53 protein-coding genes (1 of these 53 running past the window's edge) are annotated in these 57,671 nt (G+C 61.8%); 31 read left to right on the top strand and 22 right to left on the bottom strand.

The features are described from left to right. From CBB63_RS00165 to CBB63_RS00175, 3 genes are all read right to left on the bottom strand, one after another. The coding region (locus CBB63_RS00165) for an oligosaccharide flippase family protein (protein WP_286697693.1) at window positions 1–785 on the bottom strand (785 nt) is incomplete at its 3' end. A 27-nt stretch (window positions 786–812) separates the two neighbouring features. Next, on the bottom strand, window positions 813–1,730 hold the full coding sequence (locus CBB63_RS00170; protein WP_286697694.1) for a glycosyltransferase family 2 protein: 918 nt from the start codon (window positions 1,728–1,730) through the stop codon (window positions 813–815). A gap of 48 nt (window positions 1,731–1,778) precedes the next feature. Beyond that, window positions 1,779–3,095 (bottom strand): HlyD family type I secretion periplasmic adaptor subunit, encoded by a 1,317-nt coding sequence (locus tag CBB63_RS00175; RefSeq protein WP_286697695.1) that lies wholly within the window; start codon window positions 3,093–3,095, stop codon window positions 1,779–1,781. A gap of 1,107 nt (window positions 3,096–4,202) precedes the next feature. Here CBB63_RS00175 and CBB63_RS00180 point away from each other — a divergent pair. Next, on the top strand, window positions 4,203–6,935 hold the full coding sequence (locus CBB63_RS00180; protein WP_502695832.1) for a Hint domain-containing protein: 2,733 nt from the start codon (window positions 4,203–4,205) through the stop codon (window positions 6,933–6,935). A 98-nt stretch (window positions 6,936–7,033) separates the two neighbouring features. Here the strand turns inward: CBB63_RS00180 and CBB63_RS00185 are convergent, their stop codons facing one another. Next, window positions 7,034–7,486, bottom strand: a complete 453-nt coding sequence (locus CBB63_RS00185; protein WP_037954025.1) for a hypothetical protein — start codon at window positions 7,484–7,486, stop codon at window positions 7,034–7,036. Between the two features lie 172 nt (window positions 7,487–7,658). Between CBB63_RS00185 and CBB63_RS00190 the strand changes: the two genes are divergently transcribed. The 4 genes from CBB63_RS00190 to CBB63_RS00205 all read left to right on the top strand — a co-directional run bounded on the left by CBB63_RS00190 (window position 7,659) and on the right by CBB63_RS00205 (window position 12,065). Further along, the gene (locus CBB63_RS00190) at window positions 7,659–8,606 is read left to right on the top strand and encodes an ABC transporter permease (protein ID WP_037965886.1); all 948 of its coding nucleotides are present in this window, start codon (window positions 7,659–7,661) and stop codon (window positions 8,604–8,606) included. Beyond that, the gene (locus CBB63_RS00195) at window positions 8,603–9,418 is read left to right on the top strand and encodes an ABC transporter permease (RefSeq protein ID WP_286697697.1); all 816 of its coding nucleotides are present in this window, start codon (window positions 8,603–8,605) and stop codon (window positions 9,416–9,418) included. Before CBB63_RS00190 ends, CBB63_RS00195 begins: the two co-directional genes overlap by 4 nt. Continuing rightward, window positions 9,415–11,001: an ABC transporter ATP-binding protein gene (locus CBB63_RS00200; RefSeq protein ID WP_286697698.1), complete on the top strand. Its 1,587-nt coding sequence runs from the start codon at window positions 9,415–9,417 to the stop codon at window positions 10,999–11,001. The genes CBB63_RS00195 and CBB63_RS00200 overlap by 4 nt, the downstream gene beginning before the upstream one ends. A gap of 68 nt (window positions 11,002–11,069) precedes the next feature. Continuing rightward, window positions 11,070–12,065, top strand: coding sequence for a P1 family peptidase (locus CBB63_RS00205; RefSeq protein ID WP_286697699.1), 996 nt, complete (start codon window positions 11,070–11,072; stop codon window positions 12,063–12,065). A gap of 62 nt (window positions 12,066–12,127) precedes the next feature. On the opposite strand, the gene CBB63_RS00210 is transcribed toward CBB63_RS00205, so the two are convergent. The 5 genes from CBB63_RS00210 to CBB63_RS00230 all read right to left on the bottom strand — a co-directional run bounded on the left by CBB63_RS00210 (window position 12,128) and on the right by CBB63_RS00230 (window position 17,394). Further along, on the bottom strand, window positions 12,128–12,610 hold the full coding sequence (locus CBB63_RS00210) for a c-type cytochrome (RefSeq protein WP_286697700.1): 483 nt from the start codon (window positions 12,608–12,610) through the stop codon (window positions 12,128–12,130). A 91-nt stretch (window positions 12,611–12,701) separates the two neighbouring features. Then, window positions 12,702–13,406: a fumarylacetoacetate hydrolase family protein gene (locus CBB63_RS00215; protein ID WP_009825672.1), complete on the bottom strand. Its 705-nt coding sequence runs from the start codon at window positions 13,404–13,406 to the stop codon at window positions 12,702–12,704. Window positions 13,407–13,565: 159 nt separating this feature from the next. After that, window positions 13,566–15,077, bottom strand: a complete 1,512-nt coding sequence (locus tag CBB63_RS00220) for a heme biosynthesis protein HemY (protein WP_286697701.1) — start codon at window positions 15,075–15,077, stop codon at window positions 13,566–13,568. Between the two features lie 12 nt (window positions 15,078–15,089). Continuing rightward, on the bottom strand, window positions 15,090–15,989 hold the full coding sequence (locus tag CBB63_RS00225) for a COG4223 family protein (RefSeq protein ID WP_286697702.1): 900 nt from the start codon (window positions 15,987–15,989) through the stop codon (window positions 15,090–15,092). A 703-nt stretch (window positions 15,990–16,692) separates the two neighbouring features. Beyond that, window positions 16,693–17,394, bottom strand: coding sequence for a uroporphyrinogen-III synthase (locus CBB63_RS00230; RefSeq protein WP_286697703.1), 702 nt, complete (start codon window positions 17,392–17,394; stop codon window positions 16,693–16,695). Between the two features lie 80 nt (window positions 17,395–17,474). On the opposite strand from CBB63_RS00230, the gene tsaD reads away from it, so the two are divergent. The 4 genes from tsaD to CBB63_RS00250 are packed head-to-tail and all read left to right on the top strand — an operon-like array spanning window position 17,475 to window position 20,203. Beyond that, window positions 17,475–18,560 carry a tRNA (adenosine(37)-N6)-threonylcarbamoyltransferase complex transferase subunit TsaD gene (tsaD, locus tag CBB63_RS00235; RefSeq protein WP_286697704.1) on the top strand — a complete coding sequence of 362 codons (1,086 nt, stop codon included), beginning with the start codon at window positions 17,475–17,477 and terminating at the stop codon, window positions 18,558–18,560. Continuing rightward, entirely contained in the window at window positions 18,557–19,510 is a 954-nt protein-coding gene (locus tag CBB63_RS00240; RefSeq protein ID WP_286697705.1) for an NAD(P)H-dependent glycerol-3-phosphate dehydrogenase, read from the top strand. The genes tsaD and CBB63_RS00240 overlap by 4 nt, the downstream gene beginning before the upstream one ends. Window position 19,511: 1 nt before the next feature. After that, a complete protein-coding gene (locus tag CBB63_RS00245; RefSeq protein WP_005850688.1) occupies window positions 19,512–19,784 on the top strand; it encodes a YciI family protein in 273 nt (90 codons plus the stop codon). Beyond that, complete coding sequence (locus CBB63_RS00250) at window positions 19,784–20,203, top strand: EVE domain-containing protein (RefSeq protein WP_286697706.1); 420 nt, start codon at window positions 19,784–19,786, stop codon at window positions 20,201–20,203. Before CBB63_RS00245 ends, CBB63_RS00250 begins: the two co-directional genes overlap by 1 nt. An 86-nt stretch (window positions 20,204–20,289) precedes the next feature. On the opposite strand, the gene CBB63_RS00255 is transcribed toward CBB63_RS00250, so the two are convergent. Continuing rightward, entirely contained in the window at window positions 20,290–20,631 is a 342-nt protein-coding gene (locus CBB63_RS00255) for a DUF2853 family protein (protein WP_009825680.1), read from the bottom strand. 187 nt (window positions 20,632–20,818) lie between these two features. Between CBB63_RS00255 and CBB63_RS00260 the strand changes: the two genes are divergently transcribed. Further along, the gene (locus CBB63_RS00260; RefSeq protein ID WP_286697707.1) at window positions 20,819–22,168 is read left to right on the top strand and encodes a cytochrome-c peroxidase; all 1,350 of its coding nucleotides are present in this window, start codon (window positions 20,819–20,821) and stop codon (window positions 22,166–22,168) included. Here the strand turns inward: CBB63_RS00260 and CBB63_RS00265 are convergent, their stop codons facing one another. Together CBB63_RS00265 and CBB63_RS00270 are read right to left on the bottom strand one after the other, a co-directional pair. Further along, window positions 22,169–23,668 carry a CRTAC1 family protein gene (locus CBB63_RS00265; protein ID WP_286697803.1) on the bottom strand — a complete coding sequence of 500 codons (1,500 nt, stop codon included), beginning with the start codon at window positions 23,666–23,668 and terminating at the stop codon, window positions 22,169–22,171. Window positions 23,669–23,679: 11 nt separating this feature from the next. Beyond that, entirely contained in the window at window positions 23,680–24,906 is a 1,227-nt protein-coding gene (locus CBB63_RS00270) for an ROK family protein (protein ID WP_286697804.1), read from the bottom strand. 262 nt (window positions 24,907–25,168) lie between these two features. Between CBB63_RS00270 and xylF the strand changes: the two genes are divergently transcribed. From xylF to CBB63_RS00300, 6 genes are all read left to right on the top strand, one after another. Then, window positions 25,169–26,191, top strand: a complete 1,023-nt coding sequence (gene xylF, locus CBB63_RS00275) for a D-xylose ABC transporter substrate-binding protein (RefSeq protein ID WP_286697708.1) — start codon at window positions 25,169–25,171, stop codon at window positions 26,189–26,191. A gap of 117 nt (window positions 26,192–26,308) precedes the next feature. After that, entirely contained in the window at window positions 26,309–27,628 is a 1,320-nt protein-coding gene (locus CBB63_RS00280) for a sugar ABC transporter permease (RefSeq protein WP_286697709.1), read from the top strand. Further along, complete coding sequence (locus CBB63_RS00285; RefSeq protein ID WP_005850705.1) at window positions 27,625–28,368, top strand: ATP-binding cassette domain-containing protein; 744 nt, start codon at window positions 27,625–27,627, stop codon at window positions 28,366–28,368. The genes CBB63_RS00280 and CBB63_RS00285 overlap by 4 nt, the downstream gene beginning before the upstream one ends. Before the next feature lie 21 nt (window positions 28,369–28,389). After that, on the top strand, window positions 28,390–29,823 hold the full coding sequence (xylB, locus tag CBB63_RS00290) for a xylulokinase (RefSeq protein ID WP_286697710.1): 1,434 nt from the start codon (window positions 28,390–28,392) through the stop codon (window positions 29,821–29,823). A gap of 19 nt (window positions 29,824–29,842) precedes the next feature. Then, window positions 29,843–31,141, top strand: a complete 1,299-nt coding sequence (gene xylA / locus CBB63_RS00295) for a xylose isomerase (RefSeq protein WP_286697711.1) — start codon at window positions 29,843–29,845, stop codon at window positions 31,139–31,141. Window positions 31,142–31,193: 52 nt separating this feature from the next. Continuing rightward, the gene (locus tag CBB63_RS00300) at window positions 31,194–31,871 is read left to right on the top strand and encodes a DUF1045 domain-containing protein (protein WP_286697712.1); all 678 of its coding nucleotides are present in this window, start codon (window positions 31,194–31,196) and stop codon (window positions 31,869–31,871) included. 63 nt (window positions 31,872–31,934) lie between these two features. Here CBB63_RS00300 and ahcY read toward each other — a convergent pair whose 3' ends face one another. Further along, window positions 31,935–33,323, bottom strand: a complete 1,389-nt coding sequence (gene ahcY, locus CBB63_RS00305; RefSeq protein WP_286697713.1) for an adenosylhomocysteinase — start codon at window positions 33,321–33,323, stop codon at window positions 31,935–31,937. A gap of 482 nt (window positions 33,324–33,805) precedes the next feature. Between ahcY and CBB63_RS00315 the strand changes: the two genes are divergently transcribed. Both CBB63_RS00315 and CBB63_RS00320 read left to right on the top strand, forming a co-directional pair. Next, window positions 33,806–34,399, top strand: a complete 594-nt coding sequence (locus tag CBB63_RS00315; RefSeq protein ID WP_286697715.1) for an HD domain-containing protein — start codon at window positions 33,806–33,808, stop codon at window positions 34,397–34,399. Continuing rightward, window positions 34,399–34,884, top strand: coding sequence for a GNAT family N-acetyltransferase (locus CBB63_RS00320; RefSeq protein ID WP_286697716.1), 486 nt, complete (start codon window positions 34,399–34,401; stop codon window positions 34,882–34,884). Before CBB63_RS00315 ends, CBB63_RS00320 begins: the two co-directional genes overlap by 1 nt. Before the next feature lie 4 nt (window positions 34,885–34,888). Here CBB63_RS00320 and CBB63_RS00325 read toward each other — a convergent pair whose 3' ends face one another. Beyond that, complete coding sequence (locus tag CBB63_RS00325; protein WP_286697717.1) at window positions 34,889–35,443, bottom strand: ActR/PrrA/RegA family redox response regulator transcription factor; 555 nt, start codon at window positions 35,441–35,443, stop codon at window positions 34,889–34,891. A gap of 75 nt (window positions 35,444–35,518) precedes the next feature. Then, on the bottom strand, window positions 35,519–36,139 hold the full coding sequence (locus CBB63_RS00330) for an SCO family protein (RefSeq protein ID WP_286697718.1): 621 nt from the start codon (window positions 36,137–36,139) through the stop codon (window positions 35,519–35,521). Between the two features lie 99 nt (window positions 36,140–36,238). Between CBB63_RS00330 and regB the strand changes: the two genes are divergently transcribed. From regB to trxA, 8 genes are all read left to right on the top strand, one after another. Beyond that, complete coding sequence (gene regB, locus CBB63_RS00335; RefSeq protein WP_286697719.1) at window positions 36,239–37,636, top strand: sensor histidine kinase RegB; 1,398 nt, start codon at window positions 36,239–36,241, stop codon at window positions 37,634–37,636. A gap of 529 nt (window positions 37,637–38,165) precedes the next feature. Further along, a complete protein-coding gene (locus tag CBB63_RS00340; protein ID WP_502695833.1) occupies window positions 38,166–39,293 on the top strand; it encodes a PAS-domain containing protein in 1,128 nt (375 codons plus the stop codon). A 51-nt stretch (window positions 39,294–39,344) separates the two neighbouring features. Beyond that, complete coding sequence (tsaE, locus tag CBB63_RS00345) at window positions 39,345–39,815, top strand: tRNA (adenosine(37)-N6)-threonylcarbamoyltransferase complex ATPase subunit type 1 TsaE (protein ID WP_286697721.1); 471 nt, start codon at window positions 39,345–39,347, stop codon at window positions 39,813–39,815. Beyond that, complete coding sequence (locus tag CBB63_RS00350; RefSeq protein ID WP_286697722.1) at window positions 39,803–40,816, top strand: aminoglycoside phosphotransferase family protein; 1,014 nt, start codon at window positions 39,803–39,805, stop codon at window positions 40,814–40,816. Before tsaE ends, CBB63_RS00350 begins: the two co-directional genes overlap by 13 nt. Next, on the top strand, window positions 40,792–41,484 hold the full coding sequence (locus CBB63_RS00355; protein WP_286697723.1) for a nucleotidyltransferase family protein: 693 nt from the start codon (window positions 40,792–40,794) through the stop codon (window positions 41,482–41,484). The genes CBB63_RS00350 and CBB63_RS00355 overlap by 25 nt, the downstream gene beginning before the upstream one ends. Further along, window positions 41,477–44,440, top strand: a complete 2,964-nt coding sequence (addB, locus tag CBB63_RS00360) for a double-strand break repair protein AddB (protein ID WP_286697724.1) — start codon at window positions 41,477–41,479, stop codon at window positions 44,438–44,440. Before CBB63_RS00355 ends, addB begins: the two co-directional genes overlap by 8 nt. After that, window positions 44,437–47,814, top strand: coding sequence for a double-strand break repair helicase AddA (addA, locus tag CBB63_RS00365; RefSeq protein ID WP_286697725.1), 3,378 nt, complete (start codon window positions 44,437–44,439; stop codon window positions 47,812–47,814). Before addB ends, addA begins: the two co-directional genes overlap by 4 nt. 37 nt (window positions 47,815–47,851) lie before the next feature. After that, window positions 47,852–48,172 carry a thioredoxin gene (gene trxA, locus CBB63_RS00370; protein WP_005850739.1) on the top strand — a complete coding sequence of 107 codons (321 nt, stop codon included), beginning with the start codon at window positions 47,852–47,854 and terminating at the stop codon, window positions 48,170–48,172. A gap of 36 nt (window positions 48,173–48,208) precedes the next feature. On the opposite strand, the gene CBB63_RS00375 is transcribed toward trxA, so the two are convergent. Beyond that, window positions 48,209–49,174: a phosphotransferase gene (locus CBB63_RS00375; protein WP_286697726.1), complete on the bottom strand. Its 966-nt coding sequence runs from the start codon at window positions 49,172–49,174 to the stop codon at window positions 48,209–48,211. Between the two features lie 74 nt (window positions 49,175–49,248). Between CBB63_RS00375 and hslV the strand changes: the two genes are divergently transcribed. The 3 genes from hslV to CBB63_RS00390 all read left to right on the top strand — a co-directional run bounded on the left by hslV (window position 49,249) and on the right by CBB63_RS00390 (window position 52,378). Next, a complete protein-coding gene (gene hslV / locus CBB63_RS00380) occupies window positions 49,249–49,806 on the top strand; it encodes an ATP-dependent protease subunit HslV (RefSeq protein ID WP_286697727.1) in 558 nt (185 codons plus the stop codon). Then, a complete protein-coding gene (hslU, locus tag CBB63_RS00385; protein ID WP_286697728.1) occupies window positions 49,803–51,110 on the top strand; it encodes an ATP-dependent protease ATPase subunit HslU in 1,308 nt (435 codons plus the stop codon). Before hslV ends, hslU begins: the two co-directional genes overlap by 4 nt. A gap of 38 nt (window positions 51,111–51,148) precedes the next feature. After that, window positions 51,149–52,378, top strand: a complete 1,230-nt coding sequence (locus CBB63_RS00390; protein WP_286697729.1) for an MFS transporter — start codon at window positions 51,149–51,151, stop codon at window positions 52,376–52,378. Here CBB63_RS00390 and CBB63_RS00395 read toward each other — a convergent pair. The 3 genes from CBB63_RS00395 to CBB63_RS00405 all read right to left on the bottom strand — a co-directional run bounded on the left by CBB63_RS00395 (window position 52,375) and on the right by CBB63_RS00405 (window position 54,664). After that, window positions 52,375–52,974, bottom strand: a complete 600-nt coding sequence (locus CBB63_RS00395; protein ID WP_286697730.1) for a Smr/MutS family protein — start codon at window positions 52,972–52,974, stop codon at window positions 52,375–52,377. The two genes, CBB63_RS00390 and CBB63_RS00395, sit on opposite strands and share 4 nt — an antisense overlap. Continuing rightward, window positions 52,971–53,966 carry a murein transglycosylase A gene (gene mltA / locus CBB63_RS00400; protein ID WP_286697731.1) on the bottom strand — a complete coding sequence of 332 codons (996 nt, stop codon included), beginning with the start codon at window positions 53,964–53,966 and terminating at the stop codon, window positions 52,971–52,973. The genes CBB63_RS00395 and mltA overlap by 4 nt, the downstream gene beginning before the upstream one ends. A 38-nt stretch (window positions 53,967–54,004) precedes the next feature. Continuing rightward, entirely contained in the window at window positions 54,005–54,664 is a 660-nt protein-coding gene (locus tag CBB63_RS00405; RefSeq protein ID WP_286697732.1) for a Tim44/TimA family putative adaptor protein, read from the bottom strand. Between the two features lie 102 nt (window positions 54,665–54,766). Here CBB63_RS00405 and CBB63_RS00410 point away from each other — a divergent pair, with 102 nt between their 5' ends. Further along, window positions 54,767–55,261, top strand: a complete 495-nt coding sequence (locus tag CBB63_RS00410; RefSeq protein WP_286697733.1) for an FxsA family protein — start codon at window positions 54,767–54,769, stop codon at window positions 55,259–55,261. A gap of 117 nt (window positions 55,262–55,378) precedes the next feature. After that, entirely contained in the window at window positions 55,379–55,870 is a 492-nt protein-coding gene (secB, locus tag CBB63_RS00415; protein ID WP_286697734.1) for a protein-export chaperone SecB, read from the top strand. On the opposite strand, the gene dnaQ is transcribed toward secB, so the two are convergent. The 3 genes from dnaQ to CBB63_RS00430 form a co-directional block, all read right to left on the bottom strand. Continuing rightward, complete coding sequence (dnaQ, locus tag CBB63_RS00420) at window positions 55,867–56,553, bottom strand: DNA polymerase III subunit epsilon (protein WP_286697735.1); 687 nt, start codon at window positions 56,551–56,553, stop codon at window positions 55,867–55,869. The two genes, secB and dnaQ, sit on opposite strands and share 4 nt — an antisense overlap. Further along, the gene (gene coaE / locus CBB63_RS00425) at window positions 56,546–57,136 is read right to left on the bottom strand and encodes a dephospho-CoA kinase (protein WP_286697736.1); all 591 of its coding nucleotides are present in this window, start codon (window positions 57,134–57,136) and stop codon (window positions 56,546–56,548) included. Before coaE ends, dnaQ begins: the two co-directional genes overlap by 8 nt. After that, window positions 57,136–57,671, bottom strand: the 3' portion of a protein-coding gene (locus CBB63_RS00430; RefSeq protein ID WP_286697737.1) for a shikimate dehydrogenase. The gene runs 298 nt beyond the window's last position; only the last 536 of its 834 coding nucleotides appear in the window; the start codon falls outside the window, past its right edge; its stop codon occupies window positions 57,136–57,138. Before CBB63_RS00430 ends, coaE begins: the two co-directional genes overlap by 1 nt.

The following is a 57,671-nucleotide window of genomic DNA, read 5'->3' on the forward strand; positions in this document are numbered from 1 at the left end:
AGAAACAGGCTCATCGTGCTGCGCATCAGGACCAGCGACGGGGTCAATGTCAGCGAGACGGCCATGGAAAACAGGGCCAGCGCCTCTAGCCCCAGAAGACGCCCGACGATGGCGCGTTCGCCATTGAACACCAGAAACATCACCGCGCCGCTTGCCATGAGGGGCCAGCCGAACTGCATGCTTTGGACCATAACGGTCCGATCAAACTGCAGACGATAAGGGCGTTTCGCAACTGCATGAGACACGAACGTGCCCAGCGCCATATGCACCAACACGGCAAAAAGCATGATGCGGAAGTCATCGAACATCCGCGATAGGGGTAGCAGCGCGGTCACCGATCCCAGCGGCGGCAGCAGCGCGATCCATATTGCGGCGCGATGTTTGTGGTGGCGGGTCTGGCGATAGACGTCCAGATGCATCGCCCCCTGTAACAGCGGCACCACAGAGATCAACTGAAACGCCCATGTCAGCTGCAACACCCCAAAGGCACGCGCCAGAAGCGGCGCGAGAAGGAACAGCGCCGCCGCCCCGATCACGCCACGTATCAGCGCCACACCATGCAGCGCGCTATGNAAATCCGCNTCATCCCCCTTGGGCGCATTGACGATCTGTTGTTGAAAGCCAAGCGCGGTCAGCATCTCTATCATGGCAAGCGCGAGCACGAGGCTTGTGCCGATCCCGAAATCTTCGAGGCTAATCAGGCGCGACACCACCACCGTGCGCAGCAGCAAGATCGCGGCGGCGCAGGCGTTGCAGGACAGCAGAAAGCCAAAGGACCGGATCACGGGCTACCCCCTGTCGCGCATCTGATGTCAGGGCAGGTCAATGCGGTTCCACCGGTGCAAAAGCCGTTCGGGGTCATGGCCCCGCAGCAGCGACAGCATCCGTCGCGCGCGGTAAAGCCGGATAGACGTCAGCCCGATCAACGCCATCAGACGGTTGCGCGCGCCCTTGATGCGGGGACTGGTCGCGACCTCTGCCACAGCGCAGAGCGGAGACGGAACGAGCAGCAGCGCCTTTATCGCCCACCGGATCCGGCCGCCAAGGCCGGTACAGCGCGCCCAGTCATGGGCAAGCTGCCTGTCCCATTTCAGCCGCAGGCCCGTCGCCGTATGCGGCGGGTGATAGACAAGCAGATCGGCGGCGAAGCCTATGCGATATCCGGCAAAGGTGGCGCGCTGGCCCCAGTCACGGTCCTCGGCATGGTGGAGGCCCTTGAACGGGCCGACCGCGTCGAACACCTTGCGATGCACGATCAGATTGCCCGTCCCCGTGAACCCCTGCTGCGCGATGTAGCGGTCCATCCGATAAGCAAAAATCGCTTGATATGCGGTCGCGGGATCAAGTCTGCGCCCATTACGTTCGATACAGACATCACCGCCAAGGATCGTATGGGGATCGCGCGCCATATGCGCGGCAATATGCGCCAGCCAATGCGCGTCGGGCAGGCAATCGGCGTCGAGAAAGGCAAGCACATCGCCCTGTGCCCGCGCCGCGCCAAGGTTACGTGCGGGGCCGGGGCCGGGGATCGGCTGATGGATCAGGGATACCCATGGGTAATCGTTAACAACTCCTTGCGGTGACCGGGCGGAGCCATTGTCGACGACGATCACCTCGACCGGCTTGCATGTGCCCGCATCCAGCGCGGCAAGGCAACGCGCAAGGGCCTTGTGTTGGTTGAGATGGGGGATCACGACAGTGATTCCGGGTGGGGCGGACGGTGTGTTCATCCCCTCTTAAGACGGGAAGATGGTAAAGATTTCGCTAACGTCGAGGTCTCAGGAGCCGCGGAACCCCCGGCGCAGCTGGCTGCTGATAGGCTCTGCCAGATAACTCAACACGGTTCTGTCTTTGGTCTTCAAAAACGCCTCGATCGGCATACCGGGGACCAAACGGACGGAGGCTGGCAGACGGTCCAGCTCGGTACGGGGGATATCCAGAATGACCCGATAGAAGCTGTCGCCATTGCGCGGGTCCACCACCACTTGCGGAGAGATGCTGTAAACGCTGCCGGTCAGTTTCGGGGTCGTGTGCGGGTCAAAGGCGGTGAGCACGAGGGTGGCGGGCTGATCATAGCGTACCAGATTGATCGAGCGCGGATCGACCTGCACCTCGAATTCGAACTTTGATTGCTGCGGCACGATATCCATCAAGGTCGCACCCGCCCCGACAACCGCGCCAACGGTCGTGGCGCGCAGTTCATGCACCATCCCGTCGACGGGGGCCCGAATGGCAATACGGTCAAGCTGCGCTTGGCGGGTGAGGATCGACAGGGTCAGTTCCTGAACTTCGGCAGTGACCTCGCGCAGTTGCAGCGCGACCTGTTCCTGAAACCGGCGATCGGCTTGCAGGCTTTCCAACCGAAGCGTCCAACGTTGGTGGATCAACCGTGCCAGATCCGCCCGCCGCGCGGCAAGGTCACCGCGCAAACCGGCCCGCGTGGACTGTAGTTGCGACAAACGGACCTGCGGGGCCAGCCCCTTTTCAACCAAGCGCGTGAGGCTGCGCAGCTCTGTCGTGAGGATGGCAAGTTGTTGTTCCAGCGCAGAGATTTGACCGTTAAGGCCCGTGGCCTGGGTTTCGACATCGGCAAGATCACTGGCCATGCGGGCGCGCATCCCCGCGCGCATCTGGGCCCGCGCCTCGAATATCGCGGCCTGCCCTGCCTGCGCTTGCGTCATATCCAGCGCGCCGATTTTTGCTGGCAGATCAATGGCATCGAAACGGGGGGCGGGGCTTTCGTCACGCTCTGCCTCCAGACGGGCGCGCAGGCCCGCTGCCTCGGCCAGACGGGCGCGCGCCATGCGCAGGTCAATCTGCAAGATCGTGGCATCAAATCGCGCCAAGACCTGCCCCGCCTTGACGATATCCCCGTTCTGGACCGGCAATTCCGCCAATACGCCGCCATCCACCGTCTGGATCACCTTGGGCTTGCCCGCCACATCGATCTGCCCCGTCGCGATCACCGCCCCCGAAATCTGTGTTGTCGCGGCCCATCCCCCAAGCAGCGCAAACAAGCAGAACATCGCAGCCATCGCAGCACCGGTAATGTGCCAAAGGCCGGTCTTGGGCTCAGGGGGGGCATGATGTGGCACGGAAAGCTCCTTTGGTTGATGAACCCGGCGGGGATGCTGGGNGTGCATTCACCTTCGACAGAGGCTTGAGGCGCTGCGGCGGCATTCNTGCGGCGGAATTGAGGCGCGGAGTCTGCANGGCGGCGCGGTACAGGGTCAGGGGNGCCCTGTNGCCNGATGGGTTTAAACCNAGCANGAGNTCAGCCCCGAGGGGGGAGAGACGGATAAACTCGCTTATTTTCAGTCGACTAGGNCAAAACCTCTGCGGTCAACCTTCNGCAAGCCCCCCCTATGACCGCTGCAAGTTCACGCCGCTTTTACCGTGCACTTCGGTCACATCTCTAAATACCCGGCATTTTAGACCATTTGATCACATCGCGGCGCATACGCCCTGCCCCCGCGTTTCCACGCTGTGCGCTTGGCGTTGATCCTTACCAGACTGTGTATTGTTTCGATCAAAAGCATAGAAACATGGCCACATTGTTTTTGTTTCCGGTCAAAGTGACGCCACATTGTCCCCGTACCCACAACAATACACAGGACGCGGGCCACAGGCCTGCCACCGGTTCAAAGATGTTGAGGGCTGTAACAATGGCAACCAGATTTAACGTTTTCTACCTTGGGAATGTCGNTCGTATCGATACGACCGAGGGAAACCAGATCAGCGAAAACGCACGCTCGCTGGAGGGGGAAACCTTTGGGGGTGCCAACAGCCCGCTTTACAACAACNTCAAATCCTTCTCTCCGGGGGCGCGGGGGTATGGAAATACGGCACGCGGCACATACTCTACTGATAACAGTGGGGAAAACGGGTCTGANACCTTCCGCATCGACGATGGCAACAGCCAGAACTTTGACGCCATTGCCTCCTATGCCGCGACGCTGACCTACGCCGACGGTTCCCAGGCGACCGTAACGGCGATTGTCTTCCAATCCACCAACGGCGACCTGTTTCTTGCGCCGGCTGCCAGCTCCTCCGATTACCAATCCGCGCTTGAGGCGGGGCCGATTGAATCCATCACGTTCAACACTGTCTCTTCAGACGAGTCGATGATGTACGCCAGCCGGGTCGATGCTGACTATGTGGCGCCAGATGGCACCGTTGATGGGACGTCGGGAGACGATTCCATGCGTGTGGGATCGACCGACGCGCAAGCGGATGAGGTGGACAACAGCGGCAACGTGGTGAAGCTGGGCGCGGGCAACGACAAAATCTCGGCCGGGTCGGGCGATGACACGATTTTGGGCGGCGCGGGAAATGACTATATCGCAGGCAATGACGGCGACGACCGCATCCACGGCGATGCCGACACCACCGAAGAAACGACGTTTTCCTGGGCCAACCAGAATATCGAGGACGGCGTTAGCGTCACGGGTGGCATCACCGGGGTCACCTCGTCGGGCAATATCCAGGTCACGATGTCGGTGGATCAGGGGGAGAACTTCCGCTCTGCCACGATGGAGCGGAACGACCCGTTGTATGACTACAACGAACTAAGCGACAGTTCGTCGATCCGTATCCTTGGCGGTGCGGCGGGGTCGGACCCGAATACCGCGAAGATGAGCATCGACTTCTCGTCGCTGGACAGCGGCGTGTCGGATGAGGTGAGCAATGTCACCTTCGGTATTTTCGACATCGATCAGGCCTATGGCTTCGTGGATGAAGTCATCGTGCGCGCCTATGACGCCGACGGCAATCTTATCCCTGTCGATCTGACGGCGGGCAATAGCGATACGCTGGACGTGAACGACGAAACCGGCCGTGCCATCAGCACGGATGCGGGGCGCGGCACGACCAATGCCAAGACGGGTTTCCTGCAGGTCGATATCGCGGGCCCCGTTTCGCGGATCGAGATCGAGTATAACAACCACGACCCCGATGATACCGGCCACGCGATCCGTGTTGGCGACCTCAAGATGTCGACCATCAGCGCGACCGATGCGGGGGATGATACGCTGGACGGTGGGGCTGGCAACGATACGATCTATGGCGACGGTGGGGATGATAGCCTTTCTGGTGGCGCGGACAATGACAGCCTGTCCGGCGGCAGCGGTGACGACCGGATCGAGGGTGGCACGGGCCACGATACGATCGCGGGCGGCACTGGCAATGATGCCATGTCAGGCGGGGATGACGCCGATCTGTTTGTCATGGAAGATGATTTCGGCGCCGATAAAATCGCCGGTGGCGAAGGCGGCAAGGACTATGATGTCGTTACCTTCGACGCGCTGAGCAACGGTGTCTCTGTCACCTATACCGGCGCAGAGGCGGGCACCGCGACCGAAGGCCCCAACAGCGTTTCCTTCACCGAGATTGAAAAACTGGTTCTGACCAATTCATCGGATTATGTGGATGCCAGCATTGGCGGTGTCGCGGTTGATACCGGTGCAGGCGATGACACGATCAAGGTTGGTGATGGTGCCTATGACATCGACGCCGGGACGGGCGACGACCGGATCATCCGCGAGACGGGCACCACAGCGGACGACGCGAACTCCGTCATCGACGCGGGCGATGGCATCGATACCTATGTCGCAGGCAGCGGGCTGGGGGCGGACCACACCGTCGATCTTGCCGCCAGCCGGCTGGACCACGCAGGGAGCGACCGTGGCGATCTGCTGAACTTTGAAAACGTCGCGCTCGAGAACTCTGCCGCGTCGGTCAAGGGCGACAGCAAAGACAACACCATCACCGCGCGCGGGACACAGGACAACAGCTTGTCCGGCGGCGACGGCGATGATTCAATCGACGGCGGCGGTGGCAATGACAATCTGCATGGCGACGCGGGCCGCGATACCCTGATCGGGGGCGACGGCAATGATACGCTGGACGGCGGCCAAGGCGACGACCAGCTGACAGGCGGCGACGGCGATGACGTATTTGTCTACTCCGGCGGTCACGACACGATCACCGATTTCAACACGGGCAACACCGGCCCGCTGGATGACGACGACACCACCAATAATGATTTCATTGATCTAAGCGGCTATTACGACAAGATCTTCGATCTGCGTGCTGACTATGAAGACAATGGCATTCTGGATCAGTCCAACTTCGAGACCACGGATTACACCTATAATTCCAAGTTCGAGGATGGGTCGCTCAAGTTCATCGGCGTGCAGGCGCAGCACTTTACCTATGACAACACCGGCGTTGTCTGCTTTGGCAAAGGCACCGCCATCCGCACCCCGCGCGGGGATGTCTTGGTCGAAGACCTGCGTGTCGGCGATCTTGTCACCACAATGGACAACGGCCCGCAGAAAATCCGCTGGATCAACACGCGGTCTTACGATGCCGGACAAATGCAAAAGGGATCACATCTGCACCCCGTGCTGATCAAACGTGGCACTTTCGGTGCCGAACGGGATCTCTTGGTCTCGCAGCAACATGGTGTTTTGGTCGGCCAGAGCGGTGATAGCTTTGCCCGCGCCAAACATCTTGCCGACGCGGCCAAAGGCGTGCGCATCGCCAAGGGCAAGAAATCGGTCACCTACGTTCACCTGATGTTCGACGACCATCAGGTGATCTTTGCCGAGAACGTCCCATCGGAAAGCTTCTACCCCGGCCCGATGGCGCTGTCGCAGATGAGCAAACCGCATCGCGCGGCATTCTCCAAGGTACTGCCCGCCTTGGGCACAGGGCGCGTCAGCCGCGAAGAAGTTGCCAAGGTCTATGGCCCCACAGCACGCGTGTTCCTGAAAAAGAAACAGGTGTTGAACCGGCACGGCGCGCCTGCGCGCGGCAAGGGCAAGGCCCCCTCGCGCCTGATCCTGCAAGCAAGCGCTGATCTGGCCCGGCAACAGGCGAGCAAGGCAATTCGGACCCGTAACACAGTGACAACGGCAGAGGCCCGCGCCTGACCCTAAAGCGCGGTATCGTCACTGCATCGTAGGCTGTATCGCACAAAAAAGGCGGGCGCATTTCTGCACCCGCCCGCAAAACCCTGAAGGGTTAAGTCTTATTTGTCGCCTGGCAGACCAGCAGCGGCCTCACCTACGGTGGCGTCAAGGTTCTGGTTACATACAACCATGAACTGTTCCATCGCGGCTTCGTCCATTGGCTCCGCTGTCATGTTGGATTCAGCAGTGTTACCACCGGTGTCTTCCACAGCTTTCAGGTCACCTTCCAGCGAACCTTCTTCAGGCTCATCGTCGGTCGCTTCGGCTGCTGTTACAGTAGTGGTGGTGGTTGTATCACCTGTGTCACGGCCAGAGTTGCCCATGGAACCGCCGTTGTCACCATCATCGATCTCTGCGATCGCAGCGGAAGCCACCATCATCTGATCGTCTTTCGACAGTTCGTTGAACTCGGCGCAGGTCATCGAGGTGTCAGCATGTGCGGCAGCAAATGCTGGTGCGGATACGGTACCCATAAGGGCGGCAATAGCGAGTGTCTTAAATGTGTTGGTCATCGTTAAGCTCCTAAATTCTCGTTTCTGCATACCCAACCCCGTGCAGCGCGAATTGGTTCCCCTGCCCCAAAACTAATCGCTTCACCAAAAAGAGAGCGACGGGTAACCCGCTCGCCTTAAAAAGGTTTTTCTGCGCTGGACGCTGTTGATTTGCGCGCCTACCTTCGGCCGCATGATCCGGTACACGCTCAAACGTTTGCTTTCGCTCTGTATCAGCCTGGCTGTTGCGTCGCTGGTGATCTTTACCGTCATCGAAGTTGCCCCCGGTGACCCGGCCTCTTTTATGCTGGGGATGAATGCGCAGCCTGAAACGCTTGCTGCTTTGCGCAGTGAACTTGGGCTCGATGCATCGAAACCGGCGCGCTATCTGGCTTGGGTCGGCGGGCTGCTGCAGGGGGATTTCGGCACCTCCTATACCTACCGCACCCCCGTGTCCGAGATGATCGCCGCGCGGCTTTGGGTGTCCCTGCCACTGGCGCTATACGCGCTTGGGCTGTCCACGCTGATCGCCTTTCCCGCGGGGATCTATGCGGCGGCGCGGCGTGGCAAAGCCGGTGATATGGGGGTCATGGGGGCCACACAACTGGGGGTCGCGGTGCCCAATTTCTGGTTCGCGATGATCCTTGTGCTGATATTCGCCATCAACCTGCGCTGGTTCGCCGCTGGCGGTTTTGTCGGCTGGGATCAGGGTGTGCTGACGGGGCTGCACGCCCTTACCCTGCCCGCCATCGCACTGGCCCTGCCCCAGGCGGCCATTCTGGCGCGGGTCATGCGGTCAGCGCTGCTGGATGTCTTGGGCGAAGACTATATGCGCAGCGCCCGCGCCAAAGGGCTGACCGAAAGACAAGCGCTGTGGCGGCACGGGTTACGCAATGCGCTGATCCCTGTGCTGACGATCATCGGGCTGCAATTTTCGTTCCTGCTGGCGGGGTCGATCATCATCGAACAGGTGTTCTATCTGCCGGGGCTTGGACGGCTGGTGTTTCAATCCATTTCGGCGCGGGATCTGATCGTGGTGGAATCCGTGGTCATGCTGCTGGTCTTTTCGGTCATTGTGGTGAACTTCCTTGTGGATCTGGCCTATGCGGCGGTTGACCCGCGTCTGAGGGCGCGCGCATGAACCGGAACCTGATCCTTGGCGCGCTGCTGACCTCGGTCTTTCTGCTGTCCGCGCTTGTATCCTTTGTCTGGACGCCGTTTTCCCATACGGCGATGGATATCCCGAACAAGCTGCAAGGGGTCGGCGGTGCGCATCTGCTGGGTACCGATCACTTTGGCCGCGACATCCTGAGCATGATCATGGTCGGCGCGCGCACNTCTATCGCCGTGGCNCTGGTGGCGGTGGGNATCGGCATGGGCCTTGGCGTGCCGCTTGGNCTGTGGGCGGCAGCCAAACGCGGGTCGCTGGTGGACGAGATCATCATGCGCGGCAACGATCTGGTCTTTGCNTTCCCCTCGCTGGTGATCGCNATCCTGATCACGGCGATCTTCGGGGCCAGCGCGGTGAACGCGATCATCGCCATCGGCATCTTCAACATTCCCGTCTTTGCGCGCATCACCCGCGGTGCCGCGCTTAGCCTGTGGGAGCGNGAGTTCATCCTCGCCGCGCGGGTCGCTGGTAAATCGGCGGCGCGGATCTCGGTCGAACATATCCTGCCCAATGTGACCAATCTGTTGATCGTGCAGGGGACGATCCAGTTCAGCCTCGGCATTCTGGCCGAGGCAGGGCTGTCCTATGTCGGGCTGGGCGCGCAGCCGCCGACGCCCTCCTGGGGCCGGATGCTGGCAGATGCGCAAACCATGGTCAGCATCGCACCGCATATGGCGCTGGTGCCGGGGTTCGCGATCATCCTGACGGTGCTGGGGNTGAACCTGATGGGCGACGGGCTGCGCGATGCGCTGGACCCNCGGTTGCGGGTGCGCCGGATATGAGCTTGCTCAGCATCACCAACCTGTCGGTGGCGATCCACCGGTTCAATATCCTGCAGGGCGTGACCCTCTNTGTCGACGCCGGAGAGATCGTGGCCGTCACCGGCGAAAGCGGGTCGGGCAAATCCATGACCGCGCTGGCGGCGATGCANCTGCTGCCCAAGGGGACGCAGGCGCGCGGTNATATCATGCTGGGCGATCAAGATCTGCTGGCCCTGCCCGAAGCCGAGCTTTGCGCGATCCGCGGCAATGACATCGGCATGGTGTTTCAGGAACCGATGACGGCGCTGAACCCGGTGCAGACCATCGGCCATCAAGTGGCGGAAACCATCCGTATCCACGACAAAACCGTGTCACGTCACGCCGCGGCCCGCCAAGCCGCCGAAACGCTGGAACGGGTCGGCCTGCCAAATGACCGCTTCCCCCTGTCCCGCTACCCGCACGAGCTGTCNGGCGGNCAACGCCAACGGGTGGTGATCGCGATGGCNATNGCNCTGCGGCCGCGCTTGCTGATCGCCGATGAACCGACCACCGCGCTGGATGTCACGACGCAGGCNCAGATCCTTGATCTGCTGAAATCGCTGGCGCGGGANGACGGGATGGGGCTGCTGATGATCACCCATGATCTGGCGGTGGTCGCCGATATGGCCGACCGCATCATCGTCATGCGCAAGGGAGAGATCGTCGAACAGGGGCACACACANNCCCTGNTGCANACCATGCNCCACCCCTATACGCGGATGCTGTTTGCCGCCTCGACCCATGCGGTCGCCCTGCCTGCCGCCCCNCCNCCNCAACCGCTGCTGAAGGTGGAAAACGTGAGCCGCGATTANGNNCTGCCNCGCAAGACGCTNTTCGGCAAACCGGGTCGGTTCCGCGCCGTCGATAACGTGTCCTTCACCCTGCAACGGGGGGAACGCCTTGGCCTCGTCGGTGAAAGCGGCTGCGGGAAATCGACCCTGACACGGGCGCTTTTGGGTCTGGAACCGGTGCAATCGGGCAGCGTCACACTCGACGGTGCAGCGGTCTATAGCGGCAGCAAACCCGATCTTGCCGTGCGGCGCAAAATGCAGGTGGTGTTCCAGGATCCCTTCGGCAGCTTCAACCCGCGCCACCGCGTGGACCGGCTGATCACCGAACCGTTCCACCTGCTGCCCGACCCGCCCAAGGGCCGCGCCCGCAGCGATGCCATCGCCGATGCGCTGACCGCCGTGGGGCTGTCGCCGGACGATGCGACCAAATACATCCATGAATTTTCAGGCGGGCAGCGCCAGCGCATTGCCATCGCNCGCGCCNTGATCATCCGCCCCGACCTCATCCTNTTTGACGAAGCGGTGAGCGCGCTCGACGTCTCGGTTCGGGCGCAGATCCTTGATCTTCTGGCAGAGCTGTGCAGCGCCTATGACCTGACCTATCTNTTTATCTCCCATGATCTGTCGGTGGTGCGCACGGTCACGGANCGGGTGCTGGTNATGAAATCGGGGCANATNGTNGAACAAGGCGCCACCGCCGACGTCTTTGATCGCCCGCNACACCCNTACACGCAAAAACTCCTCGCCGCCGCGCCCCGTTTGCCGGATCTGTGATGCCCCTNCTTCATTTTGCCAAATAAACTCCCCGCGGAGCGTCCCGNACCAACCAAAGGCCCTGCCCTATGAAACCCGGACCCAGAAACCTGATCACCGATGTGCCCGGCCTTCGGGTGGGAAACGCGCAGGACGATGCGCTGAAATCCGGNACGACGGTGCTGCTGGCGGATGACCCCTTTACCGCCTCTGTCCATGTGATGGGCGGTGCCCCCGGCACGCGCGAGACGGATTTGCTCGCCCCCGATAAATCGGTCGCCGCGGTGGATGCGCTGGTGCTGTCGGGCGGGTCGGCCTACGGGCTGGATGCCTGTTCGGGCGTGGTGGACGGGCTGCGCGCGGCNGGGCGCGGGTTTCGGCTGGGCGATGCGACGATNCCGCTGGTGCCGGGGGCGATCCTGTTCGACCTGCTGAACGGCGGGGACAAGNCNTGGGCAGAGAANCCNTACCGCGCCTTGGGNCGTGCNGCCTATGACGCCGCAGCTGAAGATTTCACGCTCGGCACCATCGGCGCGGGCACCGGCGCGCTGAGCGCGATGGTGAAAGGCGGGCTGGGGTCCGCGTCACTGCAATTGCCGGATGGGACAATGGTCGGCGCATTGGTCGCGGCCAATCCGGTGGGNGCTGTCACNACNCCNGGTGACNGTCACTTCTACGCCGCCCCCTTCGAAGTGGATGCAGAGTTCGGCGGCATGGGCCCGGACCCGGCGACGGGGCTGGGGATGACGATGGAAAGCCGCAAGATGGCGTCGATGTCCCCGCGCGAGAATACGACGATCGCGATTGTNGCNACGNATGCGNCCCTNACAAAGGCGCAATGCCAGCGGATGTCCGTTGCGGCCCATGACGGGATCGGGCGGGCCACNGTGCCTGCGCACACCCCCTATGACGGTGATCTGGTCTTTGGCCTNAGCACCGGCGCGCATGAGGTTGCCGANAGCATTCTNCCGCTGATCGGCCATGCCGCGTCACTGTGTCTGGCGCGGGCNATTGCGCGGGCAGCCTATCNCGCGACNCCGGCGGCGGGCGATCTGCTGCCCTGCTGGTCTGATCTGAACAGCTAAGNGCATAAAAAAGCCCGCGCTCCCCTCTGGAAACGCGGGCCAATCAGGCGGGTTAGAGCCGCTTATTCTGTTTTCTCGGCCTCTGCANCGTCGGCCATGGGCGCGTCTGCTGCGGCCTCGGCTTCGGGAGAGAACGTNGCGAGATAGGCCGCTACATCTTCGCCGCCTTTACGCATTCTGAACGACATCTTCGAACGGGCTTTCTTGTCATCCAGTGTGGTGCGCAGGAAATCGGTGGGGTTCTGCAGGTATTTGGCCACATTGGCTTCGTCCCAGACCAGACCGGCTTCACCGGCGGCGACCAGATCATCGCCGTAGCGATAGTCTTCGACGGTGCCGGCCTGCTTACCGATGATACCGTAAAGGTTCGGACCGACTTTGCCGCCGCGCTGGATCGTCTCGCCTGCGTCGTCCACGATCATGTGGCAGGCTTTGCATTTGCCGAACTGCTTTTCGCCGGCGTCTGCGTCACCCATGCTGTGGCTGTCTGCCAGGGCCGGAACCGCGATCACGGTGGCCAGTAGAGCGCTATAGATATGTTTCATTGCGATTTCCCATATGTATCAATCATCTTGTAACCTAGGGGGCGCCCCCGTGATTTCAACGGGCGCTTTTGTCGCGGGGCGATGCTGGGGCTCAGGCGCGGGGGCCTATTGTCACCTCAAGCGTCGCGACCCCGTCAACGCCGCCGGTCACGACATCCCCTTCCACAAGGGCTGCGACACCGGCCGGTGTGCCCGTCATGATGATATCCCCCGGGGCCAGCGCCATAGATTGCGACAAGATCGCCACATGTTCACGTACCGACCAGATCAGATCGGCCAGATCGGCGTCCTGCCGCACCTTACCGTTCACGGCAAGCCAGATGCGCCCCTGTTCCACAGACGGGACATCGGCGATGGGTTTCAGCGCGGCAATCGGGGCGGAGTTGTCAAAGGCCTTGCCCCAATCCCATGGCCGACCGGCTTTCTTCGCCTCTGCCTGCAGGTCACGGCGGGTCAGGTCGATCCCGACCGAAGCCCCCCAGACGTGATCCATCACGTCAGCTTCCGCGATGTTGCGCCCGCCTTTGCCGATGGCGATCACCAGCTCGATCTCGTGGTGCAGATCCTCTGTCTGGGGCGGATAGGGGATGGTGCANGGCGTATCCAGCGCCGCATCGGCGGGTTTGGTGAAAAAGAACGGNGCCTCACGCGTCGGATCTTTGCCCATCTCGCGGGCGTGCGCCTCGTAGTTGCGACCCACGCAGAAGATGCGGCGCATGGGAAAACGGGCGTCGGTGCCCTGCACAGCCAGACTGGCCTGAGGTGCCGGGGGGAATACAAAATCATCAGCGGGCATGGGGGATATCCTTTGCAATAGTCGTGCCACAGACATACGCCCCTGCGGCAGCCCCGTCATCCGATAAGACACCAAAAGGCAGGTTAGACATAAGCTGCAAGGCAAAAGGCCGACACAATACGTGCCGGCCTTTGTTTTCGTTCACCTTTNGGCCCTGCGCTATTTCTCGGGCTGGGTCGCTGGTTTTTCAACCGGATCGACGGNGCCTGCGGGGGTGTCGTCGATCAGCTCTGCATCCTCGATATCGGCGCGGGTGGCGACAGGCGGCTTGGCATCCGCGCCCGAGTTATCCTCNAGTGCGCCGACGATCAGCGGCAGCATCTGCACACCGCCGGGCATGGCNACTTCGGACANGGGCGGGGTTTTCCACGCCAGCGTATCGAAGCTGTGGCAGTTTTCGCAGATCGGCTTCCAGCTCGCGTGGATATGNTGGCAGTTGTCACANATCCACTGAGGGCCGCGCGATACGGTCAGCGCCCGTGCCAGCCANCCTTTGACGATGGTATCNGAGGCCCCCTCGCCCCGTTCGATGGCCGCCATCAAGGTGACCGAACGCGCNGTNGGGTCGGTTTCGACCAGATCCCCCAAGGANCGGCGCGCTTGCGGGAAATCTTCGGCGGCGATGTTCAGCTCTGCCAGCAGCATCTTGGTCTCGGGGTGGTCGGGCTGCACGCGGGTCAGCGTGGTAAACCGCTTGAGCCGCTCTTTCGGGGTCTCGTCCGGCTGGATCGCGGCGAAGGCACCGGCCAGATCGGGGTGCGGCTGCACGTCCCACGCTTTTTTCAGCACGCGGGCCGCATATTTCGGTTTGCCCTGATCGATATANCCATGCGCCGCCATCACGGCTGCGGGGATCAGATCGGGGGACAGGCGGTTCGCCTCGATCGCGGCCTCGCGGGCTTCGATGCTGTTNCCTTCGGCAATGACGTCTTTCGCCTCGGACAGGGCGAGCACGGCATCGCGACGTTTATGCACGTCACGCGGCATCTGGCCGTTCTTGAGCTTGGTGTTCAGCGTTTGGCGCGCACCGGCCCAATCTTCTTTCTCGGCCTGCAGTTTCAGCAGCACATCACCGGTTTCGGCGTGTTTCGGTTTGATGGCAAAAGCTTTCTCGGCCAGCTTCAGCGCGGTTTCCGTGTCGCCTTCGGCCAGCTTCTGTTTCATGATCCCGCGCACACCGACAAANCGGGTGCGTTCGTTGGTGACCAGCTTGCGATAGGTCTCTTCTGCCTTGCGACGGTCGCCCGCCATTTCCGCGGCCTGCGCGATCAGCAGATTGGTCAGGTCNGGACGTTCAAGGTATTTATCCGCCTTTGCGGCCTTGGCCATCGCCAGACGCCCTTCGCCGCTGGCCAGCGCCATNAGCCCTTCGGAGAGCGCCTCGTANCCNTTGCGTTCGCGGTTGCGGTCNAAATAGCGCGACAGNGCNGTTTCGTCGCCGTTCAGGAAATGCCAGACCGCAACCAGCAGCGCAAAGATCTTGAGCATGATCCAGACCGCGACAACCAGCAGGACCACGGCGATGACGGATTGCAGCGGGCCAAAGCTGTATTCGGTGCCCATCACGGTGACCTGCAACCCGCCCGAGCTTTCCAGCAAGAACGATGCGCCCCAGGTGATGGCGGCAATCACCGCAACGAACACAACGATCTTAATCAGTGACCAAAGCATAAATCAGGTTCCTCAGTTCGCCGTCAGGCGTTGTGTCAATGTCTGTACGGCGTCTTGGGCGTCGTGGCGCGCTTGCGCATCAGAGAGCCATTCGGACAGGGGTTCTTGGGCTTCGGGCGGCAGGGCTTTCACCTCTGCCAGCGCATCGGCCAGACGCCCGTCGCGCATTGCCGCTTCGGCGCGGGACAGGATCGCGTCGGGGTCATCCCCGTCACGCGGTGCAACCGACCGCGCCCCCAACTGCTGCTTGAAGAAGCCGCCAATGCCGCCCCCGTCCACATCAGGCGAGGCCGCGCGTGCCGCGGCAAGCGATGCCCGTGCCGCATCGGGGAAACGGTCCTGAAGATTGGCAGCAGTAACAACGCCCGTCGCCGCCGTATCGGCAAGGGCCGGCGGGACATCCTGAATACCATTGGCTTTCAGATCGGCGATCTCTGCCTCGAAGGGCTGGCCGGTTGTGACGGCAGAGACGATCCGGCCCAAGGCGGATTGCAACGTCGCGGCCTGTGCGGCTTGCGCCGTCGCTTCTTCGACGCTGAGCGCATTATCGAGCAGACGTTGAATTTCATCGCGCTGCGTCTCGACCGAGGATTGCAGCGCTGCCAGTTCCTCTTCAAAGGCTGACGTATCGACAGGGGCCGGTGCCTCTGCCGCGGGGCGGTTGCCCAGATCATCGACACGGGTGGCCAGCTCGGCCACCAGCGCCTGAACCTCTTGCAGGGCGGCGTCATCGGTGGGCGCGGGGGCCGGGTCTGTTTCTTCCAGCGCCTTGATCCGTGCTTCTTGCGCGGCGATCATGTCGGTCAGGTTAGATTGCGAGCTGTCCGCAGGGCGCATGCCCGCCTGTTCCAGCANATCATATTCCGCCACGGCAAAGCCGATCCCGCCCGCGATGATGCCGCCNAACAGCATCGGCCAAAAGACACTACCGCGCTTTTCAGGCTCTGCCNCGGGGGTGACGGGGGGCGGCGTCTTGGTCGGCGTGGCCGGTTTCGCCGTTGTNGTCGATGCGGTTGACGTCGCTGGCTTTGACGCGGGNGTNGCCGGTTTATCAGAGGCCGNGTCCGGCTTTACATCTTTCGCGTCNGGCTTTGCNTCGGATTTCGCGTCGCTCGGCTTCGTCTCGGGTTTGGCAGACGTCGAGGCGGTCGCGGTGGTCGCGGGCGAAGCNGCCTTGGCCGCTGTATCACTGCCCCCCGTTTTCACNGNGGGTGTCGTTGCCTCTTTGNCGTCGCTTGCTTTCGNGGCNNTCGATGCNGTGTCGGTGGTTTTCACGCTTTCCGGTTTGGCACTCGCTTTGTCATCGCTGGCTTTACCCGTCGCGGTTTTATCNGCGCTCGCCGCGCTTGCAGCAGATGTCTTGGCCGCGGGCTTGGGCTTGGCCGTTGATGGCTTCGCCGTTGTCCCAGCCGGTTTTGTCGCGGTGGACGATCCGGTTTTCTTGGCTGTGGTCTTCGGCTTGGCGGCGGCAGCAGACGCCCTTGATGTCGAAGATGTCTTCGGGGTGTCGTCACCTGAACTGGGTGTTTTCGCTTTCGCCACGCTTAAAAACCTTTCCGATTCTGACCTGATATCAGACGTATTGCACAACCTTAGACGGCATCTAGGTCGATCTTCAAGCTAACCTGTTCCAATCCACCGCAGTTTCAAGCGTAAAACGCAGTGACGTGGCGGTTGGTTCAGGGGCGATGAGCATCTGCTGAACCACTGTGCGGTCCAGNGCCTCGGCCACGGCGGGGCTCAGGGCGATGATGGTGGCCCGCCGCGTGTCATGAGCCTGATCNGCGAATTGCGCGGCGGTGCGCGGGGAAAACAGCGGCACGATCGACGGGCCATCTGACAGCGCGGCTTGNGCGTCACGCGTCAGGGGCAGCGCCTGCTGGTCATAAAGCACNACAGNGCGTGTCGGCAGACCGGCCTGCGTNAACCGTTCGGCAATATCCCCGCGCTGATGCGTGCCGCGCAGATGCAGCAGGGGCGTTGCGGGGCGATGTGCCTTGATCATCGGGAGCAAANGCGCNGCATCGGGGGCGTGAAACGCGACCTGCCAGCCCTTGGCNGCAGCCGCCTGCGCCGTCGCCTCGCCCACACAATAGGCCGGCACGGTGCCGCCCTCCGGGCCATGCGCCACCCCATTGGCCGAGGTAAAGATCACCCCGCCGATGCCGTCCAGATCAACAGGCGCTGCGGTCGGTAGAATGTGCAGCAACGGGCTGGTCACCACCCGCACCCGCGACAGCAGCGCAGCCGGCAGGCTGGCCGCAAACGCCGCGCAGGCGGGCGCAGGGCGGGTCAGGATCAACGCTGGTTTTGTCATCTGACGCTTGGGCCCCAAGGATTGTTCCACCTGCCCCAAGGTGTTACTTGGCCCCTGTCACCCTTGCAACGGAAACAGCCATGTTACTTCTTGGATTGGAAAGCAGCTGCGATGATACCGCCGCCGCGTTGGTGCGTCAGCTGCCGGGGCAACGCGCCCTCGTGCTGTCCTCCGTCGTTGTGGGGCAGACCGAGCTTCATGCCTCTTTCGGCGGTGTCGTCCCAGAAATCGCAGCCCGCGCCCACGCGGAAAAGCTGGACCTTTGTGTCGAAAAGGCGCTGGCCGAGGCCGCGCTGACCTTGGCGGATGTGGACGGCTTCGCCGTGACCGCGGGACCGGGGCTGATCGGCGGCGTGCTGTCGGGCGTGATGTGCGCCAAGGGGCTGTCTGCCGCGACGGGCAAGCCGCTTTATGGCGTGAACCATCTGGCGGGCCATGCGCTGACGCCACGGCTGACCGATGATGTNCCCTATCCCTATCTGATGTTGCTGGTGTCCGGCGGGCATTGCCAGTTCCTGCTGGTGCANGGGCCGGACCGGTTTGAACGCNTGGGNGGCACCATCGACGACGCCCCGGGCGAGGCTTTTGACAAGGTGGCGCGCCTGATCTCACTGCCGCAACCGGGGGGCCCCGCGATTGAANAGGCGGCCAAGGCGGGCGATCCGAAGCGCTTTGCCCTGCCGCGCCCGCTGCTGGACCGGCCCGATTGCGACATGTCTTTTTCGGGGTTGAAAACGGCGGTGCTGCGCACGCGGGACAAGGTGATCGACGAAAAAGGCGGGTTGAGCGTTCAGGATCAGGCCGATCTAGCTGCCGGTTTCCAGGCTGCCGTTACCGATGTACTGGCCGAAAAGACACGCCGCGCCTTGCGGAAATATCTGGATCACGCGCCTGATGTGCGCACCCTTTGTGTTGCGGGTGGCGTGGCCGCGAACAAGGCGATAGGCCGCGGGTTAGAGACTGTTGCCGCCGACGTAGACTGCGCCTTTGTCGCGCCGCCGCTGTCGCTGTGCACCGATAATGCCGCGATGATCGCCTTTGCCGCGATCGAGCAAAGCCATCTGCGCGCGCCCGATAATCTGACCCTGTCGGCCCGTCCGCGTTGGCCGCTGGACACACGCCAGCCCGCCATGTTGGGCAGCGGCAAAAAAGGAGCGAAAGCATGAGCATTGCCGTTCTGGGGGCCGGTGCCTTTGGCACTGCGTTGGCGATCTCTTTGGCGGGAAAGGGCGCGGTGACGCTATGGGCGCGGGATGCGCAGGGCATGGGGCAGAGCCGCGAAAACACCGCCCGCCTGCCCGGTTGCCCGCTGCCCGAGGGCCTGTTCGTGACCGAGGATCTGGCAGAGGCCGCCAAGGCGCAGACCTTGCTCGCCGCCGTCCCGATGCAAAAACTGCGCGGGTTTCTGCGTGACAACGCTGCCGCGCTGGACGGCAAGACCATCGTCGCCTGCTGCAAGGGGATCGAGCTGAACACCGGTCTTGGCCCTGTCGCCGTGATCTGCGAGGTGCTGCCCCATGCGACCGCAGCGATCCTCACGGGGCCAAGCTTTGCCGCGGATATTGCGCGGGGGCTTCCCACGGCGCTGACCCTTGCTTGCGCCGACACAACCACCTGCGCGACCCTACAACAGAGCCTAACAACGGCAAACCTGCGTCTTTACCGCACCGCTGATACCGTGGGTGCGGAGCTGGGCGGGGCGCTGAAAAACGTTGTGGCCATCGCTTGCGGTGCCGCAATCGGCGCGGGTCTGGGCGAAAGCGCGCGGGCTGCCGTGATGACCCGTGGCTTTGCCGAAATGCAGCGGCTTGCCGCGCATCACCACGCGGATCCGGTGACCTTGGCGGGCCTGTCCGGTTTTGGCGATCTGACGCTGACCTGCACCTCGACCCAATCGCGGAACTACCGGCTGGGGCTGGCCCTGGGCCGGGGGGAGCCCTTTGACAGCGCCACCACCGTCGAAGGTGCCGCCACCGCGCGGGCGGTCGATGCGCTGGCCCATGACAACGGGCTGGATCTGCCGATCACCGCCGCCGTTGCAGGTCTGGTCGAGAACCGCTTAGATGTAGCAAGCGCGATGAAAGCGCTTTTGACCCGCCCTTTAAAGGAAGAATAACATGCTGGTTGCCCTTATTGCCAAAGACAAAGCTGGCGCGCTTTCCGTGCGTCAGGAAAACCGCCCCGCCCATGTGGAATATCTGAAATCCACGGGCGTCGTTGCCCAGGCCGGTCCGCTGCTGGATGATGCCGGCGATATGATCGGGTCTTTGGTCATTCTGGATGTCGCTGACAAAGCCGCGGCACAGGATTGGGCCGACAATGACCCCTATGCCAAGGCTGGGTTGTTCGCCGATGTGCAGCTGATCCCGTGGAACCGGGTGATCGGGTAATGGCCTACTGGCTGTTCAAATCCGAACCCTCGACCTGGGGCTGGCCGGATCAGGTCGCCAAGGGGGGCGCGGGCGAGGAATGGGACGGCGTGCGCAACTATCAGGCGCGCAACTTCATGCGCGAGATGGCGGTCGGCGATCTGGGGTTCTTCTACCATTCGCAGGGAGAGCGCGCGATTGTCGGCATTGTCGAGGTCTGCGCCGCCGCGCATCCCGATAGCTCGACCGAGGACGCACGCTGGGAATGTGTCGATATCAAAGCCGTGCGCCCGTTTGAAAAACCGGTGACGCTGGACGATATCAAGGCCGATGGCCGGTTCGATGACATGCCGCTGGTCAAAAGCCCGCGTCTGTCTGTCCAGCCTGTCACACCAGAGCAATGGAGCGCGATCTGCGCCTTGGGAAACACCAAACCCTAGAGCCTAATACACGATTTAGACATACGCTTTAGACATAAAAACGCCCGCTGAACCAAGCGGGCGTTTTCGGTTCGACAGGGTCAGATTTACGCGTAAACGGATTCTTTGCCGAAATGTTTGGTCAGCATATAGTAGACCACCGCGCGGTATTTGTTCCGCTCGGATTTGCCGTAGGTCTCTACGGCTTTGTTGATACCGTCCATCAACTCGGGGCTATCCGAGAGACCAAGCTTTTTGATGAGGAAGTTGTTCTTGACCAGCTCAAGCTCGCTTTCCTGCGACGCGGCGATGGTCTGCGCGTCAGCGTTATAGATCGACGGACCGCAACCGATGGTCACTTTCGTCAGCAGGTCCATATCTGGCGTCATGCCGCATTTCGTTTGCAGATCGTCGGCATATTTCGCGATCCATTCATCTCTTTTGCCCATTCGTGGTCTCCAACCGTTGATTTGACCGATGTTTCCGGCCTTGTTTCAGACCCTAAAGCGGTTTTGACGCGCGCAAAAGAAATTTTTCCCGCCTGCGTTTGTCTGTGCGGTTTTCGGCATGTCTTGATTGCGGGTCGCCCCGCGTCAAACGCTTGTACCGAAGCGGTTTTTCCGCAAAACTGCGAGGATGAAGACCGCCCTCGCCACCGCTTTCGCCCTTTGTCTTGCGCCGTTTCCTGGCGTCGCGGGACCGCTGCCCGACCCCGTTGATCCGGCCAGCTTTGCGCCCGTTGATCTGGACGAGGCGATCCTCGGGCAGTTGCTGTTTTACGATCCGATCCTGTCGGGAAACCGCAATATCGCCTGTGCCACCTGTCACCACCCTGATTTCGCCACCAGCGATGGCGTGTCGCTGGGTCTGGGCGAAGGTGGGGTCGGGCTGGGGCTGGAACGACGCGGGGATCCCGACAACATGCCGCCCCACCGCATCCCGCGCAATTCGCCCGCGTTGTTCAATCTGGGCGCAAAGGAATTCACCGTGCTGTTCCACGATGGCCGGATCGAGGTTGACGCCGAAATGCCGTCCGGTTTCCGCACGCCGCTGGACGACGATATGCTTGACGGTTTTGCGTCTTTGCTCTCGGCGCAAACCATGTTTCCGGTGCTCAGCCCCGACGAGATGGCCGGCCAGAACATGGAGAATGACGTGGCCAAAGCCGTGCGTCAGGGTCTGATCACGGCGCAGGGCGGCGCGTGGGATATTCTGGCGCGACGGGTGGCGGGTTTGCCCGACTATGCGCAGCGGTTCCAATCGGTCTATGATCATATCACCACGCCCGACGACATCGGATTTACCGATATTTCAAACGCGATTGCCGTCTTTGTGGCCCATGAATGGCGGTCCGACAGCTCTGCCTTTGATGCCTATCTGCGCGATCCGTCAGCCCTGCTGGACGCCGATGCGCAAAAGGGCATGGCGCTGTTTTATGGCGCGGCCGGCTGTAGCGCCTGCCACGCGGGGGCGTTCCAGACCGACCATAGTTTTCACGCGATGGGGGCACCGCAGCTTGGCCCCGGCAAGGCAGCCGTGTTTGAAACCCACACCCGCGATACGGGGCGTATGGGTGTGACCGGCAATGGGGCCGATGCCTATGCCTTTCGCACGCCGTCCCTGCGCAATGTGATGCAGACCGGCCCTTGGGGGCATGCGGGCGGGCACAGCCAGATAGAGAAATTCTTGCGCGATCATATGGATCCGGCCCGCGCGGCGAAACGCTTTGCCCCCGGCGCGGCTGACAGAAACGGGGTGCGCCTGCCGCCGCTGGACGGGGATGACTGGCGCGAGATGGACGACCCCGCCGCCCGCGATGCCATCACCCAAGCCGCGATGATCCGCGCGCCCAAAGGGCTGAATCCCGGTGATATCGCCGCGTTAGTGTCTTTCTTGCGCAGTCTGGATGACCCGCAGGCGCTGTCGGGACGCTTGGGGATCCCTGACACGGTGCCAAGCGGGCTGGCCGTGGGCGGTGTGCCCTGATCAATCGGGCTGCGTGACCGTGATCTGATCGCCTGCTGTCACGCGCATGGGGTCGCTTTGCGTGCCATCGGGCCAGCGGACCTGCACCGTTGTTTCTGCCGCGTCGCCGATGCCGAAATGCAGCGGTGCCAGCACCGCCCCCGCATGACCGCCGCCAAGGGTGACTTGCTGGCTTTGCACAGTGTCGCCCACCGTCACGATCACCCGCGCGCCCACGGCAAAGCGATTGCCGCCCGCGCCCCGCACCGCGATGCGCACAAAGCGGCCTGCCTCGGGCGTCACATTGCGATAGATACGCATCGGCGCGCGCCGGTTCACCACGGCAAGATCCAGCAGCCCGTCGCCATCAAAATCCGCCAGGGCCGCCCCCCGTGACCGCGCGATATCGGCCACACCTGCGGTGTCACCAACCTCGGTAAAGCGGCCATCGGCCCCTTGGATCAACAGATTATTCGGATCGCGCATCGCCATGCCGGGCATCTGGTCGACATTGCCCTTGGCGATAAACAGATCGGCGCGGCCATCGTTGTTCACATCGGCGAAACTGGCGTGCCAGCCGGTAGACGGGCGGCCATCGCCGGGCACATAGGGGCGCTGCGCATAGGTGCCGACGTCATAGGGCGCGCCGCGATAGCTGCCGTCGGCTTGCGCCACCTGCATCAGCTGGTCCCCCATAGAGGTGAGCATCAGCTCGTCCCGTTGGTCGCCCGTCAGGTCACGGCTGGCGATCCCCATCCCCCAAAGCGAAACTTTGGCCCAACCGTCCGCTTCGGTCAGGAACCGCTGTTCGGCGATGTCCCACATCTGCTCTGCCCCGCCGGAGACATAATAGTGTCTATCATTGGAGATTCGCAGCGATCTCAGCCCACGCGCATCCTCTGCGGCAAGCATCGAGAGCGCGCAATACCCCGGCGACAGCTCTTGCGCGGTATATCGGGGCGAGGTGCCGCCCTTGGGCCTGAGCAGCGTGTTGGTATCACATGCACCAAACGGCCCATCGGGATTGGCGCGGTCAACATAATGGCCGACAGCAAGCGTGGGAAAGGATGCGCCATCCTCCCACCAGGCGGTGAAGGCGGTAGTCCATTGATCGGTTTGCGGGATGCCCCATGCCTCTGTCACATCGGTGAACTGGCAATCCGCGCCGCCCTGAAGCACGCGGTCCGGCCCGACGCGCATGACATATAGATCAAGCAGCCCGTCACCGTTCATATCGACAGGATAGGCCCCCGTGGCCCCCGTAATCTCGGGGTCGATCACAGCCCGTTCAAAGGCGATTTTCCTTGTGTCAGAGACGTTTTTGAGCAGCAATAGCGGCGCGGTGCCGCCTGCGGCCACCAGATCGGGCAGCCCGTCGCCCGAACAGTCAAACGCCGACACACCGCCGCCGACAAAATGTTCCCACCCGCCGGTATAATGGTGATCGGGCAGGCCCGCGCTGATGTCCTGAAACAACGGATCGGCATGGGCAGCAGAGGCAAAAACACAGGCTGCCGCCATCAAACGATGGATCACGCAGCATTCTCCCCCAGCAGGGCGTCGGTCACATCGGACAAGGCCAGTGCGGCGGCCCCTTTCGCCCAGACGGACCCGCCCCAAGCGTGGATATCGACAGGGGTCGGCGCGCGGCCTGCGGGTAGGATCATAGAGTTCATCTCGCTTAACACATCGTCAACGTTCAGATAGTCATAGCGCATCCGTTCGCCGCTGAGAATGATCCGTTCGGGGTCAAATAACTGCACGATATTGGCAAGCCCGACGCTGAGGAACCGCCCGGCGCGGTTAAAGATCGCCAGCGCGGCCTCGTTGCCTGCGTTCGCTTCGTCATACAGGGTTTCGATCATCGACACGGCAGAGCTTTCGGCGCGCGGGTCGCGTTCAAACGCGGTGCCTGCCTCGCGGATAATGGCGTAATCGGCGACATAGGCCTCAAGACAGCCGCGCTGCCCGCAACGGCACAGGGCACCGTCCAGCTGCACCTTGGTGTGGCCCAGCTCCATCCCCGGGCCAAGGGCGCCGCGGAACAGTCGGTTGTTCAGCACCAGCCCCATGCCGACGCCGCGTTCAATGGTCACCACGGCAAAGTTGGAAATCCCCCGACCGGCCCCGAACCACAGTTCGGCCAGCGTCAGCAGGTTGGTGTCATTGTCCAAGGACACCGGCAGCCCCAGCGTTTTCGACAGCAGATCGCGCAGCGGCATNTCNGTGTCCAGCATCACCGGCGACCATTTCACGATCCCGAGGCTCGCATCCACCANCCCGGGCAAGCCGATTCCCACGGCGCTGATGTCGGACATCACGCGNCCCGATTTCTGCAACANCCTGTCCATGAGGGAACTGACTTCGGNCAACATATCNTCGGTAGACTGCCGCAGCGANGCACTGGCGACATGGGCCTCGGCGATGATCGTGCCGGCAAGNTCCAGCAANACCGCGGTATGGCGTTCGTCCGACAGCTTCATGCCCACGACGAAACGGCTTTGCGGGGCGACCCGCAGGGCAATGGGCGGGCGGCCACGGCTGGGGCCGCGCTGGCTGTCCTCTACCTCTTGCAGCAGACCGCGCGCGATCAGATCAGAGGTGATGGTGGTCACCGACCCGGGGCTGATNTTGAGCTTGCGCGCCACATCCATGCGCGGCATCTGCCCGTTCGCGCGGACCTGTTCAAACACCTGTTGGCGCAGCGGGCGTGTATCATCCTGCGGCAAGGCCAGCAGCGGGCCACAGCCTGAAGACACAAGTTTTGACCCCTCCGACCCAAGGTCGCGAATTAGTTCGCTCGCCAAACTTTATCCTCCCGATGTATTTTGAAATTCCCCTGCAACAGGTTAATCCCTCTGTCTCCCACAGGAAATAAGCCGTGTTTTGCCGATCTGTGTCAAATTCTTTGTGTCATAATGTAAAATTTATTTTGACAACTGAATTAAAGTGCGCAACCTCATACTACGACGTCACCGATGCCACCAAGGACATCGGATCATTTCATCTGGGAGGAAAGAAATGCGTAAACTCTTTATGGCAGCGGCCGTCGCCACTGCTGGCTTCACTCAGACCGCAGCAGCCGAGGATATCACCGTCGGCGTGAGCTGGTCGAACTTCCAAGAAGAGCGCTGGAAAACAGACGAGGCCGCGATCAAGGCCGCGCTGGACGCTGCCGGTGCGAAATATGTCAGCGCCGATGCGCAATCGTCGTCGGCCAAGCAGTTGTCGGATGTGGAAAGCCTGATCGCCCAAGGCGTTGATGCGCTGATCATCCTTGCCCAAGACAGCCAGGCCATCGGCCCCGCAATNACCGCAGCCGCGGACGAAGGTATTCCGGTTGTNGGCTATGACCGCCTGATCGANGACCCCCGCGCCTTNTACCTGACCTTCGACAANGTCGAGGTGGGCCGTATGCAAGCGCGTGCCGTGCTGGAAGCGATGCCAAAGGGCAACTATGTGATGATCAAGGGCTCGCCCACCGATCCGAACGCCGACTTCCTGCGCGGCGGCCAGCAAGAAGTGCTGCAATCCGCGATTGATGCNGGCGATATCACCATCGTTGCCGAAGCCTATACCGACGGCTGGCTGCCCGCCAACGCNCAGCGCAACATGGAGCAGATCCTGACCGCGCAAGACAANAACGTTGATGCGGTTGTTGCCTCNAACGACGGGACAGCAGGCGGTGCCGTTGCCGCGCTGACCGCGCAAGGCATGGAAGGCACGCCCGTNTCCGGCCAGGACGGCGACCACGCGGCGCTGAACCGTGTTGCCAAGGGCACGCAGACCGTCAGCGTCTGGAAAGACGCCCGTGATCTGGGCAAGAACGCTGCNGAAATCGCTGTTGCCCTTGCCGGCGGCACCGAGATGGCAGACGTGGACGGCGCGCAGGAATGGACATCCCCTGCGGGCACAGCCCTGTCGGCCAAGTTTCTGGCCCCCGTGCCTGTCACCATCGACAACCTGAACGCGGTTCTGGACGCCGGCTGGATTTCGAAAGAAGCCCTGTGCCAAGGCGTGACAGACGTCGCGGCCTGTAACTAAGACCANAACGCACACCCCGCCCCTGATGCGGGGTGTGCCACCCGTTTGCTTCAGCCCGGCTGCCGCGCTTTGCGGCCCCGCTGATTGACATTGCGACCCAATCCGGAAGCCAATCACATGACAGATACGACCACCGAAACCGGGGCAGATGTACATCCGTCGCCGACAGCGCCCAAGCGCTCTTTTCTTAGCCAGCTCGAAATCGATACCCGTCTGTTAGGGATGATCGGTGCGTTCATTCTGGTCTGCCTCGTGTTCAACGTGCTGACCGACGGGCGCTTTCTGACGCCGCGCAATATTTTCAACCTCACGATCCAGACGGTCAGCGTTGCCATTATGGCGACCGGTATGGTCTTCGTGATCGTGACCCGTCACATCGACCTGTCGGTCGGCGCGATGCTGGCCACCTGCTCTGCCGCGATGGCGATGACCCAGACCGATATCCTGCCGCGTATGCTGGGCATGGGGCTGGGGCATCCGATGATCCCNTGGATCGCCATCGTCGTCGGCCTGCTGTTTGGCACCATCATCGGCGCGTTTCAGGGCTGGCTGATCGGGTTCCTCACGATCCCCGCCTTCATCGTGACCCTTGGNGGNCTGCTGATCTGGCGCAACGTGGCGTGGTATATGACCGACGGTCAGACCATCGGGCCNCTGGATGANACCTTCCGCAAGTTCGGCGGAATCAACGGAACCNTGGGCGAGACATGGTCTTGGGTCNTCGGGCTNATNGCCGTGGTTCTGGCGCTTTGGGCNCTGTGGTCGTCACGNCGCAACAAGGTCAANCACGGGTTTCACGTGAAACCGGTTTGGGCCGAGGTGCTGGTCGGTCTGATCATCGCCGTGGGCATTCTGGGCTTTGTCGCGATCCTGAACGCCTANGAGGTTCCGACCGCGCGTCTGATGCGCGAGTTCAAGGCCCGTGGCGATGTGATGCCCGAAGGCTATACCGCGTCTTACGGNATCCCCTATTCGGTNTTGCTGCTGATCGCGCTGGCGATTGGCATGACCGTGATGGCAAAACGCACGCGGCTGGGGCGCTATATCTTTGCCACGGGCGGTAACCCNGACGCGGCNGAGCTGTCGGGCATCAACACCCGTCTGCTGACGGTCAAGGTCTTTGCCCTGATGGGGGCCCTGGTGGCGCTGTCCGCGGTTGTTGCCTCTGCCCGTTTGACCAACCACTCGAACGACATNGGCACCTTGGACGAACTGCGTGTCATCGCTGCGGCCGTCATCGGCGGCACGGCTCTGGCAGGCGGTATAGGGACGATCCACGGGGCCATTCTGGGTGCCTTGATCATGCAATCGCTGCAATCGGGCATGGCTATGGTGGGCGTTGACGCACCGCTGCAAAACATCGTCGTCGGTGCGGTTCTTGTTTTCGCCGTCTGGATCGACATCGTCTATCGCCGCCGTATGGGAGGGAAATCATGACACCGCTTGTAGAGCTCAAGAATATCTCGCTGTCCTTCGGGGGGGTGCGTGCCGTCGATAACGTGTCGCTGGACCTGTATCCGGGCGAGGTCGTCGGCCTGTTGGGGCACAATGGCGCGGGGAAATCCACGCTGATCAAGATCCTCGCTGGAGCCTATCAGATGGACGAGGGCGAAATCTGGATCGAGGGCAAGAAAGCCAGCATCCATTCGCCCCGTGACGCCCGCCGCCACAACATCGAGACCATTTACCAGACGCTGGCGCTGGCCGATAACCTTGATGCGCCCAGCAACCTGTTTCTGGGGCGCGAACTGACCAATAAATTCGGCCTCGTGGATGATGCGCGGATGGAGGCAGAGACCCGCAAGATCATGGCGCGTCTCAACCCCAACTTTAAGAAGATAAGCGAGCCTGTCTCGGCGCTTTCGGGCGGTCAGCGGCAATCGGTTGCGATCGCCCGCGCGGTCTATTTCAACGCCAAGATCCTGATCATGGACGAACCAACCGCCGCCCTTGGGGTGCATGAAAGCAAGATGGTTGCCGATCTGATCAAAGAGCTGAAGGCCCAGGGGCTGGGCATCTTCCTGATCAGCCACGACACCCGCGAGATGCTTGAGCTGTGCGACCGTGTGTCGGTGATGAAGAACGGTGCGCTGATCGGCACCGAAAAGGTTGGCGACGTGACCGAGGATGACATCCTGAGCATGATCATCATGGGCAAGGCGCGCGACGCCGCATAGGCGCTGACAAAGGGGAAAACCATGTTTCTGGGGCTTGATCTTGGCACCTCTGGGCTGAAAGCCCTGCTGGTGGACGACGCCGAAAACATCATCGCGGAAAGCGTGGCGCCCTTGCAGGTGTCGCGCCCCCACGATGGCTGGGTCGAACAGGACCCGCGCGATTGGTTCACCGCCTGCGCCGATGCGATTGCAGGGCTGGAGGTTGATCTGGCCGCTGTGCAGGGCATCGGGCTTAGCGGGCATATGCATGGCGCGACTCTGCTGGATGGTGCGGGCACGCCGCTGCGCCCCTGTATGCTGTGGAACGACACCCGCGCCGCAGCACAGGCCGCCGCGATGGATGCCGACCCCCTCTGGCGCGCGGTCACGGGCAACATCGTGTTCCCCGGTTTCACCGCGCCCAAAGTGGAATGGGTGCGCGACCATGAACCCGATATTTTCGCGCGGATCGACAAGGTGCTGCTGCCCAAGGACGCGCTGCGTTTCTGGCTGACCGGCGACGCCGTTTCAGAGATGTCGGATGCCGCAGGCACAAGCTGGCTGGATACCGGCGCGCGCGACTGGTCCGACGCTTTGCTGGAAAGGTCCGGCCTCACGCGAGCACAGATGCCATCACTGGTTGAAGGATCGCAGGTGTCAGGGCACCTAAGCGGCTCTATCGCCGCGCAACTGGGCCTACCTGCGGGGATCCCCGTTGCGGGGGGCGGTGGCGATAATGCCGCCTCGGCCATCGGGATGGGTGTCGTGAAACCGGGTCAGGCGTTCGTCTCGCTTGGCACCTCGGGCGTGCTGTTTGCCGCGACGCCGGGCTATGCCGCGGCACCTGAAAGCGCGCTGCACAGCTTTTGCCACGCGCTGCCGGATCTGTGGCACCAGATGGGGGTGATCCTGTCGGCCACGGATTCGCTGAATTGGCTGGCCGGTGTGTTGAACGAGGACGCGCGGACGCTCACCTCTGATCTGGGCGCGCTACAGGCTCCCGGCCGCACGATCTTTATGCCCTATCTGGGCGGCGAGCGGACGCCCCATAACGACGCCAATATCCGGGGCGGTTTCCTGCATCTGGCTCATAACACCGACCGCGCCGCCATGACCCGCGCGGTGCTAGAAGGGGTAACCCACGCCCTGCGCGACAGTTTCGACGCGATGCGGCACACCGGCACCCACATCGACAGCCTGATCGCCGTCGGTGGCGGGTCAAAATCCGATTACTGGCTGTCGGCCATTGCAACGTCGCTGAACATGCCGATCCAGCTGCCCGCCGCGGGTGATTTTGGCGGTGCCCTTGGGGCTGCGCGCTTGGGTCGTATGGCCGCCACAGGTGCCGGGGCCGAGATCGCCGTGCCGCCCCCCATTTCCCGCGTAATAGAGCCTGTTCCGGCCCTGGTAGACGCCTTTTCAGAGGCCCACGCCCGATATTCAGACACGTATAGCGCCGTAAAACATTTGCGCTAAGACAAGAAGGACCATCCCCATGACCAGCTTTTTCGACGGCATCCCGACGATCTCTTACGACCCGCAAGCGGACCATGATTTCGCCTATCGCAGCTATAATCCCGACGAGATGCTGATGGGCAAGACGATGGCAGAGCATCTGCGCTTTGCCGTCGCCTATTGGCACAGTTTCGCATGGGAAGGCGGCGACCCTTTTGGCGGCCAGACCTTCCTGCGCCCGTGGTTCGACACCACGATGGACGCCGCCCGCGCCAAAGCTGAAACCGCGTTTGATATGTTCAAGATTCTCGGTCAGCCGTATTTCTGCTTCCACGACGCCGATGTGCGCCCCGAGGGCGATACCTTTGCCGAAAGCACCGCGCGGCTGCACGAGATCACCGATTACTTTGGCGAGAAGATGGAGCAGACGGGCACCAAGCTGCTTTGGGGCACGGCCAACCTGTTTTCCAACCGCCGCTATATGTCGGGCGCTGCCACCAACCCCGATCCCGATATCTTTGCCTATGCCGCCGCGACGGTGAAGGAATGTATCGACGTCACCCACAAGCTGGGCGGCGAGAACTATGTGCTGTGGGGCGGGCGCGAAGGCTATGAAACGTTGCTGAACACCGACCTGAAACGCGAACGCGAACAGGCGGGGCGTTTCTTGCAGATGTCCGTCGAATACGCCCGCAAGATCGGCTTCAAAGGCGCCATTCTGATCGAGCCTAAACCGCAGGAACCGACCAAACACCAGTATGATTATGACGTTGCCACCGTCTATGGTTTCCTCAAGGACTACGGGCTTGAGAACGAGGTGAAGGTGAACATCGAACAGGGTCACGCCATTCTTGCCGGGCATTCGTTCGAACACGAATTGGCGATGGCCTCGGCGCTTGGAATTTTCGGGTCGATCGACATGAACCGCAACGACTACCAGTCAGGCTGGGACACCGACCAGTTCCCCAATTCCGTCCCCGAAGTCGCGCTGGCCTATTACGAAGTGCTGAAAGCCGGCGGTTTCACCACCGGCGGCACCAACTTTGACGCCAAACTGCGCCGCCAGTCGCTGGACGCCGAGGATCTGATCCTTGCCCATGTCGGTGCGATGGATGTCTGTGCCAAGGGCCTGAAAGCCGCCGCCGCGATGCTGGAAGATGGCAAGCTCGAAGCGGCGCGTGACGCGCGCTATGCCGGTTGGGGCTCTGAACGCGGCCAAGGCCTGCTGAGCAGCGATCTGGAGACGATCAACGCGCAGGTCAAAGCCGATGCGCTGAACCCGCAGCCCGCCTCGGGGCGTCAGGAAGCGCTGGAAAATCTGGTAAACCGCTATCTTTAAGCTGTTACATGGCGCTGTTAGGGGTCTAGGCTGACCGATAAGGGGGCCCAAGATGTTCAAACGCTACGCCATTTACTATACGCCGCCGCCGGGGGATTTCGCCCGGCGGGGCGCGGTCTGGTTGGGATGGGATGTGCAGGCAGGCGAAGCTGTGGCACATCCCGATATCGAGGGGCTTGATATTGCCAANCTGACCCAANGACCACGCAAATACGGGCTACACGGGACGGTCAAGGCGCCGTTCNTTCTGGCNGANGCNACCAGCGCGGCACAGCTGACCGAAGGCCTCGCCGCCTTTTGCAAGGGGCAAGCGCCGGTGCAGTTGGATGGGCTGGCGCTGTCGCAGATCGGGCGGTTTCTGGCGCTGGTGCCGCAGGGCGACACGACCGCGCTTGGNAGNCTTGCGGCCTCTGCCAATGTGGTGCTGGACGCCTTCCGCGCGCCGCTGTCAGAGGCGGAGTTCACGCGCAAGAACGCCCCCTACCTGACCGATCAGCAGCGGATTTACCTCAAAACCTACGGATACCCCCATATTATGGAGTATTTCCGCTTTCACATCACCCTCACCGGACCGCTTGCGCCCGATCAGATCGACCCCGTAAAAACGGCTCTGCACCGCTATTTAGGATCGGATACCCCTGCCCCCTTCACCATCGATAGTCTGACGCTNTGTGGCGAGGATGCGCAGGGACGTTTTCACGAGGTCGAACGCTTCGCGTTTGGCACCTGACCCACGAAAAACGCCGCCCTGCATCCCTGCAAGGCGGCGTTTTGTCAGACGGTATGCACCGGCTTAGTAGCGGTANTGNTCNGGNTTGAACGGGCCTTCGGGTGTGACGCCGATNTAAGCGGCTTGTTCGCTGCTCAGCTGGGTCAGTTTCACGCCGATACGATCAAGNTGCAAACGGGCGACTTTCTCGTCCAGATGCTTGGGCAGGATATAGACCTTGTTCTCGTATTTGCCGGTGTTTTCCCACAGTTCGATCTGCGCCANCACCTGGTTGGTGAAAGACGCGGACATGACGAAGGACGGGTGACCGGTGGCNTTGCCAAGGTTCAGCAGACGNCCTTCGGACAGCAGGATCAGACGGTTGCCCGAAGGCATCTCGATCATGTCGACCTGTTCCTTGATGTTGGTCCACTTGTGGTTCTTCAGCGCGGCAACCTGGATTTCATTGTCAAAGTGGCCGATGTTGCCAACAATCGCCATATCCTTCATCTCGCGCATATGCTCGATGCGGATCACGTCCTTGTTGCCGGTGGTGGTGATGAAGATGTCGGCACTGTCCAGCACGTCTTCCAGCAGGACAACCTCGAACCCGTCCATCGCGGCTTGCAGCGCGCAGATCGGGTCGGCTTCGGTCACTTTCACGCGGGCACCGGCACCGGCCAGCGATGCGGCAGAGCCTTTGCCAACGTCGCCATAGCCACAGACAACAGCAACCTTACCGGCCATCATCACGTCTGTCGCGCGGCGGATACCGTCGACCAGCGATTCACGGCAGCCGTATTTATTGTCGAACTTGGACTTGGTGACGCTGTCGTTGACGTTGATCGCGGGGAAGGGCAGCTGGCCTTGCTTCACCAGATCATACAGACGGTGGACGCCTGTGGTGGTTTCCTCGGACACGCCCTTGATCTGGTCGCGCATCTTGGTGAACCAGCCGGGGGATTGCTCCATCCGCNTTTGGATCTGCGCCTTGATCGCGACTTCTTCTTCCGACGACGGCACGGGGATCACATCTTCGCCAGCTTCGGCACGGGCGCCCAGCAGGATGTACAGNGTCGCATCGCCGCCATCATCAAGGATCAGGTTCGGGCCGTCGGGGAACTGGAAGGATTTATCNAGNTAATCCCAATGCTCTTCCAGCGATTGCCCCTTGATCGCGAAAACAGGCGTGCCGCCTTCGGCAATCGCCGCCGCCGCGTGATCCTGGGTCGAGAAGATGTTGCACGACGCCCAACGGACATCGGCCCCCAATGCGACAAGCGTTTCGATCAGAACAGCGGTCTGGATCGTCATGTGCAGCGAGCCCACGATGCGCGAACCGGACAGCGGTTTGCTGTCGCCGTATTCCGCGCGCAAGGCCATCAGGCCGGGCATTTCGGTTTCTGCGATATCAAGTTCCTTGCGGCCATAGGCGGCAAGGCTAATGTCTTTAACGATGTAATCGTTGGCCATCGGGGCATCCCTTTTCAAAAGATCGGCTATGTATCGTATATTTGAAAAGGGCCGTAGCACTTTGATGCGGTGATCTCAACGGTGGCGGTCAAGCGTCACACGAAACGGTTACTCTGCCGAGGCGACGATCATCTCGTCCGTGGTCATCCCCGCCATCCAGTTTGCCCCCTGCGCGGTGACGCAGGCCATNCCGTTCGACAGGGTNTTTACAGCAGACCATGTGCCNGTGTCATCCGAGGCCCAGATTTGCACCGCGCCGTCGTCCTGNCCTTCAACCGGTGTTTCGCCGTACCAATCCACCAGCGACGCCTTNAGNTCTTGCGCGGGCATGCAGACNTCGCTTGCCANTGCGGGTGCGGCCACGGTCCCGAGGCCAAGTGCGAGTGTGAGAGCAGAAATAACAGGTTTCATGATCGTCTCCTTCGTGGGAAGAACACGGCGAAACCCGCAAATGTTCCACGTGTCAAAGGCAGAGCAATAGAATGGCGCAGCAATCCCGTGCATGGCAACGTATGTTATCCGGNCGCAGGCTTGACCTGCTNGACCCGACGCCGGTCGATATAGAGATCGAGGATATCGCCCACGGGCTGGCCTTTGTCGCGCGGTGGAACGGGCAAACGCGGGGGGATTTTGCCTATTCCGTGGCCGAACATTCGCTGCTGGTCGAGACGATTTACGGCCGGATGAACCCCAAGGCCCCGCCAAAGTGGCGGTTGGCCGCGCTGCTGCATGATGCACCGGAATATGTGATCGGCGATATGATCTCTCCGGTGAAGGCGGCGGTCGGGCCGGAATATGGTGCGCTGGATGACCGGNTGATGTCCGCGATCCATATCCGCTTTGGNCTGCCTGCGGCGCTGCCGAAATCNGTCAAGCAGCAGATCAAGCGCGCCGANAAGGTCAGCGCCTGGATGGAGGCGACGCAGATCGCCGGTTTCTCGGAGGCNGAGGCGTCCAAGTTCTTTGGCCGACCCAAGCCCGATCTGATGGAGGGGCTGTCGATCATGCTGCGCCCGCCGGTGGAAACGCGCAATGACTTCACCGCGCGGCATCTGGATTTGCTGGGCGCGCTGTGATGGTCAAGGTCCGCCCGCCAATCGCGCTGGATGCCGGCAATATGGCGCAGTTGCTGAACGAGATCATCACCATCGGGGGNACCACCGCGATGACCCGCCCTGTCACCGGCAAGGATCTGACCNAATGGATGNCCAGCAACGCCGATCAAAGCGCGTGGCATGTGGCNCTGGACGATCAGGAAAACGTCGTNGGGTTCCAGTGGATCAGCCCGCACCCCGATCTGCCGCNCGAGGCCTGCGACATCGCGAGCTTTGTGCAGGTTGGTCGTACCGGTCTGGGCATCGGNTCNGCGCTGTTTGATGCCACCGCGCAGGCAGCGGCACGGCTGGGNTATGTCTGGATCAACGCCACGATCCGCGCCGACAACCACGGCGGGCTGACCTATTACCNAAGNCGCGGGTTTCGCGACTGGCANTANGACGAAGGGGTCGCGCTTGCCTCGGGTCAGGTCNTGGACAANATCAGCAAACGCTACGACGTGTAGCGCGTTACTGCGGGGACCGTTTTGCCAGGATGCGCTGCAGGGTCCGGCGGTGCATGTTCAGCCGCCGCGCCGTTTCGGACACNTTTCTATCGCAAAGCTCGTAGACACGCTGGATATGTTCCCACCGCACACGATCCGCGCTCATGGGGTTTTCCGGAGGCGGCGGCATGTCATCGCCCGAGGCCAGCAGCGCGTTCACGATGTCATTGGCNTCAGCGGGTTTTGACAGGTAATCNGTCGCACCGATCTTGACCGCGGCGACGGCGGTGGCGATGGCACCGTAGCCGGTCAACACCACAACCCGCGCATCGGGGCGTTTGTCGCGCAGCACCTCGACCACATCCAGCCCGTTGCCGTCCTGCAACCGCAGATCGACCACCGCATAGGCCGCGGGCCGCGCGGTCGCGATGGCCACACCGGCNGCGACNGAACCGGCGGTTTCTACGTCAAAGCCGCGCTTCTCCATCGCCTTGGCAAGGCGTCGCAGAAACGGTTCGTCATCATCCACCAGAAGGAGGGACCGATCCTCGCCGAGATCAANCGCATTTTCCTGAACCATATCATGCTCCGCTGGTTGAATGTTGTACCGGGACTTTATCCAGATATGTGGCGGTGGCCTAGCTTGGTCAAACTTTTACTGATGTTCCACAAANCAGGCGACCTTGTCGGCCAGCTGNTCTGGCGGGACATCGCGGCGGAAGAAATCGACGAAACCTTCGCCCGGCATCACCAGATAACTAAAGGTCGAATGGTCCACGAGGTAGTCATCGCCTTCATCCTCATGCGCCTTGTAATAGGTGCGGTAGGCATCGCTTGCTGCTTTGACCTGTGCGGGAGATCCGGTCAGACCGATCATCTTGGGGTGCATGTTGGCGGCGAAATCNCCAACAACTTCAGGGGTATCGCGGGCAGGATCGACGGAAATGAACACCGGCGTCACGGACATACCACGCGCCTCCAGCTCATCCACGGCGCGGGCGTTCCGGTCCACNTCCAGCGGGCAGACGTCCGGGCAGAAGGTATAGCCAAAGTAAACGAGGCTGGGTTCGGTGATCACATCCGCGTCCGTCACGGTCTGGCCTTGGGCGTTCACCAGTTCGAACGGCCCGCCCAATTCGGCACCACCGGCCACGGCAGAGTTCTTGCACTGAGCGTATTTGTCNCTGTCGCCATCGGTCCGGTATACCAGCATCAGGGATACCGCCAGAAACGCCAGCACGACCAACACCGCGCCAATTGCCAACACTCTTCTCATATTCATTCTCCTGCGCGGTTAGGCGCTCTTGATCCCGGTCGGACACAGACCTACGCTTTCCCTTTATCAACGNAANCGACATTTTGAAAAGGTGCGCCGATGACGCAGGCCGCTAACATTCCCGTGGGTAGAGGCCTGGGCAANGGCGCGCGTGCCAACTGGATCCGCCTGCGCACGATGATCGTGCTGCGGTGGGTGGCGATTGCGGGGCAACTGACGGCGATCACCGTCGCGCAACGCATCTTTGGCCTGCAGCTGGAACTGGGGNTGTGCTATTTCGCGATTGGCGTGTCGGTGATCGGNAATCTGATCGCCATTCTGGTNTTTCCCGAAAACAAGCGTNTGTCTGANTATGAAAACCTGCTGATGGTGCTGTTCGATCTGGTGCAGCTGGCCTTTCTGCTGTTCCTGACGGGCGGGCTGCATAATCCGTTTTCGCTGTTGTTGCTGGGGCCGGTGACCATCTCTGCCACGGCGCTGAGCCTGCGGTCGACCATCGTGCTTTGTGGCACAGCCATTGGGCTGGCGACGGGGTTGGCGCTGTTTCACCTGCCGTTGNTCACCCAGAACGGGGGCCGGCTTGAGCTGCCGGGTATCTTTATCTTCGGCATCTGGATCGCNCTGGTGATCGCGATTGTGTTCTCTACCGCCTATTCCCGCCGCGTCACCACCGAGATCCATTCGATGGCNGACGCCTTGGCCGCCACCCAGATGGCGCTGGCGCGCGAACAGAAGCTGACCGACCTTGGCGGCGTGGTGGCCGCTGCCGCACATGAACTGGGCACGCCCCTTGCCACGATCAAACTGGCCAGCAGCGAGCTGTGGAATGAACTGCAAGACCAGCCCGATCTGGCCGAGGATGCCGCGTTGATCCGCGATCAGGCCGACCGGTGCCGCGATATTCTGCGCGACATGGGGCGGGCGGGCAAAGACGATCTGCATCTGCGCCAAGCCCCCTTGATGACGGTGCTTGAAGAAGCCGCCGAACCGCACCGGATGCGCGGCAAGANNTTTACCTTTACCCTCGGNCCAGATGCCGGNGACGCCGCCGACCAGCCCGCGATCCTGCGCCGNCCNGAGNTNATCCACGGCCTGCGCAACCTGATGCAGAACGCGGTGGATTTCGCCGCNACAACGGTCTGGGTAGAGGCGAACTGGTCTGAGACAGTCATCTCGGTCCGGATATTTGACGATGGTACGGGCTTTCCGCCGCATATCCTTGGCCGCATCGGTGACCCTTTCATGCGGCGGCGCCCTTCGGACCNCAGCAACGCGCGGCGCCCCGAATACGAAGGCATGGGNCTGGGGCTGTTCATCGCCAAGACCTTGCTTGAACGCTCGGGTGCGGAGCTTCGTTTTGCCAACGGGCCGGACAGCGCCCCCAAGACGGACACCCCCGTCGGTGCGGTGGTCAAGGTCACATGGCCCCGCGAAAAGCTGGATGCGCATCACGGCGAAACGCCCCTGCCCACCGGAGAGAACACNCGCTTCACGTGATCCNTGCGGCAGCGGCGTGGGGGGCACCAAAGACGANCTCGGCGATTTTCCGCGGTAGGTCACACGGCCATTCACACGGCAGTTAATAAACTGTTAACTATTTGGGCGCTTAACTGAGTGGAACCCTAAAGAATTGAGTCCCGCCGTGGCTTCCACCTTCGACATTGCGCTCGTGATNTTTGCCATTCTTTCGAGTGGCTATATCGCCTATCTCTGGCTCGATAACGCAGAGACCGCCGACAAGGCCGATCCGCGGGGGGAGCCCGAGCTGTCCTATCTTTTTGACCACGGGGTGTTGCAGCACGCCTCTGGCACGACAGCGCAGTTTTGCCCGCTAGAGGCGGGGTTTCACGAATGGTCCGACTTGCATCACAACGTGTCAGGTCGCTTTGCGATGTTCCCCGACAAACCCCCTTCGACGCCCGAAGGCCAATTGATCGTCCCGGCCACCGACCCCAAGATTCACACGCTGATCCGCATCACTTGGGAAAAGCACCTGTGCCGCGTGGTGGTGCTGGACCCCAATGATATGGGCGTCGATCTGCGGTCAGAGGCAGAGGTCACGCTGACGCGGCTACGCTCTACCGTGTCGGTGCCGCTTTGGCATACGGACCATGCAAACCGGCTGCTTTGGTACAACGATGCCTATCACGAGTTGTTTAACGCCTGTCACCCCGGTCAGGCGATTGAAACGCAGCGGTTGTTTCCCAGCGATTTCAGCAACGCGACCCATCGTCTGTCCTTGCGCGACCGGACCACGGGGGTGAAAGACTGGTACGCGGTCACCCACAGCCAATCGCGTAGCATCAACTGCTATCAGGCGACCTGCATCACCACATTGGTCCGCGCCGAAGAGGCGCAACGCAATTTCGTGCAAACCTTGACCAAGACCTTTGCGCAGCTGTCCATCGGGCTCGCGATATTTGACCGCAAAAGCCAGCTGGTGCTGTTTAACCCGGCGTTAATCGACCTGACCGGATTGGGAGCGCAGTTCCTGAGCGCCCGCCCCGCGATCCAGACCTTCTTCGACAAGCTGCGCGAGGCGCGCAAAATCCCCGAGCCCAAGGATTATGCCACCTGGCGCACCACCGTGTCCGAGCTGATCAGCGCCGCCTATGATGGCCGCTATGAAGAGATATGGTCGCTTGAGTCAGGGCAAACCTTTCGGGTCAAGGGTCGGCCGCACCCCGACGGGGCCACGGCCTTCCTGATAGAGGATATCAGCGCCCAGGTCAGCCTGACCCGCACCTTCAGGGCAGAACTGGAACAGGGTCAGGCGATGCTTGATACGCTGGACGATGCCATCGTCGTCTTTTCGTCGTCGGGTATCCTGACCTTCTCTAACACTGCGTATAATGACCTTTGGGGTGTCGATCCCGACATGACCTTTGCCGATATCTCTATCCACGACGCCATTCAGGGCTGGCACCGCCGGTCCGCCCCCAATCTGCTGTGGCAAGAGATAGAGGATTTCGTCACCAACCGCGAAGATCGCATGAAGTGGAGCATGCCGCTGTATCTTGCCAATGGGACAGAACTGACCTGCCTGTTTTCCCCCATCGTGGACGGGGCCACGCTGATCCGGTTTCACCAGCCGAAAAAGCCGGTGGCAGAGATTGAAAACCCCGAAGCCGAGAAACCGCCACAAGACGCCTGACGCCCCGCTTTCGCCTTGCGGCGCACCACCACGCCCAAGTAACCTTGGCGCATGGCATCACACGCACTTGATCTTACGCTGCATGACGCAGACCAAACCGCCCGANTGGCCGTGACCCTTGGGNGCGCGCTNACTGCGGGCGACGTTGTTTTNCTGACCGGCGACGTTGGCGCGGGCAANACGCATTTCGCGCGGGCNCTGATCCAGTCGCTGCTGGCGGTGCCCGAAGACGTGCCCTCGCCCACCTTCACGCTGGTGCAGACCTATGACGCCCCCGCCGCCGCGATCTGGCATGCGGATCTGTATCGTCTGACCTCTGTCTACGAGATCGAAGAGCTGGGGCTGACCGATGCGTTCAGCGATGCCATCTGCCTTGTGGAATGGCCCGACAGGCTGGGCGATCTGCGCCCCGAAGACGCGCTTGATCTGACGTTGACGGTCANCGGCGACGACACACGGCGGCTCTCTGCCACGTGGAACGACGATAAATGGCCCGAAAAGCTGGGGGCATGGCGCAAATGAACGACCGTATGACCGCNNTGGACNGCTTCCTTGCCGATGCGGGNTGGGCACAGGCGCGGCGCGATCTGCTGGCCGGGGACGCATCGAACCGCCGCTATGACCGTCTGACCCGTGATGATGGCCGCACCGCCGTGCTGATGGACGCCCCCGCCGACAAGGGNGAAGACGTNCGCCCCTTTGTCCGCATCGCCGANTGGCTGCGCGCCCAAGGGGCCAGCGCGCCCGANATNTACGCGCAAGACGCAGGCAACGGCTTTCTGCTGATCGAGGATCTGGGCGATGACCTGTTTGCGCGGCTGATGNTCCAATCGCCCGCNATGACGCGGCAGCTTTATACCGCCGCGACNGACTGNCTGCTGGACCTGCACAAGGCCCCGCCCCCNGATCTGCCGCTCTGCGATGCCGATTGGCTGACAGAGGCGGCGCAGATGGTGTTTGACTGGTACGCCCCCGACAGCGGNGCCGCGGCGGAGTTTAACGCCCTCTTCACCCCGCTGGCCCGNGCGCTGGACAATAGCCCCCGTGTGATCATCCTGCGCGATTACCACGCTGAAAACCTGTTGTGGCGGCCCGAGCGGACGGGCTCTGCCCGCGTGGGGCTGCTGGATTTCCAAGACGCGCTACAGGGCCACCCCGCCTATGATCTGGTNTCGATCCTGCAAGATGCGCGGCGCGATGTGACCCCGCAGATCGAGGCGGCGATGATCGCCCNTTACATCCGGCANAGCGGACNGGATGATGCCGCCTTCCGCAGCGCCTATGCCTTGCTTGGCCTGCAACGCAACCTGCGGATCTTGGGGATCTTTGCACGGCTTTGCNTGCGNGACGGCAAGGCGCATTACGTCGATTTCATCCCCCGCGTTTGGGGCTATGTGCAGCGTAACCTTGATNATCCGGCGCTTGCACCCTTGGCCNATGTGCTGCGTCCCGCCCTCCCCGCGCCGACCCCCGATTTTCTGAAGGATTTGAAAGCCAGATGCGCCACGCCCCAGATGCCGTGATGATGTTTGCCGCCGGCTTCGGCACGCGGATGCAACATCTGACCAAAGACCAGCCCAAGCCGATGATCCCAGTCGCNGGCANGCCGTTGATCGACCACGCGCTTGATCTNGCGCGCGGTGTCGCGCCGCGNCGGATCGTNGTGAACCTGCACTATAAGCCCGACGCACTGCTGGNTCATCTGGCAGGGCGCGACGTGCAGACGATTGTGGAACAGCCCGATATTCTGGAAACCGGCGGCGGGCTNCGCAANGCGTTGCCGCTTTTGGGCGACGGNCCNGTNTTTACCATGAACACCGATGCGATCTGGGCGGGNCCCAACCCGCTGTCCTTGCTGGCNGACGCATGGGACCCCGACAGGATGGATGCGCTGCTGATGGGCGTGCCGGTGGCGCAGGCCGTGGGGCATGGGGGCGACGGAGACTTTACGATGGGCNCCGACGGCGCGTTGAAACGCGGGCCGGGGGTTGTCTATGGCGGNGTGCANATCATCAAAACCGACTTGTTAGAGACGATTTCANAGCGTGCATTCTCGCTCAACCTNNTGTGGGATGTGATGCTGGACCGCGGGCGGATGTACGGGCTGTCCTATCCCGGGCGCTGGTGCGATGTCGGCCACCCCGGCGGGATCACCCTTGCCGAANACATGCTGGACGCCGCCGATGTTTGAACNGCAGGACGCACCGCGCGTTTTCGGGCTNGCCCCNGGCGTCGACTTTCCCAAGGAACTGGTGCGGGGTTTGCTTGCGCGGCTGGAAGGGCAACCNGCCCATGCCATCGGGCGGATCGATCTGGTGGTGAACACCCGCCGGATGCAGCGGCGTTTGCGCGATATNTTTGACGCGGGNCCGCCCAGCCTNCTGCCGCGCATCCATCTGATCGACAACCTTGATNCCCTTGGCAGCGGCGTTGACCTGCCNCGCCCCGGTCCGGCTCTACGCCGCCGGTTAGAGTTGATTACGCTGGTGTCAAAGCTGCTGGATCAAGCGCCTGAACTGGCTCCGCGCGCGTCGCTTTATGACCTGTCGGACAGTCTGGCGCAGTTGATCGACGAAATGCAGGGCGAGGGCGTGCCGGTCGAGGCCGTGACCGAGCTGGATGTGAGTGACCAATCGGGCCATTGGGAACGCGCGAAACAGTTCCTCGCCATCGCGCACCAGTATCTGGGGGAAAGCGTCACCCGCCCCGATCCGCGTGCGCGGCAACGTCAGGTCGCACAGCGCCTGATCGCAGAGTGGGAGCAGAACCCGCCCCGGCANCCGGTGATCGTCGCGGGCTCTACCGGATCGCGGGGCACCTCTGCCCTGNTGATGGAGGCGGTGGCAAAGCTGCCNCAAGGCGCGCTTGTGCTNCCCGGTTTCTGTTTCGACATGCCGCAAGCGGTCTGGACCGATCTGGGCGAGGATCAGGAAAAGATCTCGCAGGATCATCCGCAATACCGGTTCCGCGACCTGCTGCGCCAGCTCGAGATGTCGCGCAGCAAGATCGAGGCCTGGACCGACACGCCACCGCCCTCCGCCGCGCGCAATGCGTTGGTGTCGCTGTCCCTGCGCCCGGCCCCTGTGACCCACGTCTGGCTGACCGAAGGGCCGAAACTGCCCGATCTGCATCAGGCCACCGAAGGGTTAACNCTGATACAGGCCCCCACCCCGCGNGCNGAAGCGCTNGCGATTGCGCTGCGCCTGCGCCAAGCNGTCGAGGANGGNAAAACCGCCGCGCTGATCACCCCNGACCGGATGCTNTCGCGTCAGGTGACCTCGGCGCTGGACCGGTGGAACATCCTGCCCGACGACAGCGCGGGCCTGCCGCTGCATCTGTCGCCTCCGGGTCGGTTCTTGCGTCACGTGGGCGATCTGTTCCTGCGCAAGCTCGATTCCGAAGCCTTGCTGACCCTGCTGAAACACCCGCTGACTCACAGCGGCGGCGATCGCAATTTTCACCAGCTCAACACCCAACGGCTGGAACTGCAACTGCGCCGCGACGGGCTGCCCTATCCGGATGCGGAAGGTGTGTTGAAACTGGCGCGCAAGACGGTATCGCGGTCGAAAGACCCCGCGCAAATGGATGTCTGGGCCGATTGGGTCGGCACCCATCTGACCGATTGCGAACTCACCGGCGACCGGCCGCTAGAGGACTGGGTCGCCCTGCATATGGCGCTGGCCGATGCCATCGCCGACGGTGCCACGCCAAGCCAGCCCAACGGGTTGTGGCAGCATCACGCGGGCGAAGAGGCGGCGAAGGTGATGAACGACCTTGCCGAAAACGCGCCCTATGGGGGCGAGATGTCGGCGGCGGATTACACCGATTTGGTGGGTGCCCTGCTGCAACAGGGCGAAATCCGCGACCGCGACGCGCCGCATCACAACGTCATGATCTGGGGCACGCTAGAGGCCCGCGTGCAAGGCGCCGATCTGGTGATCCTTGGCGGGCTGAATGACAGCACTTGGCCCGAAGCCCCGCCGCCCGACCCTTGGCTGAACCGCCAGATGCGCCTGAAAGCCGGTTTGCTGCTGCCCGAACGGCGGATCGGCCTGTCGGCCCATGACTATCAGCAATCCATTGCCGCGCCCGAGGTCTGTTTGACCCGCGCGATCCGGTCGGACGAGGCGGAAACCGTGCCTTCGCGTTGGCTGAATCGTTTGGGCAACCTGCTGAACGGTTTGCCCGCACAGGGCGGTGATGCGGCGTGGAAGGCGATGATCAAACGCGGCGACCACTGGCTGGATCAGGCCCGCGCGCTGGAAACCGTGACCCGTGTGCCCCCCGCGCCGCGCCCGTCGCCGCGCCCGCCCCGTGCCGCACGCCCCCACGCGCTGTCGGTGACAGAGATCAAGCGCCTGATCCGCGACCCCTATGCGATCTATGCCAAACACAGCCTGAAACTGCGTGCGCTGAACCCGCTGGTGCAATCGCCAGACGCGCCCGTGCGCGGCATCATCGTGCACGAGATTATGGAACGGTTCATCAAATCGGTGACAGCGGAGCCTGCGCTTTTGACGAAAAGCCATTTGTTAGAGACTGCCCGCACCGTGTTAGAGGCCGAAGCCCCCTGGCCCGCCGCGCGCGTCATGTGGCTGACCAAGATCGAACGGATTGCCGATTGGTTCATCGAAAACGAATTGCACCGACAAAGCTATTCCACCCCCGCCGCCTTTGAAAAAGCCGCCAAGGGCAGTCATGAGTTCCCCGATCTGGGCTTTACCCTTATGGGCTTTGCCGACCGGATCGACAGGACGGAAGATGGCGATATTCTGATCTATGACTACAAGACCGGCACGCCGCCCAGTGTGGCCGAGCAGAAAGCCTTTGATAAGCAGTTGCTGCTCGAAGCCGCGATGGTCGAGGAAGGCGGGTTTAAAGAAATCGGCCCCGCCCCCGTTGCCCAAGCCGCCTATATCGGGCTTGGCAGCAAACCGGTGGAACGCCCAGCGCCGCTTGAGGATGAACCCCCGCACGAGGTGCTGGCCAAGTTGCACGCGCTGATCACCAGCTACCTGTCGGATGAACAGGGGTTTACCGCGCGCCGGATGGTTAAAACCACGGATTTTGCGGGCGATTATGACCAGTTGGCCCGGTTTGGCGAATGGGATGCCACGACCGAACCCACGCCGGAGGATCTGACATGACCGCCCCCTTTGACGACGCCACCCGCGCCCAGATCGACGCGGCGCGGCCCGATGCCTCTACGTGGTTGGGGGCGAATGCGGGGTCGGGTAAGACCCGCGTGCTGACCGACCGCGTGGCGCGGCTGTTGCTGAACGGGGTCGAACCGCAGCATATCCTGTGTCTGACCTACACCAAGGCCGCCGCGTCAGAGATGCAGAACCGGCTGTTCAAACGGCTCGGTGCCTGGGCTATGCTGACCGACGCCGATCTGCGTCATTCGCTGTCGGAGCTGGGGGTCGACGATGGCTTTACCCCCGAAAAGCTGCGCATGGCCCGAACCCTGTTTGCCCGCGCCATCGAAACCCCCGGCGGGCTGAAGATTCAGACGATCCATTCGTTCTGTGCGTCACTATTACGGCGCTTTCCCCTAGAAGCAGGGGTGAGCCCGCAGTTCACCGAAATCGAAGACCGCGCCGCCGATCTGCTGCGGGCCGAGATCGTGGACACCATGGCCGAAGGGCAGGATGCCGCGCTGATCACAACGCTGGCGCGGATGTACACGGGCGAGGATTTCAGCAAGCTTACCCGCAGTATCGTCGGGCAGCGCGAAGGCTTTGCCACTGTGCTGTCATGGGAAGACGTGCTGGCATTGTTCGATCAGCCCGCCGACCTGACCGAGGAGAAGATCACGGCTTCGGTGTTTCTGGGATCAGAGGCGATGATCCTTGAACAGATGATCCCGCCGATGCGGGCCAAGGGCGGGCTGGACGGCAAAGCGGCGGAAAAGCTGGCGACGATCCAGACAATGGATATCTCTGCCCTGCCCGTTCTGGAAGACGTGATGCTGACCGGTGCGGGCGCCAAGGAACCCTTTACCGCCAAGGTCGGCAGCCTGCCCACGAAACCGACGCAAAAGCTGCTGTTTGATCTGATGCCGCAGGTCGATGACCTGATGCGGCGGGTGGAAGATGCCCGTGACGCGCGGCTGGCGCTGCGGGCGGCGCAGAAGACCCATGTGCTGCATCAATTCGCGCATCGTTTCCTTGAAATCTATGCCCACGAGAAACAGAAACGCGGCTGGCTCGACTTTGATGATCTGATCCTCAAGGCGCGGGCGCTGCTGACCAACCCTGCGGTCGCGGCTTGGGTGCTTTATCGGATCGACGGTGGCATTGATCATATTCTGGTGGACGAAGCGCAGGATACCAGCCCGCGCCAATGGGATGTGATCGAACGGCTGGCGGATGAATTTTACAGCGGCGACGGTGCCCGCGAAGAGGAAGACCGCACGCTGTTCGTTGTGGGCGACAAAAAACAGTCGATCTATTCCTTTCAGGGGGCCGACCCGCGCGAGTTTGATCACAAACAGGATCTGTTTGAACAGAAGATCACCCAAGCGGGTCAGATCTTTCAACGGCGCAGTCTTGAGTATTCGTTCCGATCGTCCTCGGCGATCCTGCAACTGGTGGATACAACGCTTGCCCCGCATACGGATGCAGGGTTTCAGGCCGATGCGGCGCATAAGGCGTTCAAATCCGCCCTGCCTGGCCGTGTTGATCTTTGGCCCGTGGTCGAGAAAACCGATGAGCCCGATGACCGTGAATGGTCCGATCCTGTCGATCAAAAGTCGGCGCATCACCATACGGTCGTTCTGGCCGATCAGGTCGCGTCGCAGATCAAGGAGCTGATCGAGGGCGAACATTATCTTCCCGTCGATACCGATACCCCCGGCGCCTTTGCGCGGCGGCGTATTCGGGCCGGTGACTTTTTGATCCTTGTGCAGCGGCGCAGTGATCTGTTCTCGGAAATCATCCGCGCGTGCAAAACGGCCAATGTGCCGATTGCGGGCGCGGACCGGCTCAAGGTCGGGGCCGAACTGGCGGTCAAGGATCTGGCGGCGCTGCTGAGCTTCCTTGCCACGCCCGAAGACAGCCTGTCGCTGGCGACGGCGCTGAAATCGCCTCTGTTCGGGTGGACAGAGCAGATGTTGTTCACCCTGTCCCACTACCGCAAGGAAGATCACCTGTGGCAGGCCTTGCGCAGCAGCGATGCCTACCCCGAAACCGTTGCGATCCTCCGAGATTTGCGGGCACAGGTCGATTTCCTGCGGCCCTATGACCTGATCGAACGTATCCTGACCCGCCATGACGGGCGCCGCAAGCTGCTGGCGCGGCTGGGGTCAGAGGCAGAGGACGGGATCAACGCCATGCTCTCGCAGGCGCTATCGTATGAACGCGGCGCGATCCCCAGCCTCACGGGGTTTCTGGTGTGGATGCAGACCGACGACCTCGAGATCAAGCGCCAGATCGACAATGCCTCGGATCAGGTGCGTGTGATGACCGTGCACGGGGCAAAGGGGCTTGAGGCGCCGATCGTGATCCTGCCGGACACGGGCAAACGCCCTTTGGTGATCCGGGACGAGATCATCAAGATCGGTGACACGCCTGTGTGGAAACTGTCCGAAGGGGATATGCCCGCTGCCATGCGCGGCGCGCTGGACGACCGCAAGGCGCGCGAGATGGCCGAACGGCTGCGGCTGCTGTACGTGGCGATGACGCGGGCCGAGAAATGGCTGATCGTGGCCGCGGCGGGAGAGCTGCCCAAGGATGGCAACAGCTGGTATCAGATGGTCGGCGCCGCGATGGGTCAGGCCGGTGCCAAGCCGGTTGGCAGCTCGGGCGGGATGCGGTTTGAACATGGCGACTGGGATGCGCTGCCGGTGATCGACACCGCCCCCAAAACTCACACCACGCCAGTGTTAGAGCCTGTTTTTAACACCCCTCTTACCAATATCCCATTGCGCGCCAAAACGCTGGCCCCCTCTGATCTGGGCGGTGCCAAGGCCTTACCCGGCGACGATGGCCAATCGGAAGATGCGGCGAAATCCTACGGCAATCTGGTGCATAAGATGCTGGAAACCCTGCCGATGATGCACAGCGACCGCTGGAACGGCGTGCTGCACACGCTGGCGCAGGGGTATGACGAAACCGTCGCCCAAGCCGCCTTGAGAGAGGCGATCGCCGTCTTGGATACGCCCGAACTGGCACATGTCTTTGGCAAGGACGCCTTGGCAGAAGTACCGATCACCGCGCCCTTGGGCACCGAACGGCTGCACGGGACAATCGACCGGCTGCTGGTATCGGATACGGATGTATTGCTGGTGGATTACAAGACCAACCGCGTGGTGCCCGATACGCCTGATCGCTGCCCCGAAGGGCTGTTGCGCCAGATGGGGGCCTATGCCGCCGCGCTGGCGCAGGTGTTTCCCGATCACCGCATCCGCACCGCTATTTTATGGACCCGCACCGCCACGCTGATGGAACTGCCCGACGCGCTGATCACAAACGCCCTATCGCGGGTGCGCGATCTTGACGGGACGCATGGGGCTACATAGGTTCCCACTCTAACCAACCCCGTGCAGGAGCAGCAACATGGCAACCGTCGCAGTCACAGACGCAACATTCGACGCAGAAGTTAAGAATTCCGATATCCCCGTTGTGGTGGATTTCTGGGCTGAGTGGTGCGGCCCCTGTAAGCAGATCGGCCCCGCGCTCGAGGAACTTTCCTCCGAGATGGACGGCAAGGTAAAGATCGTCAAAGTCAACGTTGACGAAAACCCCAACAGCCCCGCCCAGATGGGTGTCCGTGGCATCCCTGCCCTGTTCATCTTCAAGAACGGCGAAGTCGTATCGAACCTGGCCGGCGCCCGCCCCAAGGCCGCGCTGCAAGGCTGGATCGAAGAGTCGATCTAAGCTGCCGCACCCGCAGCGAGCACATTCAATGGCGCGTCAGGCAAAGGCCTGGCGCGCTATTTTTTTGATCCGCTCGAACCGCATGACATTGGCGATAGATCCATGTTCTTGAATCCGGTTCCAGTCGGTCAGGATCTGCACCCGCGTCAGGAAGTGCACCGTGGGATCATCGGGCGGCACCAGCGTGTATCCTTCAAAGAACGCGTCCCAGGCGGCGGGGGGAACGCTATTTCCTTTGGGCAAGGCATCAAGGTCGCCTACCATCTGGGTATAGCTTTGCAGCAGCCGCGCGATGTCATAGCCCACGGGCGACGGTGTGGTCGCTGAAAAATCGAACGCTGCCGTCTCGTCGGGCGCCATCACCAGATTATACCCGTTCAAGTCGCCATGTTTCGCCGCGATCCGGCCCGCGTGCCCTTGGGCCTGCGGCGCGTAGTCCGCGATACGGCCCACATAGGCTGCAAAACGTTGCTTGCCGTTGATCCGACGCGCACCGCTTTCAACACGCTCCACCAGACGGTGCAGGTGATTGACCATGAACCGCGGCTGAAACGGATGGGTGCCCTGCAAAGTGGCCCCGTGAAACGCCGCCAGCCAGCCGCCCGCACGGCGCAGCAAGGGGGCGTGATCCCCTGCTTGGCGGCACAGGTCCAGAAACGTGTCGCCCTTGGCAAAGCACATCAGATAGGCCTGCTGGCCCGCCTCCGCCGCGAGGATCTGTGGCACGCTAAAGCCGGGCACATCGTCGAGCGCGTCACAGGCTGCCTGATGGGCCGCAAGCATCGCGGTGAACCTGTCGGTATCCCACGGACGGGCCACGTGTTTGAGCACGACAGAGGCGCCGTCACGCCCGTCATAGCGCTGCACGATCTGGCGCTGGTTGCTGTCATCCTTGATCCACTCGGCCCCGCAGGTACAGGTTTCAGGCGTAATCCCCGCCTTGGCCGCCAATCGCTCAAATATCTGAAATCCTTCGGTTTTCAGGTCGTCTACCGGTGGCATTCAAATCCTTTCGGGACATTAGCCTTGCGAAACAGCGGCGGGGTTTTCATATAGGTTTGAACTATGGAGGCTACATGTCAAAGCAAGAATTCCCCGGCTGGCACGGGACCACCATCATCGGTGTGAAGAAAGACGGCGAAGTCGTGATCGCGGGCGACGGTCAGGTCAGCCTTGGCCAAACCGTGATCAAAGGAACCGCACGCAAGGTACGCCGGCTCAGCCCCGGCGGGTTTGACGTTGTGGCGGGCTTTGCCGGATCGACTGCCGATGCTTTCACGCTGCTGGAACGGCTTGAAGCCAAGCTTGAAGCCACGCCCGGACAACTGGCGCGCGCCAGTGTCGAGCTTGCCAAAGACTGGCGCACCGACAAATACCTGCAAAAGCTCGAAGCGATGCTGATCGTGTCAGACGGGCGCGAGCTGCTGGTGATCACCGGCGCGGGCGACGTGCTGGAGCCTGAACATTCTGTCGCGGCCATCGGGTCGGGCGGGAATTACGCGCTGGCCGCGGCGCGCGGCATGATGGATAGCAACCGCGACGCCGAAACCGTCGCGCGGGATGCGATGAAGATCGCGTCGGACATCTGCGTTTATACCAATGGTAACCTCACGGTGGAGAAAATCACACAATGACCGATCTGACCCCCCGCGAAATCGTCTCTGAACTTGACCGTTTTATCATCGGCCAGAACGACGCCAAACGCGCCGTGGCCGTGGCGCTGCGCAACCGCTGGCGCCGCAAGCAATTGGGCGATGATCTGCGCGATGAAGTATACCCCAAAAACATCCTGATGATCGGGCCCACCGGCGTGGGCAAGACCGAGATCAGCCGCCGCTTGGCAAAACTGGCGCGGGCCCCTTTCCTCAAGGTCGAGGCGACGAAATTCACCGAAGTCGGCTATGTCGGCCGCGATGTGGAACAGATCATTCGTGATCTGGTAGACAGCGCCATCGTCATGACCCGCGAATATATGCGCGAGGACGTGAAGGTCAGCGCGCATAAGGCCGCCGAAGAACGCGTTGTTGACGCGATTGCGGGCAAGGACGCCCGCGAAGGCACCCGCGATATGTTCCGCAAGAAGCTGAAAGCGGGCGAGCTGGACGATACGATGATCGAGCTTGAAGTCGCCGATACCTCTAGCCCGTTNCCGGCTATGGATATCCCCGGGCAACCCGGCGGCGGTATGGGGATGATGAACCTTGGCGATCTTTTTGGCAAAGCCATGGGCGGCCGGACGGTCAAGAAACGTCTNTCAGTCGCCGAAAGCTACGAGGTGCTGATCAGCGAAGAGGCCGACAAGCTGCTGGATGACGAAACCGTCAACCGCGCCGCGATCGAGGCGGTAGAGCAGAACGGCATCGTCTTTNTGGACGANATCGACAAGGTGTGCGCCCGCTCTGACGCGCGTGGCGGCGATGTCAGCCGTGAAGGCGTGCAGCGCGACCTGCTGCCCCTGATCGAAGGCACCACCGTATCGACCAAACATGGGCCGGTGAAAACGGATCATATCCTGTTTATCGCCTCGGGCGCCTTCCATATTGCCAAGCCGTCCGACCTGTTGCCCGAATTGCAGGGCCGCTTGCCGATCCGCGTCGAGCTGCGCGCGCTGACGGAGGATGATTTCGTTCGCATCCTGACCGAGACCGACAATGCGCTGACGCTGCAATATACCGCGTTGATGGGCACCGAAGAGGTCGAGGTCACATTCACCGACGAAGGTATCAAGGCGCTGGCCAAGATNGCCGCCGANGTNAACCAGTCGATCGAGAATATCGGCGCGCGGCGGCTTTACACCGTGATGGAGCGTGTNTTTGAAGAGCTGTCGTTCAGCGCGCCGGATCGCACCGGCGAAAAGATCACCGTCGACGGCGATTTCGTCGANAAGAANCTNGGCGANCTGACACGATCCACCGATCTGTCACGCTACGTTCTTTAGGGCTTTTCAATCTGCCATGCGCCTGAGAATGATGGCGCATGGCATACTTCAGATTTATCCGCGCCAATTGGGTGTTCTTGTTGGCGGGTTTCCTGCTGACATTTACCTCGGCCTATGGGCAGACCTATTTCATCTCGCTTTTCGCGGGCGAGATTAAGGGCAGTTTCGGGCTGTCTGACGGTCAATGGGGCGGGATCTATACCATCGGCACGACGNTCTCGGCGATCACGATGNTCTGGGCGGGTGTGCTGACAGACCGGTTTCGGGTGCGNCGNCTGTCATTCTGGGTGATGGTCGCGCTGGCGGGNGCCTGTCTGGCGATGGCGGCCGTGCCGAACTGGATCGCTCTGATCTTTGTTATCTATGCGCTGCGTCTGACCGGGCAGGGGATGATGTCTCAGCTTGGGGCCGTGGCGATGGTGCGCTGGTTCGAAGCCGCACGGGGCAAGGCGCTGTCGCTGTCGTCTATGGGCTTTGCGGCGGGTCAGGCGATATTGCCTGTCGTCTTCGTCGCCCTTTTCGCAAGCTTTCACTGGCGCAGCCTTTGGGTGCTGGCCGCCGCTTTGGTGCTGATCACCATGCCGGTGATGCTNCTGNTGCTGCGGCAAGAGCGTACGCCNCAATCCATGGCACAAAGCACGCAATCGGCGGGGATGGACGGGCAGCACTGGACGCGGATGCAGATGATCCGNCACGGGTTGTTCTGGCTGATGATCCCGCTGGTGATCGGTCCTCCGGCTTGGGGGACGGCGCTGTTCTTTCAGCAGGTCCACCTGACAGAGGTGAAGGGCTGGACGCTGGTCAGCTTTGTCGCGCTGATGCCGCTTTATACGGTGACATCCGTGGTCTCGACCTTTGTGTCGGGCTGGGCAATCGACCGGTTTGGCGTGACGCGGGTCACGCCGGTGCAAATGCTGCCTTTTGCGCTGTCTTTCGCCGTGCTCGCCTTTGCCGATACGATTGCGATGGCGGGTGTCGGGTTGATGATCTTTGGCGTGGGGCAGGGGATGCAGGCGACCGCGACCTCTGTTTTCTGGGCCGAATTCTATGGCACGCGCTATATCGGGTCGATCAAGGCCGTGGGCGCCGCGCTGATGGTGTTCGGGTCGGCCATCGGGCCGGGTGTGACGGGGCTGTTCATTGATCTGGGCGTTGATTTCCCGCAGCAGATGATCCCGATTGCGATCTACTATGCCGTGGCCGCGATCATGGCGACNGTCGGGGTGNTNCGCTATCGCAAGCGGTTGGTCGCGCCTGNCACGGCCTAACGGTGACGCCGCAGATAGACGTAATAGGCGCCGCCGCCGCCGTGGCTGATATGCGCCTGACTGACCTGAAGCACGGCTGACGACAGCGGCGGCATCGACAGCCATTGCGGCACCTGNTGGCGCAGCACNCCGTGGCGCACGGGGATCGGGCCGCCTTCGTCCCGCATCTTGCCTTTGCCGGTGATCACCAAGACAAGGCGCCGCCCCTTGGCATGCGAGCCCAGAATGAACTTGGTCAGCGCAGGGTGNGCGCGGTCCAGCGTCATGCCGTGAAGGTCGATGCGACCCTCGGGGCGCATCTTGCCNCGCTTGAGCTTGCCAAACGCCTTTGAATCCATCTGCACCGGTGCCTGACGCAGCTGATCGGGCAGGGAGGGCATCAGATCATGGGTGTTTCGCCGCGGCTTGGGATCGGGCTTGCCCATGACGACAGAGCTGCGCTTGCGGATTTGCGGCGGNGTTGGCGTGGGGCCGTGGATCGGGGAGGTGCCGTCAATCTCGGCGCGGAACAGCTTGTCAACGTCGAGCTTTTCCGTCCGCTCTGTCACCTTTTTCCANAGCGANAGATCATCCTTATCCAGACGCTTGCGGCTCATAGCAGCGGCTCCGGCAAAAGCGCATAGGCGCGCTGGATCGGCATCAGGACCATCATCCGCCCCGGATCACGCAGCTTGCCCGCGGCACGCCCCGCCTTGTCGCCGGTGCCAAAGAANACATCCGCCCGTTGCGCGCCCTTGATCGCCGACCCGGTATCCTGCGCGATCATCAAGCGGTGCATCGGTTCCTTGCCCTCTTTTTCGATCCAGACAGGGGCGCCGAGCGGTACAAACTTGGGGTCCACAGCAACGGTGCGCAGGGTGGTCACCGACCGGTTCATCGCGCCAAGCGGCCCCTGATCGGCGGGCACCTGATTGACCTCGCGAAAGAACACATAGGACGGGTTGTGNTACAGCAGCTCGCGCCCGTCNTCAGGGTTNCGGCGGACCCAGTTCTTGATCACCTCTGCGCTGACCTGATGCGGGTCATAGACGCCGCGGCGCACCAGNTCGACGCCGATCGACCGGTACGGGTGGCCGTTCGCNCCACGGTANCCCACGCGCAGATAATTNCCATCGGGCAGCCTGATGCGGCCAGAGCCTTGGATTTGCAGAAAGAAAAGTTCGACCGGGTCGTCGACATAGGCGATCTCAAGGCCGCGGCCCTTCATCACGTCGGTATCCAGAATATCGCGGCGGGTCAGCCACGGGTTGTTCGCCTTCGCCTCTGGCGGCATGGCATAGACCGGATAGCGGTAGCGGTCGGAGGGGTAGAGATCGCCGTCAAGTTCAGGTTCGAAATAGCCCGTGAACATCGCCTCGTTGCCGTCCTCGATCAACACAGGCCGGAACAGAAGTTCAAAGAACTGGCGNGGATCGGGGTCGGATCTGGCATAGGCGCAGATGTTGCGCCAATCGACATCCTTCATATCACCGCAGGTATTCAGAAACGCGCGCANGGCGGCGGCGTGGTCGTCGGTTTCCCANCCNTCAAGCTGGTCGAACGACAGGATCGAATAGGACACATCTGTCGCAGAAGCGGGCGGCGCCATCAGGCCCGCCCACAGCAATGCACCCGCACAGGCACGCTTTAACCGTCTGTAGAAACGAGCAGCCAATTTGGATCATCCGAGCCCATGACACGGGCAAACACCCATGTGTCTTTTTGACGATTGACCTCTGTCGTGCTGCCTTCGACGATTTCACCATCGCGGTCTTTCACGACCGACGTCAGCTCGGCCACGAAACGGATCGTCAGCTCTGCCTCGTTGGTGGTCTTGTCCATCGTGGCGTTCTCAAGCTCCATCTCGCGGATGCCGATAAAGTGGCTTTCCACGGTCAGGCCCTGATCTTCACGCGCGGCNACGCCTTCGACAAAGCTTTCGTAGATGTCTTCCGAGAGGAANGGTTTGATCTCGTCCAGATTACCGTGTTCGTAGCCCATCACGATCATCTCGTAGGCNCCGCGGGCNCCGCCCANAAAGTCGCTGACCCCAAAGGANGGCTCGACACGCTTCATCTCGGCCAGNGCGAGCGCGGTATCGGACCCTTCGGGCGCGTGATCGGTNATATCCAGATCNGGGCCACCTTCGATGACTTCGAACGCGGGGCCGCTGGGGCGNTCGGGTTTCTCGCTGACCTCGGCCGGTTTTTCAAAACCGGTGCGTGTGCCAAGCACATTCTTGAGCCGCAGGATCAGGAACACGGCAATAGCGGCCAGTACCAGAAGCTGTATCATGGGCGAATTCATAGGTACCTCGTGCTGAGAAACATGGAAACGTCGGTCTAGTGCCCCTATGTAGGGTGTGAACCGGGCCAAGTCCACTCTGGCCCATAGGAAAGGACGCATGCCATGTGGCTGTTTTTGGCTTTTATTGCCGTACCGTTGATAGAAATAACGTTGTTCATTCAGGTGGGTGGGGCAATTGGCCTCGGCTGGACGCTGGCGATTGTTGTTTCTACCGCGATCATCGGCACCTATCTGATGCGCGCTCAGGGTGCGCTGGCNCTTGGCCAGATCAAATCGTCCCTGTCCGAAGTCCGTGATCCGACCGAACCGCTGGTGCATGGCGCNATGATCCTGTTNGCCGGCGCGTTGCTGCTGACACCGGGGTTTTTCACCGATGCCCTGGGCTTTGCCCTGCTGATCCCCGGNGTGCGNACCGCTGCGTTCAAAGCNGCACGCAGCAAGGTCAACGTGAGCAGCGTCCATATGGGCGGCACNTCGGGGCCACGGCGCCCNCAGCCCCATCGTCCGATGCAGGGGGATGTGATCGATGGCGAATACCACGAGCTGTCGGAACAGGACCGCGGGCCCAAACGCCCCTCTGGCTGGACNGANCACTGACNACGGGNCANTGACTGCGNNCCACTGACTTNAGGCCATTTGATGCGGGCCATTGAGCGCGGCAAGGCGATCTGATAAGCCCGACTAAATGAGTTTATTGTCTTAAGGAGCCTTTAAATGGCTGAAGAAGAAGCAACACAACCGACCCAGGCCGCACAGCCGCAGATGCGTATTCTGGGTCAGTTCATCCGTGATATGTCCTTTGAAAACATCATGGCGCAAAAAGGCGCGCCGACAGATGTNCANCCCGACGTTCAGGTTCAGGTCAATCTGGANGCGAAAAAGCGGTCGGCCGAGAACCAGTATGAATCCGCGATCAAGCTTCAGGTTACGTCAAAAGCCAAAGGCGGCGACGCGACGCTGTTCCTGCTGGAAATCGACTATGTCGGTATCTTCCACGTTGAAAACGTGCCCGAAGACCAGATGCACCCNTTNCTGCTGATTGAATGCCCGCGCATGATCTTCCCGTTCCTGCGCCGCGTTGTCAGCGATGTGACCCGCGACGGTGGCTTCCCGCCGCTGAACCTNGAAAACATCGACTTTGTTGCGCTGTATCGCAACGAGATCGCGCGCCGTCAGGCCGAGAATACGCAAAAAGCGGACGCCTAAAGCGTCTTCCACACAGCGCTGTCGCCCAGTTTATCGACAAATTCGGTATGGGCGGCGGCCTCTTGCGGGGTAATCCGCGAGGGCAGGGGCGTCGGGCGCGGTTTTGGCGTCCAATCGGGGGTGGTGTCGCCCTCTTTCTTTTCCGGTTTGGTCGACAGGCCGAAGTCCGGTTGCCGCCCGCCAATCAGCTCTAGATAGACATCCGCCAGAATTTCACTGTCNAGCAAAGCACCGTGGAGCGTCCGCGACGTGTTATCGATGCCAAAGCGGCGGCACAGCGCATCCAGCGACGCGGGCGAGCCCGGAAAGCGTTTGCGCGCGATGGCCAGCGTATCAAGCGCCTGNTCCCACGGGATCTGGGGCAGNCCCATCCATTTCAATTCCGCGTTCAGAAACTTGATATCGAAGGCGGCATTGTGGATCACCAGCTTTGAATCACCGATGAAATCCAGAAAATCCTGCCCGATCTGCGCAAACTTGGGTTTGTCGCGCAAAAACTCGTCGCCCAGCCCGTGCACCTCGAAGGCTTCGGCGGGCATGCTGCGTTCGGGGTTGATATATTGGTGATAGGTATTGCCGGTCGCCACGTGACCCATCAGTTCAACCGCACCGATTTCAACGATCCTATCGCCGCTTTCAGGGTCGAATCCGGTGGTTTCCGTATCCAGTACGATNTCACGCATGGGACAGNTTTCCTTTGANATCNTCGATGACAGCCTCCACCTGCGCGCGGGCGTGGGGCAGGGTGTCTGTTTCAATCACATAATCGGCCAAAGCGCATTTTTCATCGTTTGGCATCTGTTTGGCGCGGATGTTTTTGAACTGTTCCAGCGTCATCGTCCCGCGCGCCATCACACGCTTTTGCTGGATGTCGGCCGAGACCGTGACACAGGCCACCGCATCCATGCGTTTGTCACCACCGGTTTCAAAAATCAACGGGATGTCGAGCACNACGATCTTGGCCTTTGTNTCCGCNAGAAAGGCCGCGCGATCTTCGCCGACCAGCGGATGCACGATGCTTTCGATCGTTTTCAATACGGTGGGGTCCGCATCGATCANGCTTTTGAGCGCGGGCCNCGANACTTCGCCCGCAACNACCGCATCNGGNAGCGTTTCNTGNAANGCCGCGACGGCNGCCCCCCCCTTGGCATAGAGCCGATGCACNGCGGCNTCNGCGTCCCAGACGGCGCAGCCAAGATCAGCGAACATTTGTGCGGTGGTCGATTTCCCCATNCCGATCGACCCGGTCAGACCCAGAAGAAACATCAGCGCAACGCCGCCAGACGTGTTTCATGGTCCACCGTCGGCCGCGCGCCAAACCACCGTTCGAACCCCGGCACCGCCTGATGCAAAAGCATGCCTAANCCNTCAACAGTGACGCATCCCGCCGCCTCTGCGGTTGCCAGAAGCGTGGTTTTCAACGGCGCATAGACCAGATCCGTNACCACGGTATCGGCGCGCAGCCCATCAAGCGGCACGCGCAGNTCGGATTTTCCGATCATCCCCAGCGACGTGGTGTTCACCACCAAGGACGCATGGCTGACCATCGTCCCCGCCTGCGACCAGTCNTAGACCGTCACNCGGTTNCCAAAGACCGACCGCAACCGTTCGGCNCGCACACGGGTGCGATTGGCAAGCAGAATTTCGGGCACGCCGGCGTCCAGTAGNGANGAGATCACGGCACGCGCGGCNCCACCGGCACCAAANANGCAGGCGGGGCCNTCACCCGGCACCCAATCCGGCGCGCCNGCCTTGAGGTTTTCGATAAACCCGTAACCGTCCGTATTATCGCCCTGAATTT

The sequence above is a fragment of the Sulfitobacter sp. TMED3 genome, from assembly GCF_002167505.1.
In the GTDB taxonomy this organism is placed as follows: Bacteria; Pseudomonadota; Alphaproteobacteria; order Rhodobacterales; family Rhodobacteraceae; genus Sulfitobacter; species Sulfitobacter pontiacus.

What these genes read in the sequence shown, in the direction of transcription:
- CBB63_RS00170 (WP_286697694.1), bottom strand. Translation starts at nt 1,730, where the DNA reads ATGAACACACCGTCCGCCCCACCCGGAATCACTGTCGTGATCCCCCAT.
- CBB63_RS00180 (WP_502695832.1), top strand. Translation starts at nt 4,203, where the DNA reads ATGCGTGTGGGATCGACCGACGCGCAAGCGGATGAGGTGGACAACAGC.
- CBB63_RS00185 (WP_037954025.1), bottom strand. Translation starts at nt 7,486, where the DNA reads ATGACCAACACATTTAAGACACTCGCTATTGCCGCCCTTATGGGTACC.
- CBB63_RS00190 (WP_037965886.1), top strand. Translation starts at nt 7,659, where the DNA reads ATGATCCGGTACACGCTCAAACGTTTGCTTTCGCTCTGTATCAGCCTG.
- CBB63_RS00240 (WP_286697705.1), top strand. Translation starts at nt 18,557, where the DNA reads ATGAGCATTGCCGTTCTGGGGGCCGGTGCCTTTGGCACTGCGTTGGCG.
- CBB63_RS00245 (WP_005850688.1), top strand. Translation starts at nt 19,512, where the DNA reads ATGCTGGTTGCCCTTATTGCCAAAGACAAAGCTGGCGCGCTTTCCGTG.
- CBB63_RS00250 (WP_286697706.1), top strand. Translation starts at nt 19,784, where the DNA reads ATGGCCTACTGGCTGTTCAAATCCGAACCCTCGACCTGGGGCTGGCCG.
- CBB63_RS00255 (WP_009825680.1), bottom strand. Translation starts at nt 20,631, where the DNA reads ATGGGCAAAAGAGATGAATGGATCGCGAAATATGCCGACGATCTGCAA.
- CBB63_RS00260 (WP_286697707.1), top strand. Translation starts at nt 20,819, where the DNA reads ATGAAGACCGCCCTCGCCACCGCTTTCGCCCTTTGTCTTGCGCCGTTT.
- CBB63_RS00265 (WP_286697803.1), bottom strand. Translation starts at nt 23,668, where the DNA reads ATGGCGGCAGCCTGTGTTTTTGCCTCTGCTGCCCATGCCGATCCGTTG.
- CBB63_RS00285 (WP_005850705.1), top strand. Translation starts at nt 27,625, where the DNA reads ATGACACCGCTTGTAGAGCTCAAGAATATCTCGCTGTCCTTCGGGGGG.
- xylB (WP_286697710.1), top strand. Translation starts at nt 28,390, where the DNA reads ATGTTTCTGGGGCTTGATCTTGGCACCTCTGGGCTGAAAGCCCTGCTG.
- xylA (WP_286697711.1), top strand. Translation starts at nt 29,843, where the DNA reads ATGACCAGCTTTTTCGACGGCATCCCGACGATCTCTTACGACCCGCAA.
- CBB63_RS00340 (WP_502695833.1), top strand. Translation starts at nt 38,166, where the DNA reads ATGGGCGTCGATCTGCGGTCAGAGGCAGAGGTCACGCTGACGCGGCTA.
- addA (WP_286697725.1), top strand. Translation starts at nt 44,437, where the DNA reads ATGACCGCCCCCTTTGACGACGCCACCCGCGCCCAGATCGACGCGGCG.
- trxA (WP_005850739.1), top strand. Translation starts at nt 47,852, where the DNA reads ATGGCAACCGTCGCAGTCACAGACGCAACATTCGACGCAGAAGTTAAG.
- CBB63_RS00375 (WP_286697726.1), bottom strand. Translation starts at nt 49,174, where the DNA reads ATGCCACCGGTAGACGACCTGAAAACCGAAGGATTTCAGATATTTGAG.
- hslV (WP_286697727.1), top strand. Translation starts at nt 49,249, where the DNA reads ATGTCAAAGCAAGAATTCCCCGGCTGGCACGGGACCACCATCATCGGT.